Source organism: Haliea atlantica (genome assembly GCF_054779855.1).
Genome location: NZ_BAAGXL010000023.1, coordinates 1 through 57,671 on the forward strand (window position 1 = coordinate 1; position 57,671 = coordinate 57,671).

The window sequence follows — 57,671 nt, forward strand, 5'->3', positions numbered from 1 at the left end:
CGGCTACCGCTGGGGTATCCGCAGTGACGCGGACCAGAGCGGCTACCGCTGGGGCATCCGCTAAAGGCTCTATGCAAAGCTGATCGAGGGCACTAGTTGGTGCCCTCGATCTCCCCAAGTTGTTTCCATCCCCTCGTTACTCTTTCATTGTGGAATCACGCTAGTACCTTGTATCATCGATAAAAAACTCAAGGTGGTCGTGATGTGAAGGCGAAATTAGCCCTTCTTGCTATAACTCTTCTCTTGCTTGTTGGTGCTCCGGTGAGCTGGTCCCTTGCACCATCAGATTACACTTTCAGATTATCCCCGGCCTCAAGCGAGCTAACACAGCAGTCTGTCCGCAATATTTTTCAGGACAGTCAGGGTTTTGTGTGGCTTCTTACACAGGAAGGTGTTCACCGTTTTGATGGGTACACCGTCATTAGATTTAGGGCAAGCAATAAAGAGGAGGGAGGCCTTACCCACCAATCAACGACAGGTATTGTAGAGGATGATCAAGGTTACATTTGGATTGCTACCGCTGGTGGCGGCTTAAATAAGTACGATCCTGCCGATCACTCATTTTCTGCTATACGATCCAAGTCGGAAATGTCTGAGAAAGCCTTAGTCTCAGATACAATTTATTCCTTGTTTGAGGGCGAGGACGGAAATATTTGGATCGGCTATGACATACCGGGTGTCTTTAGTCGATTAAATCCGGAGACTAAAAATCTTAGACATTATCGTATTCCTGTCAACGGTGCCCAGTCGCTAGGTCGAATATCTGGCTTTGCTGTAGATCGACGAGGTAGGCTTTTTGCTGCATCTAAGAGCGGCTACTTAATTGCTGTGTCCACCTATATGGAGGGCGGCAGCGACTATATTGAACGCGTCTCGGATTATATCGGAGAGATGTTCGATAATCTGAGTGATATTAACTTCTCAGAAGATGGATGGCTCTGGGTTGCGTCCCTCGACCATGGGTTGGTCCGCTTAAATAGAGCTACTCGAGAATATCAACATTTTTCGGGGCGCCGCCCTCTTGATTTGATTGACATTGCCGACTCCAGCGTTTATGCAGTTATGGAGGACAGCAAAAAGAATATATGGGTGGCCACAAGAAATGGTCTAAGTGTTTGGGATCACGTCGACCAATCTATCTCTCATTTTCATACCGCCAACTCAAATTTGCCCGACAATCAAGTTTTTAGTGTCTATCAGAGTCGATCGGGTGTGTTCTGGGTGGGCACATTTAATGGTCTGGCTTTCGGGTCTAAATCGTACTTCACCAAGGTTGCATCGGATAGGGGGCCTGAAACAAACTCGATTAATACATTTTTAGAGGCGTCAGAAAATAAAATATGGGTGGCCAGCAATGCTGGGATTCAGAAGTTTGTCAAAAACGAATTTCCTCTTGCTCATACGCAGGATTTTGACCTGGTTTTACCTAGAGATATAGGGCCAGTCATGAGTATGTTCCTTGATGAACGTATTCTTTGGATAGGGACAATGAGCAACGGGCTCTTTAGGTACGATCTAGACTCAAATAATTACGTCAATTTTCAGTATTCTCCACTCGACACAAGCACAATAGGTGCCAACGGCATAACAAGTATTAAGCGCGTTTCCAGTGGACATTTGTTGGTTGCTACCTACGGCGGCGGCCTGAATGTTTATCAGCCCGAATCTCGGAATTTTATTCGGTTCACTAACGACCCTAGAGATCCGGGTAGTATAAGTAGCTCCTATGTTATTGATATATACCAGGATTCACTCGGATACATATGGTTGGGTACGGAGGCTGGTCTCAACTTATTCGATATTGAGAGAGGAAGTTTCAGGGCGTTTAGATCGGAGCGAGGGAATCCTAAAAGCCTAAGTAGCGACTTAACCTGGTCTCTAAATGAGGATAGTCAAGGCCGACTTTGGGTTGGTACTCAGAGTGGGGGAGTGAATTATTGGCCTAAAAACTCAAGAAAGAATTTAGAGGCAAATTTTTTGTCGCTGCCTAGCGAGATTAAGTTGCCCAGCCTTGATGTATATTCCGTAATTCCAGATGACCTCGGTTATATATGGTTGTCACATAATCGTGGGCTGTCTAGGCTTGATCCTGATCTTTCATTTGCACAACATTTTGATGCTACTGATGGACTTCAAGGGCCGGAGTTTAATCATGGTGCGGCATACCAGGACAGTAACGGAATTCTGTATTTTGGGGGTAATAACGGCTTCAATATCGTCAATCCTAGAGTCGTGGTTCCAAGTGACTACTCTCCTCCGTTGCGTATTACAGAATTTAAGGTCCTGAATGAAGAAGTATTTTTTGATAAGCCTATAAGCTTCAAAGATCGGATTGAATTGCCCTATAACTTTCGATATGCGTCTTTCAAGTTTGCTTCCTTAGATTACAGTAATCCAGCAGCTATTGAGTATAGGTATATGTTGGAGGGCTTTGACAATACCTGGGTTGACCTCACAGATTCACGAACAGCGTCATTTTCTTCCCTGCCCTCTGGGGTTTATACCCTTAAGGTGAAGGCAACCAACTCTGATGGTGTTTGGAGTGATGATGAAATATCTATGAATATTCGGGTAACTCCCGCACCCTGGATGACCCTGCCCGCGTATTTTTCCTATGGGGTTCTAGCACTACTGCTTCTTTGTTCTTATGTGATTTATCAACGAAAAAAAGCGCTTCTGGCACAACAGCGACAGATAGATCTCGAAAAGAAAGTTGAAGAGAGAACTTATGACCTTCAGCTTGCACGACTCGCGGCAGAGGAGGCTAGTAGAGCTAAATCTGAGTTTTTGGCCGTAATGAGTCATGAGATCCGTACTCCTATGCATGGAGTAATTGGAATGACGGAGCTTCTCCTTAAATCCAATTTGACCGGACGACAGGCAGGCTTTGCACAAAGTGCATATCGTAGCGGAAAGGCTCTTCTCGAGTTGATTAATTCTATTCTTGATTTCTCAAAAGCCGAGGCAGGAAAACTGGAGATAGAGAAGTCTCCATTTGACCCAGTAGCTGTCGCTGATGGTGTTTGCGAGGTTTTCTCGGAGTCGGTGGCGAAAAAGAGTATAAAATTTTATTATCATATTTCCGAAGATCTTCCTGGATTGGTTGTTGGTGACGCGGCTAAGGTGCGTCAAATACTTAGCAATCTTGTAGGTAATGCTATTAAGTTTACTGACTCCGGTTATATTAGTGTTTCTGTAGGTTGGAAGGTCTCAGAGGGATTAGGTGGGCAGTCGAGTATTCTGCTTGAGGTTGCTGATACAGGTATTGGGATTTCAGAAGATGCGCAAATTAAGCTCTTCGAGGCCTTTACTCAGGCAGACGCAAGTACCACGCGGAAGTATGGTGGTACGGGTTTGGGGTTGGCCATATGCAAGCAGTTTGTTGATGCTTTAGGTGGCAGCTTAGATGTGAGATCAAAAATTGGTGAAGGTTCGACGTTTAGTGTTTCTTTGCCCGTCTCCGGTGTTTCTGCTTCGCCAGATTTTCAAGGCTTTAAAGGTCTCAGGGCAGCGGTGTTTTCTCTAGATGATCGCTTCCTGAGCTCAATAACATCCATCTGTGACCGAATTTCCTTGCCTGTCGTGACTGCGACAGGAAGTGCTGAATATTTAAGAGGTGGCGGGTTTGATGTTTTGATATTGGACTCTAGCCCCAATTCTTTAGAGTTGATGGAGGGTTATACGAATGATCTTCCCCGCGGAGTACGGGTTCTATATTGCATGAAGGCGTATGATGTTGCCCCTGCCTGCTCTCTGCCGCTCGAGGTTGTAACGGTTCCTGTCTCAAGCGAGGGTTTGTTTAGGTCGTTAGTATCGATAACCACTTCTAATGCTCCTTCGGTTTTGTCTCATGCTAATGAGCCGGGGGTTGGAGGTAAGCCTAGAATCCTTGTGGCAGAGGATTTAGAAGTGAATCAAAAGATTATTAGCGAGATATTGGATCTTATAGGGTGTGACGTAACAGTTGTTCATAACGGCCAGGAAGCTGTAGAGGCTCAGCTGTCGAATCCATTCGATATGATTTTTATGGACTGCCAAATGCCCGTTTGCGATGGCATCGAGGCAACCGTGTTGATTCGGCAGTCTGAGTTGGCGAAAGGTATCGGGCCAGTGCCTGTGGTGGCATTAACAGCGGGTAATACAGCCGAAGAGAGGCAGAAAGCGTTAAGTTCAGGAATGAACTTGTTTTTGTCTAAGCCCTTTACTTTTGAAGATATCAAAGCTGTTTTGGAGTCATATTTCGGTGCGGATATAGGTGGCGCATCGCCTGACGGTGTTAAATATGAGCAGTCATCCGAAGATTTTGGAGATGACGCAATAGTGGATATGGATGCTGTTCGAAATATTCGAAATCTTGAAGAGCAAACAGGCCGTTTGATATTCGATAAAGTGTTAGAAAAGTTTGATGAGCAGTTTTCTGAAAAGCTGACTGAGTTGGAGGCTACTTTGGCCGCCGAGCCTTATGCTCATGAGAAGGTGGCATCGCTGGGTCATGCGATTAAGTCAATGAGTGCCAATGTGGGAGCTGCATGTATACGTTCTCACGCGTCTGATATAGAAAAACTATCTAAGGAAAAGTCAAGAGTTTTTGATGGTTCGGTTGTCGATCGTTTAAGAAAAGAGCGGTTAAGATTTTTAGAAGAGATTAAAAGTTACTAGTCTAGTGTTTTTTATGCTCTTTAATTTGATCCGAAAAAACTAGTTTGCAGGCTTTCCTTATCTCTAGTTCCATTTCCATAGATTCTTTCCGGTCGCACCTCAGCGCAGCTCTTCCTTCTTGGACTATAAAGTTCAATAATAGAAGTTCATCCGGTGAAATTTGGAAGTTAACGCCGTTTTTGTCCTGGTGTGTGAACTTCATTATTTTTCCTATACTGAATGATATGCATTTCAGGCTTGAGCAATGTCTTCAGTTTTAGACGTTTGCTAGCTAAAACCCCTCCATCCTCTCACGCATCTCCCCAATATCCGCCAGCCGCGCATTGATCCGCGAGCTGGTTACATGGTCGGTCCCGGCCAGCTTGAGGGCATAGCCCAGCTGCTGCTCCGCCTGGTCCAGCACACCGTTAAGGATAAAGTATTCCGCGCGGGACTGGTGCAAGCCGAGGATATTGCCGGCCAGGCCCTGTACTTCGGCCAGCAGGTACCACAGTCCGGGGTCGTTGGGCCGTTGCTTGCTTTGCTCCATCAGCACAGACTCGGCGATATGCGGTTTCTGGTCGCGCATCAGGGCGCGTGCATAGGCCATGGTCAGGGGATGGTTTCCGGGACGCAGCCGCAGTTGCCGCTGTAGTTGTTCCACGGCCAGGGCGGCCTCGCCGCGCAGCAGGTGCAGTTCGGCGTCCGCCAGTAGGTACTCCAGAGAGTTGGGGGCATTGTCAGTCAGGGTTGCCAGTTCTTTGGCGGCTTCGTCAGCGCGGCCGGCCTCGATCAGGGCCAGAACCAGGCCGTAACGGGCGGCCTCGGCGTCCCGCGGGGTGCCGGAAAGCTCTCCGCGGAAACGTTGCACCGCTTCTTCCGGGGTCCCGGCCAACTGGACTTGCACACGCGCGCGCATGCGCTGGAACTGGCTGTCGTCGCGCGTCTCCCGCGGTGCCGGCAGTTGCCGGGCCCGGTTGCGGGTGTCGGCAATACGGTTTTCCGACAGTGGGTGGCTGCGCAGGAATTCCGGGATGCGGTTGGCGCTGCTGTAGCGCGAGGCCTGCAGCATGCGCTCGAACATGGCGGGGGCGGCCTGGGGGTTGAAGCCGGCGGCGGCCAGGGTCTGCATGCCCACCCGGTCGGCTTCGGCTTCATTGCTCCGGCTGTAGCGCAGCGCGGCATCCTGCGCCGCGGCCTGGGCCGCCGAGATGGCCGCCATACCGGCGTCGCTGCCGGTGGTGGCCAGCAGCACGAAGCCGGCGAGCATCGCCGCCAGGTTGAAGGGCTGCTGTCCACGCGCGAATTCCACCCGCCGGGAGAAGTGTCGCTGGCTGAGGTGAGCGATTTCGTGGGCGATCACGGTGGCCAGCTCGTCCTCGGTCTGGGCGTAGTTGAGCAGGCCGTTGTGAATACCGATCACGCCGCCCGGCACAGCAAAAGCGTTGATGGTCGGGTTGTCGACCACCACCAGCTCCAGGCGACGGTCCTGCAGCTCGCTGTGCACCGCCAGCTCGTAGATCAGGTTTTCCAGATAGTCGAACAGCAGGGGGTCGTTGAGGGTCGGGGCCTGGCTGCGAAACATGCGCAACCAAGTACGGCCCAGCTGGTGCTCGTACTCGGGGGAGAACAGGCTGCTGCTGGATTCACCCAGCTTGGGCAGTTTCAGGCCCTCGGTGGCGCCAAAGGCCACCGGGCTGGCCAGCAATGCGGCCAGGAGGAGGGCGGGGAGCGGGGCTTTCAGTCGCGGCAGCATCAAATGGGTCGGCGCGGGCCGTTTTCCTCGTGTGGTAGGGTGAGTGTAATGGAAGTCAGCCTATCTCGTCCCCTTGGATACCATCCAGGCCGCCAAGTTCAGTGGGCGGAGCGGCGTTTCGGAGTGGCCCCGCTTGCGGATATACTGGCGGCTTTGCACGGGAGGTTGCCGGTGACAGGTGAAGACTGGGTCGAGGTGGACGCCCGCGGACAGCAGTGTCCGATGCCCCTGCTGCTCGCCAAGCGCGCCTTGAACGGCATGCAGAGTGGCGAACGCCTGCGTGTCCTGGCCACGGACCAGGGCTCGGTGCGCGACTTCCAGGTTTTTGCCCGGCAATCGGGCCACGCCCTTCTGGCCACCGAAGAGCAGGGCGACACCTACATTCATCTACTCCAAAAGGCCTGAGTTATCGCCATGTTCGACATCTTCCAGAAGTGGTACCGGCGCTATCTCTTCGAGGAGGAGTCCATTCTGCTGCTGGTGTTGCTGGCGCTGGCGGTGGTCCTCTTGATGACGATCGGCGATATCCTGGCGCCGGTGCTGGCCTCGGTGGTGCTGGCCTACTTGCTGGCCGGGCTGGCGGAGCGTCTCAACCGCTGGGGCCTGCCCTCCTGGGCGGGGGTGAGTATCACCTATCTGGTGTTTGTGGGGGTCTTCTTCGGCGTCAGCCTGGGACTGTTGCCGCTGGTCTGGCGCCAGACCCTGGCACTGGTAGGCGAGGTGCCGCGCATGCTGGATGAGGCGCGACAGCTGTTCGCGGTGCTGCCGGCCCGCTACCCGGAAGTCTTCAGTCAGCAGCAGATCAACCAGCTGGTGAGCATGGCACAGTCGGAGCTTGGCAACCTGGGCCAGGTTCTGGTGACCCGGTCCCTGTCGACCATTCCCAGCCTGGTGCTGGTGCTGGTCTACATGATCCTGATTCCGATCATGGTGTTTTTCTTCCTCAAGGACCGGCGCCTGATTCTCGCCTGGCTGGGCAGTTTTCTGCCCACTGAACGGCCCCTGCTGCGGCATATCTGGGAGGAGATGGATACCCAGGTGGCCAATTATGCCCGCGGCAAGGCGCTGGAGATCCTGATTGTTGGCTCGGTGAGTTTTGTGGCCTTTTCCTTTCTCGGCCTGAATTACGCTGCCCTGCTGGGCCTGATCACCGGTCTATCGGTGATTGTGCCCTACATCGGCGCCACGCTGGTTACGATTCCCGTGGCAGCGGTGGCCCTCTTCCAGTGGGGGCTGGGCGGGGAATTTTACCTGGCGGTTGCGGTCTATCTGATTATCCAGGCACTGGATGGCAATGTGCTGGTGCCGCTGCTGTTTTCCGAAGCGGTCAACCTGCACCCCGTGGCGATTATCGTCGCGGTACTGTTTTTTGGGGGTATCTGGGGCATGTGGGGCGTTTTCTTCGCCATTCCCCTGGCCACCCTGATCAAGGCCATTATCAATGCCTGGCCGACGCGTGCTGAGGAGTCCCTCCCCAGTCCGCCGGAACCTGCTGAAGCGACTCGGGAGTAGTTCATGCGAATCACGCAAATCCGGCTGGGGGGGCTGGTGCTGGCCCTGCTGTGTCTGGCTGCCTGTGCCACGGTTGCGGTCCAGGACACGCTGCAGCCAGTGCAGAGCCCCGCCGACGATTACGCCTACCGCCACCTGACCCTGGATAACGGGCTGCAGGTACTGCTCATCTCCGATCCCGGCGCCGCCAAGGCCGCCGCGGCGCTGGATGTGCGGGTGGGCAGTGCCGACAACCCGCCGGGGCGCGAAGGCCTGGCGCACTTCCTTGAACACATGTTGTTCCTGGGCACCGACAAGTATCCAGACCCGGCCGAGTACGAGCAGTTCATTACCGAGCACGGTGGCAGCCGCAACGCCTACACCAGCTTTGAGCACACCAACTACTTCTTCGACGTCCAGTCGGCCTGGCTGGAAGGCGCCCTGGACCGCTTTGCCCAGTTCTTCATCGCGCCGCGCTTTGATGCCGAGTACGTCGAGCGGGAGATCCGTGCGGTGGAGGCGGAGTACCAGATGGGGCTGACCAGCGACAGCCGCCGGGGCCTGGACGTGCTGCAGACCGTGATGAACCCCGAGCATCCCTTCAGCCAGTTTACCGTGGGCAGTTTGGGCACCCTGGCCGACCGCCCCGAGTCCACCATCCGCGACGAGATGCTGGCCTTCTACCGGAAGTACTATTCCGCCAACCAGATGCGCCTGGTGGTGTTGGGTACCGAGAGCCTGGATGAGCTCGAGGCGATGGTGGCACCGCGCTTCAATCAGGTGCCCAACCGCGAGCTGCAGCTGGACACCATCGAGGCGCCGCTGTTTGCCCCGGAGCTGCTCCCCGCCGTGGTGAAAATCGAGCCGGTGGGCACCCAGCGACAGCTGCAGGTTGGCTTCCCGGTGCCCGACTACCGCGATCGCTACCGCGCCAATCCTCTGGGCTACCTGGGTAACCTGGTGGGCCACGAAGGGGAGGGCAGTCTGCTCTCGCGCTTGAAGGCAGAAGGTTTGGCGGAGAGCCTCGGTGCGGGCGCCGGGCTGGCCTGGCGTGGCGGCGGCCTGTTCAGCGTGAATATCACCCTCACCGAGCAGGGCCAGCAGGACCCGGACCGGGTGCTGCAGCTACTCTTCGGCTATCTCGACCTGTTGCGCGAGAAGGGCCCCCAGGCGTGGCTGTACCAGGAGCAGTCGCGCCTGGCAGAGCTGCAATTCCGCTACCGCGAGAAGGGCAATGCCATCAACTATGTCAGCGGTCTGGCTTCGGGGATGCATTACTACGCGCCGCGGGATGTACTGCGCGGCCCTTACCTGATGGACGATTACGACCCCGAGCTCCTGCGCGACCTGCTGACGCACTTGCGCGCCGACCAGGCCCTGGTCACATTGACCTGGCCCGGGGTGGAGACGGATCGCGTCACTGATTTTTACCAGGTGCCCTGGGCGCTGGAGCGCGTGCAAGGCGCACGACTGGCGCAGTGGCGCGCGCCGGTGGCGGAAGGGCTGGTCAGCCTGCCCGACCCCAACCCCTTTATTCCCGAAGACCTGTCGCTGGTCGAGCTGCCCGCGGATGTGCCGACCGAGCCCGCCCTGGCGCTGGATTCCCCGCGGCAGCGCGTCTGGTTTGCCCAGGACGCTGAGTTCCGCCTGCCCCGGGGGGCGCTCTACGTCAATTTCCGTTCGCCCGTGGTGGGTGGCTCGGTGGAGCAGGATGCCCTGGCCCTGCTCTATGTCGACCTGCTCAAGGACGCGGTGAACGAATTCACCTATCCGGCGCTACTCGCTGGCCTGCGCTTTGATCTCTACAAGCACGCCCAGGGCCTGTCCCTACGTATCAGCGGCTACGATGACCGCCAGTTGCTGCTGCTGGAGCAGTTGCTGGCGACCCTGCAGCAGCCTGACTTCGAGGCGGTGCGATTCGAGAGTCTGCGCGCCGACCGCATTCGGCGCCTGCAGAATCGTATCGCCCAGCGCCCCAGCAGCCAGGTAATGGATGAGCTGCGCGAGGCGTTGTTGCACGGGGAGTGGGACGACCAGGCGAAGATCCGTGCCCTGGAATCGGCCACGCTGCCCGCCGTGCAGGCCTTTGCCGATACCTTCTGGGCGCAGGCCAGCGCTGAGTCACTGGTCTACGGCAACTATGCGCCGGAGATGGTGGAGGCGCTGGCCATGCAGCTGTCGCCGCTGTTGCCGGAGCCCCCCGAGGCGGCGCTGGCGCCCCTGCGGGTGACCCGGCTCGATGCGGGGCAACGCCTGCAATACGCGGTCGACATCCCCCACGATGACGCGGTCGTGGCCTGGTATCTGCAGGGGCGCGACCGCGACTGGGAAGAGCGGGCCATGACCGCCCTGACTGGGCAGATCATCCGCTCGGGCTTTTTCCAGCAGCTGCGCACGGAGCAACAACTGGGCTATGTGGTGAGTGCCTTCCCCTGGGCGCAACTCGAAGTGCCGGGCCTGGTCTTGCTGGTGCAGTCGCCCAACACGCCGGCGCCGGATGTGGCCGCGGCCATGGATGCCTTCATGGACGCGGTGCCGGCCACGGTGGATGGCGCCCAGTTCGCCCGTCACCAGCGCGCCCTGGTGGGCGAGATCACCCGCCCGGACAAGAACCTGTGGGAACGGGCCGAGTTCTTCTGGCAGTCGATTGCCCGTCAGGAGTACGACTTCGACAGCCGCACGCGCCTGGCCGAGGCGGTCGACGCGATTGAGCTGGCCCAGTGGTCCAGCCACTACCGGGATGTGTTCCGGGCGCAACCCGCCTCGCTACAGGTGGTGGCGCCGGGTCGCTGGTCGGAGTTGCCGGCGGGGGCCGATCGGACGTACGAGAGCTCCGCTGCCCTGAAGGACAGTCGCGCGTACTTCCAGATTGACTAGCGGGGCGGGACAGTCGCCCCGCTCCCGGCAATGACGCGTAGTTTTCAACTGGCCGCTTCGGGGAACAGCCCGGGCATCCAACGGCCGGCCAGCCGGGCAGGGAAGGCGATTTTCAGCGGCGCTCGGGTGCTGGCCGATTGCAGTACCCCTCTATCCAATAGCGCGGAAACGATCCGTCGTGCCTGCCGTTCACCGGTTCCCACAATGCTGGGCACATCACCGCGGGGCAATTCACCTCGGTACAGGACCGCATCCAGGATATTCCCGGCTTGGGGTGGCAAGCCAGCTGTGCGAACTTCGTCCTCGAGCCAGAGTCGGATACGCTCGCGCAGCTTGTTAGGCTCAACGAGCTGCTCCATGAAAGCGACTTGGTCGATACACGTCTGAAGGAAGAACTCGGTGAATTCTGCGAGTGCCGCTTCACTGCGACTTCCGCGGCCATCCAGGTCGCCTCGGCGGGGCGGGTCGCAGGCCACCAGGTGCTGTTTATAGCGTGCTTCCTGCCGGGCTAAGCCGCGGGCGATAGACCAGATACCGCCAGTGTCGAGGGCTTCTCTCAGCATGGCGTAGGACATGAGGCGGGCGACGCGGCCATTACCATCCAGGAAGGGGTGTATCCAGAGGAGGCGGTGATGGGCCGCCGCGGCGGAGATCGTTGTCTGTGCCTTGCCGAGTCGACCATAGACCTGCTCGAAACGACGGAGAAAGCGGGGTAGGGCACCGGGGCTGATGGCGACATGGTCTCCAACAATGACATCACGGCTACGGAGTTCACCTGGGGTCATACGCACCCGCTTACCGGTCTCGCTATTATCGACCCAGAGTAGTTCCTCCGGGAGATTTTCTCCGAAGCGTCGATGTAGTTCACAGATACCATCGATCGAGGAGGCGCGACCGATTAGTCCGCCCTCATCAATCCATTGCTGGACGGTGACATGAGCGCGGGCCTCAAGCTGAAGATTACGCTTGCGCGGCTCGTCACTGTAGTCATTCTGCAGGGCACGCTCGATATCGACTGGTTGGGTGTCGTGCCCCTCAATCAGATTGGAGTAGTAACAGTTCATGGAGCGAACCAGCTCGGCCAAGGCAGTGATAACCCCATCGGGCAGGCTGCGGCTAAACCCGGCAGACTTCGCGGTCAGCTCCATGGCGAGCTCGGTTAGGTTTTCCCGTCCGGGAGCACTCTCGCTTACCCGAAGGGGCTCCATGGCGGCGGTATCCTCACCACGGTCCAGTGCCACTTTGATGTCCGCTTCCATGTCCGCTTTTTCCGTTCCTAGATCTTCATAAATAACAAAATATTAGGAGGTCTAATTGCTTGCAGTGTAGCGCATAAAAGTCCGGTTGGATGTCCGCCTCTTGGAGTTATGCTGAGTGGTCAGGTTCTGGTAGCGTATTGGGTGCCCGGTGAGTCGCTGAAAACAGGTTAAATGCAGGTATTGTGGCTGTGGGAGAACAACCTTCTGGCTTAGTCACGCTGAACCGCGACTTAGAGCGGCGGCGCGCCGCTTCGCCAGTGCGCACCCGGTAGAAAAATTACCCGCTCGGACCTCGCGCGTGGGCGCGACAAGGCCTTGTTTCTCCATACATTTGCGTGCCTTCGCTGGTTCCAAAAAGGAACCTATGGACTGGAAAGACTCGCCTCCCTGTAGTATTTTTACCTACAGTCTCCGGTTTGCGACACAGCCGGCCGTCGTGGTTTGGCTATACTGTTGAGGCCAGCCCGACACACAAAAGTTCTTTAACAGAACTTTGAAAGTTCCCTCGGGGCGCCCCCCGAACAATCAGGAGCAGCACAGGCATGATGGAAGATAAAGACCCGACAGAGACCCGGGAATGGCTGGATGCGCTGGATGCCGTCACCAAGTACAGCGGCGCCGAGCGCTCCGCGGAGCTGCTCAAGCGGCTCGCCAAGCACGCCACCGAAGTGGGTGTGCAATTGCCGAGTGCGATCACCACACCCTTCCGCAACACCATCGCCCCGCAGAACGAGAAGATGATGCCGGGGGATCTGTTCATGGAGCGTCGCATCCGCTCCCTGGTGCGCTGGAATGCCCTGGCCATGGTGATGCGGGCCAATGACAACAACGAGGGGCTGGGCGGGCATATTTCCAGTTTTTCCTCCAGCGCGACGCTCTACGATGTCGGCTACAACTATTTTTTCCGCGGCAGTGAAAACGGTCACCCCGGTGACCTGGTGTTCTATCAGGGTCACAGTGCTCCCGGCATGTATGCCCGCTCCTACCTCGAGGGTCGCCTGACCGAGGAGCAGCTGGACAACTTCCGCCGCGAGGTGGACGGTAACGGCCTTTCTTCCTATCCCCACCCCTGGCTGATGCCCGACTACTGGCAGTTTCCCACGGTGTCCATGGGGCTTGGGCCCATACAGGCCATCTACCAGGCCCACGTGATGAAATACCAGCAGAGCCGCGGTCTGGTGGACCATGCGGACCGCCAGGTGTGGTGCTTCCTCGGCGACGGGGAATGCGACGAGCCGGAGTCTCTCGGTGCCATTTCCAAGGCCGGCCGCGAGGGCTTGAGTAACCTGCAGTTCGTGGTCAACTGCAACCTGCAGCGCCTGGATGGCCCGGTTCGGGGTAATGGCAAGATCATCCAGGAGCTGGAGGGTATCTTCCGCGGTGCCGGCTGGAATGTGATCAAGGTGGTCTGGGGCCGCAAGTGGGACCCGCTGTTGGAGAAGGACACCACCGGCCTGCTGGCCCAGCGCATGGACGAGGTCTGTGACGGCGAGCTGCAGAACTACAAGTACAACGGCGGGGCCTACACGCGCGAGCATTTCTTCGGCAAGTACCCGGAGCTATTGGAGCTGGTCAAGGACCTCTCCGATGACGAGATCATGTACCTGAACCGCGGTGGTCACGACCCCTACAAGATCTACGCGGCCTATGCCGCGGCGGTGGAAGAGAAGGAGCGGCCCACGGTCATTCTGGCGATGACAGTGAAGGGCTACGGTACCGGCGAGGCGGGTGAGGCCAACAACGAGACCCACTCCCTGAAGAAGCTCGACTTCGACAACCTCAAGGCCTTCCGCGATCGCTTTGACATTCCGATTTCCGACAGTGAACTGAAGAACGTTCCCTACTACCGACCGGCGCCGGACAGCCCTGAAATGCGCTACATGCGTCAGCGCCGCGAGGAGCTGGGCGGTTCGATTCCCGCTCGTCGACGGGAGCTGAAGCCCCTGACCACGCCGGCGCTCTCGAGCTTTGACAACCAGCTCAAAGGCAGTGGCAAACGGGAAATATCCACTACCATGGCCTTCGTGCGGCTGCTCTCCACCCTGGTCAAAGACAAGGAGATCGGCGAGCGTGTGGTGCCCATCGTGCCGGATGAGGCGCGCACCTTTGGCATGGAGGGCATGTTCCGGCAGCTCGGTATCTACTCATCGGTGGGGCAGCGCTATACCCCCCACGATGCCGGTCAGATCATGTTTTACAAGGAGGATGAACGCGGCCAGATTCTCGAAGAGGGCATCAACGAGGCCGGGGCCTTCTCGTCCTGGCTGGCAGCGGCGACCTCCTACAGCACCAGCGGCTACCCGATGGTGCCCTTCTACATTTTCTACTCGATGTTCGGTTTCCAGCGTATCGGCGACCTGGCCTGGGCCGCCGGCGACAGTCAGGCCCGGGGTTTCCTGATCGGTGCCACCGCCGGGCGCACCACGCTGAATGGCGAGGGCCTGCAGCACCAGGACGGCCACAGCCATATCCTGGCCAGCACCATTCCCAACTGCGTGAGTTACGACCCCGCCTACGCCTATGAACTGGCGGTGATTATTCAGGATGGCCTGCGTCGGATGTACCACCTTGGCGAAAACAAGTTCTACTACATCACCACCATGAACGAGAACTACCACCAGGCGGAAATGCCGGCAGGTGCCGAGGAGGGCATCATCCAGGGCATGTATGCCCTGCGGCGGGCACCGAAGAAAAAGGCCCCCCGGGTGCAGCTGATGGGGGCCGGCACCATCCTGCGCGAGGTCGAGGCCGCAGCGGAGATCCTGGAAAAGGACTACGGTGTGCTGGCGGATATCTGGAGCCTGACCAGCATCAACGAGTTGCAGCGTGAGGGGACCGCCGCGGTGCGCTGGAACCTGCTCCATCCGGAGGAGGAACCGAAGGTGCCCTACGTCACACGCCAGCTCGAAGGGACCGAAGGCCCGGTGATTGCCGCGACCGATTACATGAAGGCTCACGCCGAGCAGCTGCGTCAGTTCATTCCGCGCCGCTACGCGGTGCTGGGCACTGATGGTTTCGGCCGCAGCGACACCCGCGAACGCCTGCGCCGCTTCTTTGAAGTCAGCCGCGAATATGTGGCGCTGGCCGCCCTGCGGGCGCTGGCCGACGAGGGGACGATCAAGATGTCCGTGGTGGTGGAGGCGATGCGCGCCTTCAACATTTCGGCAGAAAAGCCCGACCCGACCACCGTATAAGCGACAGGATACCAAGGCATGGCTGAACAACAGGTAAAAGTCCCGGATATCGGCGGGGCCGAGGGCGCGGAAGTCATCGAGCTGCTGGTCGAGGTGGGCGACACCGTGGAGGTGGAGCAGAGCCTGCTGGTGCTGGAATCCGACAAGGCGTCGATGGAAATTCCCTCGTCCCTGGCGGGCACGATCAAGGAGATCCTGGTCAAGGTCGGCGACGAGCTGGCGGAAGGTTCGCCGATCGCCGTTGTCGAGGTGGAAGGCGAGTCCGGCGATGGCGAGGAGTCCGCCTCGTCGGAGTCGGACGCCTCCGATGGCGACAGCGACGGCGATGAAGAGTCAGGCGAGGCCGACAAATCGGCGGAAAAAGCCGACGCCAAGGCGGACGACAAGGCCTCCGCGAAAGAATCGGGCGGCAGCGACGACAAGGGCGAGACTGCCAGCAAGGGCGGCAGCCGGGAAGTCACCGTGGAAATCCCCGACATCGGCACCGAGGATGCGGTCGACCTGATCGAGCTCTGCATCCAGGTGGGTGACGAGGTCGGGGAAGGCGACTCCCTGGTGGTGCTGGAATCCGACAAGGCCTCCATGGAGGTACCTGCGCCCCAGGCCGGCAAGCTGGTCAAGTGGCTGGTCAAGGAGGGCGGCACGGTACGCCAGGGCGATCAGCTGGCGGTTCTGGCGGTCGCCGGCGGCGCCGATGATGCCACAGCCGATGAGTCTGAAACCGACGGTGACGAGGCCGACAAGGACAGCCCGGAGGCCGGCAAGGAGCAGGCGGCCAAGCGCGAAAAACCGCAGGGCGATAGCGACAGCCGTGGATCTTCGGCTGCCTCGGAGTCTCCCGCGAAGTCGTCTTCGCGCCCGTCGAGTGGCGCCGCGGAGAGCCCCTCCAACGAGCCCGCCGCCCGCAGCGATGGCGAGCTGGTCTACGCGGGGCCCGCAGTGCGCAAGCTGGCGCGCGAGTTCGGGGTGGATATCACTCAGGTGGTGGGTACCGGTCCGCGCGACCGCGTCCTCAAGGAGGATGTGCAGACCTACGTCCAGCGCGCCCTGAACAACCGCGGTGCGTCGGCGGGGGCAACTGGCGGCGCCGGCATTCCCCCGATACCCGAAGTCGACTTTGCCGCCTTCGGTGAGGTGGAGAGCGTTGCCCGCTCCAAGATGGACAAGCTCACCGCCGCCAACATGCACCGCAGCTGGCTGAACGTGCCCCATGTGACCCAGTGGGATGACGCGGACATCACGGAGCTGGAGGCCTTCCGCGCGTCGCTCAAGGGCGAGGCGGAAAAGCGCGGCACCAAGCTCACCCCGGTGCCCTTCCTGCTCAAGGCCTGCGCCATCGCGCTGCGGGACAATCCCAAGTTCAATGCCTCGCTGTCGACGGACGGGGAAAATCTGGTCTACAAGCGCTATTTCCACATCGGCATGGCGGTGGATACCCCCGCCGGATTGGTGGTCCCGGTCATTCGGGACGTGGACCAGAAGAGCATCTGGGAGTTGGCTGAGGAAGTGATCGAGCTGGCCGGGAAAGCCCGCGACCGCAAGCTCAAGCCCCAGGAAATGCAGGGTGGCTGCTTCACCATTTCCAGCCTTGGCAATATTGGCGGTCGCGGCTTTACGCCGATCGTCAATCCGCCGGAGGTGGGCATCCTCGGGATTTCACGGGCGAGTGTGCAGCCGGTCTGGGATGGTGAGGCCTTCCAGCCCCGCAAGATGCTGCCGCTGGCGCTGTCCTACGACCATCGGGTGATCAACGGCGGTGACGCCGGGCGGTTCTGCACCCAGCTGGTGGGATTGCTGGGGGATATCCGCCGCCTGCTGATGTAGGCGGCGGATTCGCGAGGGCGAGAGTCTCGGGCTCAGTAGACGTACTGAAGCCCGAACACCATGGTGCGTCCGAACTCGTCGTACTGCAGCAGGCGCCGGGAATTGCCGGCGTAGTGGTGGGCGGGTTCATTGCTTACAGGCGCACGCCGACCCGTTGAATATGTTCCCGGAGTTGTGGGTTTTCGATCTGATCGAAAGCGGAGAGGTCTATCTCAAGCGGAAGCAGCAGGTCGTCCAGTGCGTTGCTGATCCGGTTGAGTGTCGCCAGATCAATATCTCCCAGCAGCGTCAGATCAATGTCCGATGTCGGCCGGTGTCGCCCCATTGCGCGGGAGCCGTAGAGAATGGCGCCCTGTACCTCCGGGTAGCGGAAGAGGACCCCGCGAATGGCCTCGGCCTGTTCGGGAGCGAGACCGGAAACCGCCGTTGTTTCACTCGGCATCCCGCAGGGTCTCCAGACGTTCCGCCAATTGGCAGAACAGGACGTGGTAGCGTTCGGTAATCGCCTCGGCGATCTGCCGTGCCGTGGATTCATTATAGGTGTGCGAGGTGCGGTTGCGATTGGCAATCATGTCCATCCACTGCTCCCCATCGGTAATCAAGCCCACAGCGAAAGCGCGACGAGTGGCATCGCGGGAGCCCATCAGGTTCTGCTCACCCTGGTAGCGCAAGTAGTCGCGCAGACAGTTGCAGGCCAGCTCGTGGGTGAACTCGAAAGCCTGTATCAGCCCCTGTTTCTCGAGGTTGAAAAGCTCGCGCTCGCGGCTGAGCTCCACGGCTTCCGTGAGGTTGCCGAGGGCTCGTTGATAGTTTGCCAGGCGTTGCTGCCAGCGGATGTCATCATCCATTTCCAAACCTCCAGACGCATTGGGCCGGCCCGTGGCCCGGCTGCATTCTGCCACCAATTTAACAGGTCGCAGCGTAACATTGATTGTGTTCTTCACCGGCTGGCACGCTGCCTGCTTGTGCCTGTTAGTATCAGAACACAGGCGAGAGGGGCGTGGCATGGCGGACAGGCGGCATCTGGCACATTGGCGAAACGACTTTCTGGAGAGTCACGGCCTGCCAGTGGCCTACCTGGAGCAGGCGGCGCGCTGGTTCGAGCCCATCGCCGCGGTCCTCGCGATGCACTGTTCCGGCGCAAATCGCCCCCTTCTGGTGGGCATAAATGGTGCGCAAGGCTCCGGCAAGACGACGCTCAGCGCCTATCTCTGTGAGTGGCTGGTGCGTGAAAAGGGGCTGCGTGCCCTGTCTCTGTCCATTGACGATGTTTACCGCACCCGCGCCGAGCGGCAGCAGCTGGCGCGGGATGTTCATCCACTGCTGGTGACCCGCGGGGTGCCGGGCACCCACGATATTCCTCTCCTGCTGCAAACCCTGGATGCCCTCGGCTCCGCGCCCGGAACCCTGCCGGTAGCGGTGCCGCGCTTTGACAAGGCTCGGGATGACCGTGCGCCGGCGACACACTGGCCACGGGTGCAGCCGCCCCTGGATGTCATTCTGCTGGAGGGCTGGTGTCTCGGTGCCGGCCCGCAGGCCCCCGAGGCTCTGGTGGCGCCGTGCAATGCCCTGGAGCGCGACGAGGACAGCGAGGGGCGGTGGCGAGACTACGTCAATCGGCAGCTCGGCGCCGATTACGCCAGCTTGCATGCCCGGGTGGATACCTGGTTGATGCTGCAGGCGCCATCCTTCGATGAGGTATTGCGCTGGCGCAGCGAACAGGAAGACAAGCTGCGTGCCAGGCAGTCGGGCGCGGGGGTCATGGATGCCGCCGCCCTCGGCCGTTTCGTGCAGCATTACGAGCGCCTGACACGGCATTGCCTGGAGACGCTGCCCGCTCGCATGGATCTGGTCTGGTCGCTGGATCGCCAGCGCCAGATCACGCACTGGCGCGGCCCCCTGGTGCCGGCATGAGGCCCCGCTTGCTGGTTGTCAGCGATCTCGACGGGTCCTTGCTGGACCACCACGATTACCGTTTCGATGCCGCCGAGCCCGCGCTGGCGGCCCTGCGGGAGCGGGGCATTCCCCTGGTGCTGTGCAGCAGCAAGACCCGGGCGGAAATGGAGCCCCTGCGCGAGTCGCTGGGCAACCGCGATCCCTTTATCGTGGAGAACGGTGCCGCGGTCTACATCCCGGTGGGTAGCCTGCGTCGGGCACCGCGCGATACCTGGCAGGAGGGAGACTACTGGGTGCGCGCCTTTGCGCCACCGCGTCAGCGCTGGCTGGATCTCCTGGCATCACTGCGTCCCCGCTTCGGCGATCACTTTACGCACTTCGACCGGATGGGGCTCGAGGGGGTGGTGGCCGCGACCGGGCTGGAGCGCCAGGCTGCGGCGCGCGCACTGCAGCGGGAGTACAGCGAGCCGGTGCTCTGGCAGGGCGACGAGCAGACGCGACAGGCCTTCCTGGCGGCTCTCACCGGGGCCGGAGCCACAGTATTGCAGGGGGGGCGGTTTCTCTCGGTGGCAGGTGATTGTGACAAGGGGCGGGCCCTGCGCTGGTTGCGCGCGTGCATCCAGCAGGAGGACCCGGCACGGGATGTGCATGACCTCGCTATAGGCGACAGCGCCAACGACAGTGCGATGCTGGAAAGTGCCCGCCACGCCCTGGTGATCCGTTCACCGGTGCACGACTTCCCGGCCTTGCAGCGGCAGGCACGCACCGACTACAGCCAAGGTTATGGGCCAGTCGGCTGGTGCGAAGGTGTCATGGCCTGGCTGGCGCGCCTGGACCCTTCAGCGACGGAGTGAACCCATGGGTGACTTTTACCAGAACGGCATCATCACGACTCTGCACAACCTGTCGCAGCGACCGGTGGATGAACTGGAGGCGGAGCTGCTGCAGTTTTCGCGGCAAAGGCCCCTGGGGCTGATCCTGCCCTCCCTCTATTCCGAGCTGGAGGGAGAGGCGCTGCCCCAGATTATTGCCGAGTTGGCACAGGTCCCCTACCTCTCGGAGGTGGTGATCGGTCTCGATCGCGCCGATCAGGCGCAGTTCCAGCACGCGCTGGAATTTTTCGGGGCCCTGCCTCAGCGCCATCGGGTGCTGTGGAATGACGGGCCGCGACTGCGAGCGCTGGATGCCGAGCTGCAGGCCCAGGATCTGGCGCCGCGGGAGCCGGGCAAGGGGCGCAATGTCTGGTACTGCATGGGTTATGTGCTGGCTTCCGGACGCACCGAATCCGTTGCCCTGCACGACTGCGATATTCTCACCTACGATCGCTCGCTGCTGGCGCGCTTGATCTATCCGGTGGCCCACCCGGGTTTCAACTACGAGTTCTGCAAGGGTTACTACGCCCGCGTCGCAGGCGGCAAGATCAATGGCCGGGTCAGTCGCCTGCTGGTGACGCCGCTGCTGCGGGCACTGAAAAAAACCCTCGGGGACATGGAGTACCTCGAGTACATGGACAGTTTTCGCTATCCCCTCGCCGGTGAGTTCTCCTTCCGTCGCGACGTGCTCACGGATATCCGCATTCCCAGCGACTGGGGCCTGGAGATCGGTGTGCTCTCGGAGGTATACCGGAACTACGCCAATAACCGCCTCTGCCAGGTGGATATCGCCGATGTCTACGACCACAAGCATCAGGACATGTCGGTGGATGACGACAGTCAGGGGCTCTCCCGGATGTCCGTGGATATTGCCAAGGCCCTGTTTCGCAAGCTGGCCACCCGCGGCGTCACCTTCAACAGCGAGTCCTTCCGCTCCCTCAAGGCCACCTACTATCGCATCGCCCTGGATTTCGTCGAAACCTACCACAACGATGCGATCATGAACGGACTGCGTCTCGATATTCACAATGAGGAGGTAGCGGTGGAGATGTTTGCGGAAAACATCATGAAGGCCGGGGAGGCTTTCCTGGCGCGACCCATGGAGCGCCCCTTCATTCCCGGCTGGAACCGGGTGATCAGCGCGATCCCGGATATCCTGGAGCGCCTGCAGGCAGCCGTTGAAGCCGATTCCGCCGAATTCGGAGTGCCGGCGTGAGTGGAGGGAATGGCGAGACAGACACCCTCGAGCGCCTGCGGGAGCGGGTCCGCCAACACCTGGAGGTCATCTATGCCGAGGTGCCCGGGGTCGAGGCCGACGCTGCGCTGGTGGCGTCGCTGCTGGATACCATGCGCCTGGGGGCGGAGGTGCAGGCGCCGGAACCCTACGTCAACCACTGGAGCGAGCGCGATGCGCTGCTGATTACCTACGGCGACAGCCTGCTGGGGGTGGGCGAAAAGCCTCTGCACACCCTGAAGCGCTTCCTCGATGCCCACGCCAACGACGTCCTCAGTGGCGTGCATATTCTGCCCTTTTACCCCTGGACCTCGGACGACGGTTTCGCCGTACTGGACTACTCCAGCGTCAACGAGGCCCTGGGCAACTGGCAGGATATCCGCGCCATCGCCGGGGACTACGACCTGATGGCCGACCTGGTCATCAATCACTGCTCCAGCCGCAGTGCCTGGTTCGAAAACTTCCTGCGCGATGAGGAGCCGGGCCGGGACTATTTCTTCACCGCATCGCCCGAGGTGGACCTGTCGACGGTGGTGCGCCCGCGGACATCGCCCCTGCTGCGCCCGGTCGAGACCGTCCGCGGTACCCGCCACGTCTGGTGTACCTTCAGTCACGATCAGGTGGATCTGGACTTTCGCAACCCGGAGGTGCTGCGGCAGTTCGTGGCGATCCTGCGCCTGTATCTCGACCAGGGAGTGCGCATCATCCGCCTGGACGCGATTGCCTTCCTGTGGAAAATCCCGGGCACCAGCTGCCTGAACCTGCCCCAGACTCACGAAGTGGTACGCCTGCTGCGGACCCTGGTGGAGCACGCCCGCCCCGATGCGCTGCTGATCACCGAGACCAATATCCCCAACCGCGAGAATCTGTCCTATTTCGGCAATGCCAACGAGGCTCACTGTGTCTACAACTTCTCGCTGCCGCCCCTGCTGATCAATACGCTGCTGACCGGGGACTGCACCTACCTGCGCCAGTGGCTGATGAGCATGCCGCCGGCCCAGAACGGGACCACCTATTTCAACTTCATCGCCTCCCACGACGGCATTGGTCTGCGCCCGGCGGAGGGGCTGTTGAGCGACGAGGAGCTGGCGGCGCTGATCGGGACCCTGCAGCGCTTCGGCGGCCGGGTCTCCTGGCGCGCGCTGGAGGGGGGAGAGCAGCGGCCCTACGAGGTCAATATCGCCCTCTACGACGCGCTCCAGGGGACGGTGTCAGGCAGCGACAGTCTCGGTCTGCAGCGCTTTGTCTGCGCCCACGCGATCATGTTTGCGTTGGAGGGAATTCCGGGTGTGTATATCCACAGCCTGCTGGGTACCCGCAACGACTATCAGCGCCTCGAACACAGTGGGCACAACCGCGCCATCAATCGCCACCAGTGGCAGTGGCCGGCGCTGGAGGCGGAGCTGGCGGACCCGGACAGCCCCCACCACCAGGTGCTGGTGCAGTTGCAGGCCCTGTTGCGCATCCGTGGCCGACAGCCGGCCTTCCACCCCAATGCGACCCAGTTCACGCTGCAGCTGGGCAGCGCGATGCTCGGCTTCTGGCGCCAGAGCCAGGACCGCCGCCAGAGCATCTTCTGTGTGAGCAACGTCAGCAACCAGGCCTGCGAGCTCAACTTGCGCGACCTCAACCTGATCGATACCGACAGCTGGCGGGACCTGATCACTGGCGAGCAGTTTGCAGGGGTCGATCACACCCTGACCCTGCAGCCCTACCAGAGTGTGTGGTTGAGCAACCGCTAGCGGCGGGGCGAATTCCCGTGACATAATCACGGTCCATTTTGTCCACATGCGGCGCTCATGACACTGCTGATCGCGTTTGCGATTCTCGCCATTGCGACCTCCTTCATCTGTTCGATCCTGGAAGCGGCTCTGCTGTCCATCACCCCCAGCTACATCGCCCAGCAGAAGCTGGAGCGGCCTCGGCTGTGGCGCCAGTTGCGGGAGATGAAGGACCAGATTGACCAGCCGCTGGCGGCCATTCTGACCCTGAACACCGTGGCCCATACGGTGGGCGCGACCGGCGTCGGGGCGCAGGTGGTCAAGCTCTACGGCGATGCCTACCTGGGTATAGCCTCGGCAGTGATGACGGCGCTGATCCTGGTGCTGTCGGAGATCCTGCCCAAGACCATCGGGGCGCGCTACTGGAATGTCATGGCGCCCTTCCTCCCCGCCGTCCTGAATTTCATGATTTTCACGCTGCGGCCCTTTATCTGGATGTCGGACCGCATCATGAACCTGTTCGGCGGCCAGCCGGTGGAGCATGACATCCGCCTGGAGATCAAGGCGTTGGCACTGCTGGGGCGGGAACTCGACAAGATCGACGAAGACGAGCAGCGGGTGATCAGCAACATTCTCGATCTCCATGAAGTCACTGTGCGCCAGATCATGACCCCGCGGATCGTCTGCGAGTTTGTGTCACCGGACCTGCCGGTGACGGATTTCCGCGATTTTGTCCGCGAGCACCAGTTTTCACGCTACCCGGTACTGGACCACGAGGAAGTACCCCTGGGCATGGTCTTTCGTCACGACCTGATCGACGCGGACCCGGATGCCACGGTGCGCGGGCTGATGAAGCCGGTCACCGTGGTGTCGGACCTGGACAGCGTGGAAAGCCTGATGATGCGCTTCATGGGTGAGCGTCAGCACATGCTGCTGGTTTACGACGAATACGGCAGCTGGCTGGGGCTGGTGACCATGGAGGACGTCATGGAGGCGATTATCGGCCAGCCCATCCTCGACGAGACCGACGACATCCCCAACATGCGGCGACATGCCCGGCGCCGTTGGAAAAATCGCCTCAAGACCCGCACCGAACCCGAGCGACAGCAGGTATAAGCGCGGATCTCGCCGAATTGCTGTGAAAGATGTAGGGTCGGCAGAGTCAAGGCATTGAGCCGGCCGGGGCCGGCTCAATGCGAGATCGGCCTCAGTTTTCAGCGATGACGTCCACCGCGAACAGTGCGGTGGTGCCGCTGACTTCGTTGCCGACAATCAGCAGGTCCTCGCCGCTGGGGCTGTCTTCGGCGGCGACGAAGCGAATCGATTCCGGCCCCAGATCCCCGGCCGCGGAGAAGTCCCCGGCATCCACCAGGGCCTCGATGTCCACGCTGAAGTCGCGGGTGTTCAGGTATTGCACAAACTCGGCGCGCTCGGGGTTACTGACGTCGTAGACCATGATGCCGCCGACCCGCTCCAGGCCGATGAAGGCATAGATTTTACCGTCTATCGTCGCCACCTCGATTGCTTCAGGTTCGGGACCCTTGTCGTCGGAACGGTCGTCGCCGCCGTTCTCATCGTTGCTGGCGTTGAAGTCCTCGCCGAGGCGTTCGGCGGTCAGGGTTTCAAAGTCGTTGCCGCTGTCGAAGACGCGCTCGCCGGTGCTGCCGTTCCAGATGCTGAATGAGCGTGCGCCGTAGCTGTAAAGTGCCTCGTAGACGCAGCCCTCGGTCGGCTGACCGGTGGTTTCCAGGCTGCCGGCTGGACAGTCGCGGACCCCCAGGTTGGCGATGACCTTGATTCGCCCGAGGTTGGCGTTGTCAGTCAGGGTCTCCAGATCTGGTGCGAAGCGCTGCAGGTTGGCCAGTTCGATGGTGGCACCGCTGTCCAGGATATCGCCGACGCGAATTTCGTCGAGGTAGTGGAAGCAGTCGCCGTCGTCGTAGTCAAAGCCGCCCTGGGCGCTGCAGTCTTCGCGACTCTCGGCATCCGTGAGGTATTCGCGGCCGTCGCCCTCGTTGGCGGTAACCAGATAGGTGATGCCGCTGACTTCGTAGCTGGTCATGCTGTCGGGCATGTAGACGCCGCGCAGGGGCCACTGGCGCAGGTTGATGCCGCCGTCGCGGTTGCTGGCATCCAGCTCGTTGCCCGGCAAGCTGTGGTCCTTGTAGCCGAGGCCGGTCACCTCGCTGATGATCCCGGCGTCGATATCGACCCTGGCGACAGCATTGTTTTCCTGCAGGGCCACCCAGGCGGTGCGGCTGTCGCTGGATACGGCGATGTATTCCGGCTCCAGGTCCTGGGCAATGGAGGCACTCTTTGCGGAAATGCGCACGTCTTCATCCAGGGCTTTGCTACCGCCGGTGTTGAAGTCGTTGAAGCGCAGCTGTTTGACGTTTGCTGCGCTGACGCTGCCGGCTCCAGCGGAGACATCAATCAGGGTAATGCTGCCCTCTGGATCCACGCTGTAATCACCGTTGGGCTCACCTTCATTGGCTACCAGCACGGTATTGCCGTCAGGAGTGAAGGTCAGCATATCCGGCAGGGCACCGGCCTCCACGGCGGACAGGAAGGTGCCGTCGGTCTGGTAGAAGGCCACCCAGCCGTTGTCCTGCTTCACGTCCGCTTCGACGGCCACTGCCAGGGTGTTTCCCGAGACCGCCACGCTGTTCGCTGCGCCAAGGGAATCGGGCCCGTCAAGCTCCACTACCGCGCCGGCAATATCCGCGGCCACATCCAGGGAGCGTGCCAGGGTGGGGGTCGAGGGGGCACTGATGTCCAGAATGTCGACCCGTCCAGAGTTGGCATTGACCACGAAGGCCTGGCGGGTGGCGGGGTCGTAGTCGACGATTTCCGCCGCACTCTCATCAAATTCACCGGTCTCGTAGCGGCCCAGGAAGGTCAACCCGATACGGCTGGCGGTGGCGTCCTCCCCGGGTGTACCGGGGCTGCCATCGAGCCCGTCGCGGCCATCGCGACCGTCGTCACCCTCGCAACCGGCAAGAATCAGGGGCAGGGTCAGGCAGCTGGCCAGCAGCCAGGGTCGGTGTTGGTAGGTCATGCGCTTTCTCCATGGATTGTCACTTGTGCCCCCATGGTGAGTCGCGTGTGTGACGGGGCGGTGGCACTTTGGTGAAAGAAGCGTGACGGTGGGCCGCCAGTCGCGCTTCCTGTAGCCGCCGATCATCGTGTTACACTCCGCTACCGGAGCCCCAGCCGGGGCCGATAACACGGACCAGAGTCAGGAAGTCGAGCCAGCATGATCATCAAGCCCCGCGTCCGCGGTTTTCTCTGCACCACCACCCATCCCCTTGGCTGCGAGGCCAACGTCCGTCACCAAATCGAGCATGTGCGCAGCCACGGCCCGATCGACAATGGCCCCAAGCGTGTGCTGGTGATCGGTGCCTCCACCGGCTACGGCCTGGCTTCGCGCATTACCGCCGCCTTTGGCAGTGGGGCGTCCACCCTGGGCATCTTCTTCGAGAAGGAGGGGACCGAAAGCAAGCCGGGGACGGCGGGTTGGTACAATAGCGCCGCCTTCCACAAGTTCGCCGACGCCGAGGGTCTGTATGCCAAGAGCATCAACGGCGATGCCTTCAGCGACGAGGTCAAACAGAAGACCATCGACACCATTCGCGCCGACCTCGGCCAGGTGGACCTGGTGGTCTACAGCCTGGCGGCCCCTCGCCGGGTGCACCCGAAGACCGGTGTGGTGCACAACTCGACCCTGAAGCCGATCGGCAAGCCAACGGTGCAGAAGGGCGTGAACACCGACAAGCAGGCAATCCAGGAGTTTCACCTGGAGCCCGCCAGTCAGGAGGAAATCGACAACACCGTCGCCGTGATGGGCGGTGAGGACTGGCAGATGTGGATTGAGGCCCTCGATGAGGCCGGCGTGCTGGCCGAGGGGGCGAAGACCACCGCCTATACCTATATCGGCGAGAAGATGACCTGGGACATTTACTGGCACGGAACCATCGGCGCCGCCAAGCAGGATCTCGACCGCCGCGTGGTGGATATCCGTGAGCGCCTGGCGGCGAAGGGCGGCGATGCGCGGGTCTCGGTGCTCAAGGCCGTGGTGACCCAGGCCAGCGCGGCGATTCCCGCGATGCCCATCTACCTGGCCATCCTGTTCAAGGTGATGAAGGAGCGCGGGGTGCACGAGGGCTGTATCGAGCAGATTGACAGCCTGTTCCGCGAGTCCCTGTACAGTCCGACTCCCCAGCTGGACGACGAGGGCCGGCTGCGTGCGGACCGCAAGGAGCTGGATCCCGCGGTGCAGGAAGAGGTGGCCCGTCTGTGGGAGCAGATTGACACCGACAACCTGCACCAGTTGTCGGATTTTGACGGCTACCGCCGGGAGTTCCTGCAGCTGTTTGGCTTTGAGGTCGACGGGGTGGACTACGAAGCCGACGTCAATCCGAAGGTCGATATCGCCAACCTGGTGTAGAGCCATGTTTGAACACGGAATCCCCCACGCGCTCTCGACCCGGGTGCGCCGGGTCGTCGCCCCCAACCCGGGGGTGATGACCGGCCCCGGCACCAATACCTACCTGCTCGGCGAGCGCGAGGTGGCGGTGGTGGACCCCGGCCCGGATCTGCCCGAACATATCGAGGCGATTCTCGATGCCGTCGGGGAGGGCAGCATCCGCTGGCTGATCTGTACGCATACCCATCCGGATCATTCTCCTGCCTGGCAGGCCTTGGCGGAGCGCACCGGTGCCGAAGTGATCGGCGCCCTGGCGGAAGACCGTCGCTTCCAGGACCCCACCTTTGCCCCCACCGAGGAGCTGGCGCACGACTGGTATCTGCAGACGGAAGAATTCAGCCTGCGCGCCGTGCATACCCCGGGGCACGTCAGCAACCACTACTGCTTCCTGCTGGAAGAGGAGGGCATGCTGTTTGCCGGGGACCACATCATGAACGGTTCCACCGTGGTGATTGTGCCGCCGGGCGGCGACATGCAGGCCTATATTGCCTCCCTGCGCTGCCTGCTGGAGTATCCCCTGGAGAGCATCGCGCCGGGCCACGGCGACCTGATTCACACCCCCCGCGAGGAAGTGGAAAAACTGGTCGCCCACCGGCTGGGGCGGGAGGCGAAGGTGCTGGCCGGTCTGCGCCAGCTGGGTCGCTGTGACCTGGATACCCTGGTGCGGGTGGTCTACGACGACGTCGACAGTGCCCTCCACGAGTGGGCCAAGCTGTCGATGACCGCGCATCTGATCAAGCTCGAGCGCGAGGGGCTGGCGCGGGCTCTGCCCGATACTGCAGAGTGGGAGCCACTGCCCGACTGAACCTGCCCCGGGCGCCTTCCGTAATACCAATAAAGACAGGAAAGGAGACCGCCATGCAAGGACTGATGATGGACATGCCGCTGACGATCACCATGATCATGCGGCACGCCGAACAGGTATTCGGTCAGCGGGAGATCGTCTCGGTGACTCGCGACAACCCGCGTCACCGCTACACCTATCGCGAGGCCTTCGCCCGCGCCCGGCGCCTGGCCAATGTGCTGGCGGGCTGGCAGCTGGCCAAGGGCGAGCGCATCGGCACCCTGGCCTGGAACGATTACCGCCACCTGGAAACCTATTACGCCAGCGCCTGCAGCGGGCTGGTCTGCCACACCATCAACCCGCGGCTGTTCCCGGAGCAACTGGTCTACATCATCAACCATGCCGAGGACCGCTACATCTTTCTCGATCCGGACTTTCTGCCCCTGGTGGAAAAGCTGGCGCCGGAGTGCCCCGGGGTGAAGGGCTGGGTAGTCCTCACGGATGCCGCGCACATGCCGGAAAGCGGGCCGGAAAATCTCCTCTGCTACGAAAGCCTGCTGGCGGATGCCTCCGATGTCTATGACTGGCCCCAGCTTGACGAGCAGGATGCCTGCGCCCTCTGTTACACCTCGGGCACCACCGGCAACCCCAAGGGCGTCCTCTATTCCCACCGCTCCACCATGCTGCATGCCTACGCCACGATGATGCCCGATGCCATGGGCCTGAGCAGCCGCGATGTGGTCCTGCCCATCGTACCCATGTTCCACGTCAACGCCTGGGGCAATCCCTATTCCTGCCCCATGGCCGGCGCCAAAATCGTATTCCCCGGCAACCGCATGGGCGATGGGGAAACGCTCTGTGCCCTGATCAATGAGGAGCAGGTGACCAAATCCGCCGGGGTGCCTACGGTGTGGCTGGCGCTGCAGGCCTGGTTGCGCAAAAGCGGCGGCTCAGTGCCCTCACTCGGCCAGATTATTGTCGGCGGCGCTGCCTGTCCCCTGTCCATTGCCGAAGAGTTCGACCGCCACGGGGTGGAAACCCGGGTGGGCTGGGGTATGACCGAGATGAGCCCCCTGGGCAGTGTCAATGCCAGTTTCGCCGAGCGGGACAGCTACAGCGACGCGGAATTCGCCAGGTTGCGTCTCAAGGCCGGCCGGCCGATTTTCGGTGTGGAGATGAAGATTGTCGACGATCATGGCGAATCCCTGCCCTGGGACGGCGAAGCCTACGGCTCCCTCAAGGTGCGGGGGCCCTGGATCGCCTCCCAGTATTTCCGGCAGGAGCCGGGCGATGCCCACGCCGAGCCGGGCTGGTTCGAGACCGGTGATGTGGCCACCATCGATACGGATGGCTATATGGCCATTACCGATCGCACCAAGGACGTGATCAAGTCCGGCGGCGAGTGGATCTCCTCCATCGAGCTGGAAAACCTGGCCACCAGTCACCCCAAGGTGGCCGAGGCCGCGGTCATCGGCCGCGTGCATCCGAAATGGAGCGAGCGGCCCCTGCTGATCGTGGTGCGGGAGGCCGACGCCCCGGGCCTGGATGCCGACACCGTGCTCGCCTGGTTTCGCGGCAAGGTGGCGGACTGGTGGATTCCCGATGCGGTGGAATTCGTCGACGAGATACCCCACGGTGCCACCGGGAAGATCAACAAGCTGGCCCTGCGGGAGCAGTTTGCGGATTACCGCTTTGCCGGGTGAGTCTGCTCAAGCTCGTGCTCAATCGCCTCCGCGACAAACTGGTTCAGGCTTTCCCCCCGGGCTTTTGCCGCTTCCGCGGCATCATGGTGCAACTTCTCAGGAATTCGCACCTGGAATTTACCCGAATAGCTCCGGTTCGGTGGGATGCCGGCTTCACGACAGGTGTCCAGGAAAGCTTGCAGTGACAGTCGACCCTCTTGGCGCAACGATTCCACGGTGTTTGCATAGAAGTCGGCGCCGCCATTCAGGCCGGTGAACTCACCGCGGAACATGTCAATTTCGGGGTCGTACTGGATGACGGCGCGATAACCGTCAATCAGCATGATGTTGTTCATGGTTCCACTCCGTGCTCATGCAGCCATTTTCGGATACTGGTGATGGCTCCCTTGTCAGTGGTCGGGCTGGCGTAGATGGCAGCCAGGGTTCGCTGGTATTTTCGCTGCATTATGGTATCGCTTTTTGGTATCGCTCGAAATGCAGCCCGTGAGTCATCGAGAGAAAGCCAGTATCTCGGTGTTTTCTCGTGGGAGCCACGTCCGACCCGATCGACTTTGTCGTTTTCTAGTTGCACTATTCGTAGCGCACTCCCCCTCTCTGCTACGCAATCCACTTGTAAAACCCTGGCACAACTACTAGTATTCCCCGCCACAAACCCATTTCCCCCGGCGCAGAGACAGCAATGACCGACTACCCCCAGCGCACCATGCCCCAGGTTGTCGCGGAGACCGCGGCGCGCTTGCCCGAGCACCTGGCCGTGGTGGATGGCGACCTGCGGATGACCTATGCCGAGCTGGATGCGGCTCGCGAGCGGGCGGCCCGGGCCTTCATCGCCGCGGGCCTGCAGCACGGCGAGCGCATCGCCGTCTGGGCGCCCAACCGGGTGGAGTGGATCATCGCCGCCATCGGCGCCCAGAGTGTGGGGGGCGTGCTGGTACCCCTGAACACCCGGCTCAAGGGCAGCGAGGCGGCCTTTATTCTTCGCGCCAGTGGCGCGCGCTGGTTGTTCACAGTGGGTGACTTCCTGGGCATGCGCTATCCCGCGATGCTGGCGGCTGAAGACCTGCCGGCCCTCGAGGCGAGCGTGCTGTTTGCCGGTGAGGGGCAAGACTGCCAGGCCTGGGAAGATTTCCTGGCCGCGGGCGACAGCGTGGATGCCGCGGCACTGCAGGCGCGGGTGTCTGCAGTGCAGCCCGGGGATACGCTGGATATCCTCTTCACCTCCGGCACCACCGGCAAGCCCAAGGGGGTGGTGACCAGCCATGCCCAGAATATCCACGCCTTTGATATCTGGAGTACGACCGTCGGCCTCACGGACGCCGACAACTACATGATTATCAACCCCTTCTTCCACTCCTTTGGCTACAAGGCGGGGTGGCTGGCGGCGATTATCCGCGGCTGCCGCATTCTGCCGGTCCAGCAGTTCGAGCTGGACAGCGTGATGGCCTGTATCGAGCGGGAAAGGGTCTCCATGATTCCCGGGCCGCCGACCATCTACCAATCCATGCTGGCGCACCCCAACCGGCGCGACTTCGACCTGTCCAGCCTGCGCCTGGCGGTGACTGGCGCGGCGCCAGTGCCGGTCTCCCTGGTGGAGAAGATGCGTGGCGAGCTCGGCTTCCAGACCGTGGTTACCGCTTACGGCCTGACCGAAAGTTGCGGTGTGGTTTCCATCTGCCGTCCGGACGACTCCGCCGAGCGCATTTCCCACACATCCGGCAAGGCGATGCCCGGGGTGGAGATGAAATGCGTGGATGGCGACGGCAATGCAGTGCCCGCGGGCGAAGAGGGTGAAATCTGGTTCCGCGGGTTCAATGTCATGCAAGGCTACCTGGACAACCCCGAGGAAACTGCCCGCACGATCACGGAAGATGGCTGGTTGAAGACCGGTGATGTCGGCGTGATGGACGAAGAGGGCTACGTACGTATTACCGACCGCATCAAGGACATGTTTATCGTCGGCGGCTTCAACTGCTACCCGGCGGAGATCGAGAACAGCCTCTGCAGTCTGGACGGGGTCGCCCGCGCCGCGGTCATCGGTATCCCCGACGAGCGGATGGGCGAGGTCGCCTGCGCCTGGATTGTGCGCAGCCCCGGTGCCGAGCTGGATGAGGCCGCGGTGATCGCCTGGAGCCGCGAGAACATGGCCAACTACAAAGTGCCGCGCGCCGTACGCTTTGTCGATGAATTTCCCATGAATGCAGGTGGCAAGGTGCTGAAAAACGTCCTGCGCGAGTGGGCGGCCGCGGAGCGCCAGTGAGCCCCGCCTTCGACACGCGGGACGCCCTGTCCGCGCCAGCGCGAATGGATGCGACCGACCAGCGCATTGTCGACTTGTTGCGGGAGAACGGTCGCTTGCCCTACCGGGCCATTGCCCGAGAGTTGGGCGTGACCGAGGCCACGGTGCGGTCCCGGGTGCGGCGCCTGGAGGATGACAACCTGCTGCGCGTGGTGGCAGTGACCGACCTTGAGGCCGCGGGCTATGGCATGTTGCTTGCGGTGGGTGTGCAGGTGGAGAACCGCGCGCCGGAAGCCGTCGCCCGGGATATCGCCGGCATCACCGAAGTGTTCTCGGTCAATGTGGTGGTCGGCGCCCAGGATATCGAGGTGCTGATGGTGGCCGAGGATCAGGATGCCCTGCATCACCTGCTGCACGAGCGCCTCGCACGCGTGGACGGTGTGCGGCGACTGACACCGGCTCTGGCGGTCGACGTGCTCAAGAATCAGCCGGACTGGGTGCCTTTCCGTGAGTCGGCGTAGGCTGGACGAGATCGACCGGGCCATCGTCGAACACCTGGCCCACGATGCCCGCATCAGTAACCGGCAGATCGCGGCGGAGTTGGGGGTGACCGAGGGCACCGTCCGGGCGCGGGTCAAACGGATGGAGGAGGAGCGTCAGATCCGTATTACTGCGGTCACCAATATTGACCACGTCAGGGATGCGGCGCTGGCCTACATTTGGGTAGAGGTAGAACGCAGTCACCAGATCAGCGAGGTGGCACGGCAGCTGGCGGCGATTCCCGAACTGGGCTTCGTCGGCGAGATGCTGGGCCGCTCGGACATACTGGCGATTACCATGGTGCGCAATACCGAGCACCTGACCAGTTTTGTCCACCAGAACATCAGCGGCATTCCGGGTGTGCGCCGCACTGAAAGCACCCTGGGCGTGAACTTTGTGAAACACGATTACCGCATGGCGCGGATCGTCAGCTAGAGGAAACCGAGGCATGGACAAACGCATCACTGCCCGCGAGGCGGTCGCACAGATCAAGGACGGCATGACCGTCGGCATCGGTGGCTGGGGCCCCCGTCGCAAGCCGATGGCCCTGGTACGGGAGATTCTGCGCTCCGACGTGAAGGACCTCACGGTAGTGGCCTACGGCGGTGCCGATGTCGGCATGCTGTGCGCTTCCGGCAAGGTGAAAAAACTGATCTTTGCCTTCGTGTCCCTGGATTTCATTCCCCTGGAGCCCTTCTTCCGCCAGGCGCGGCAGAACGGCAACATGGAGGTAATGGAGATCGACGAGGGCATGATGCTGCTGGGCCTGCGCGCCGCGGCCTGGCGCCTGCCCTTCATCCCCACCGAAGTGGGTCTGGGCACCGATATCATCAGCAAGAACCCGGATATCAAGGTGATCGACAGCCCCTACGACGACAAGGAGTGGGTGGCCATGCCGGCACTCAAGCTGGACGTCTCCCTGATCCACGTGGATCGCGCCGACGCCCGCGGCGTCTGCCAGATCGGTGGGCCCGACCACTACCTGGACGACTGGTTTGCCCGCGCCGCGGACAACACCATCGTCTCCTGCGATGAGCTGGTCGAGACCAGCTTCTTCCACGACCCGGCCCGCGCCCGCGAGGTGTTCTGGGAGCGCGCAGCCACCAGTGCCGTTGTGCACATCCCCGGTGGTGCCCACCCGACCTCCTGCAGCCCGCTGTACGGCTTCGACGTGCCGCACTTCAAGGCCTACGCCGGCTTCGCCAAGGACGGCGGCCTGCAGGCCTACCTGGACCAGTACCTCGGCGACTCCGAGGAGGCCTACCAGCAGAATGTCGGCGGCCTGGACGCCATCAAGGCCATTGAGCTGCCCACCTACTGAGCGAATCGGGGAGAACGGAATACCATGTCTACAGCAGCAAAAGATTTCACTCTGGCAGAGTTGTGCATTGTCGCCGCCGCCGAGGCCTTTCGTGACGATGGCGAAGTGCTCGCCACCGGTATCGGCGTGATTCCGCGCCTGGCCGCCAGCCTCGCGATGAAGACCTTCAACCCGGATCTGATGATGACCGACTCCGAGGCCTTCCTGCTCAGCGAGCCCAATCCCCTGGGCAAGCGCGGCGATGACTTCGTGCAGGCCAACGAGACCTGGATGGGTTTCTCGCGCATCTTCGACAACGTGTGGAGCGGCAAGCGTCACGCCATGCTCGGCCCGACCCAGATCGACAAGTACGGCCAGACTAACACCTCGGCCCTGGGTGGCACCTACGAGAAGCCCAAGGTGATGATGCTGGGTGCCCGCGGTTTCCCGGGTAACTCCATCTCTCACCCCAACAGCTTCTTCGTGCCGGGTCACAACAACCGGGTATTTATCGAGGGGGAGTGCGACTTCGTGTCCTCCATCGGTTTCAACCCCGAACGCCTGCCCAAGGGGCACTCCCTGGATGACGTCAAAATCCCGCGGGTCATTACCAACCTGTGTGTGATGGACTTCGGCGGCCCGGATCACCAGATCCGCCTGTTGTCCCTGCACCCGGGCGTGACCCTGGAAGAAGTCCAGGAGAACACCGGCTACCCGATCCACGTGGAGGGCGATATCCCGGAAACCCCGGCGCCCACCGAGGAGCAGCTGGCCATCATCCGCGCGATGGATCCCCACAACCAGCGCGCCTACCAGATCAAGGACAACCCGCCGGGAACCCGCGCCTGAGGTTTTACCATGCTGGAAACACGACTCACTGAACTGCTCGGCTGCCGCTACCCCATCGTGCAAACCGCGATGGGCTGGGTGGCCGACCCGACCCTGGTGGCGGGGAGCTGCAACGCGGGGGGCTTTGGCTTCCTCGCCGGGGCAACCATTCCGCCGGACGAAATGGAGCGGGACATCCTGCGCGTCAAGGAAAAGACCGACCGACCCTTCGGCGTCAATTTCCACATGTACCAGCCCAACGCGAAGGACATCGTGGACATGGTGATCCGTCACGGTGTGCGGGCAGTGAGCTATTCGCGTTCCCCGGGCCCGGACATGATCCGCAAGCTCAAGGACGCGGGGGTGATCTGCATGCCCACGGTGGGGCTTCCGAAGCACGCGATCAAGGCGGTGGAGCTGGGTGCCGATGCAGTGACCGTGCAGGGCGGCGAGGGCGGCGGGCATACCGGCTCCGTACCCACCACGTTGCTGATTCCGCAGGTGATCGACGCCGTGGGCGACAAGGTACCGGTGGTCGCAGCCGGGGGCTTCAAGGACGGACGCGGCCTGGTGGCGGCACTGGCCTGGGGCGCCGACGGCATCGCCATGGGCACCCGCTTCCTGCTGACCAAAGAGTCGCCGGTTCCGGAGGCCACCAAGCAGCGTTATCTCGACTGCAAGAACCCCTCGCAGATTATCGTGTCCCGGGCCATGGACGGTCTGCCCCAGCGCATGATCATGAATGAGCTGCTGGCGGAACTGGAAAAGGCCTCCGCCTTGCGCAAGCTGATCATTGCCATGCGCAATGGCCTGGCCTTCCGCAAGTACACCGGTGCCAGCGTGGTCAGCCTGCTCAAGTCGGCGATCGCCATGAGCCGCAGCGGCGACACCACCGCCGCCCAGGCCATCATGTCGGCCAACGCGCCGATGATTATCCAGAAGGCCATGGTGGACGGTGAGCCCGCCCGCGGCGTATTGCCCAGTGGCCAGGTGGCGGGCGTTATCGACAGCCTGCTCAGTTGTGAAGAGCTGATCGGCGCCATTGTCAGTGAAGCGGAGCAGCGCCTGCAGGCGCTGGCAGCCCGCGTCAATCCCCCGGCATAAACGCAATTTTCAACAGGTACTGATTCCATGAGCCAACCTTTCCGCACCACGATCAGCGACGGCATTGCCGAGATGATTCTCGACAAGCCGCCGGTGAACGCCTTTGACAGCGCCGGCTGGTTTGCCATCGCCCGCGAAATCGACGCACTGGGCGAGAACGACGACGTGCGCGTGATCCTGATTGCCTCCGAGGGCAAGGGTTTCTGCGCCGGTGTCGACATCAAGGAGCTGGCCGCCCACCCGACCCGCATCGTGGACGTCAACAAGGGCAATTACGAAACCTTCCGCGCCATCCACCGCAACCCCAAGCCGGTGATCCTGGCCCTGCACGGCTTTGTGCTGGGTGGTGGCATCGGCATGGCCGGCGCCGCGGACATCCTGGTGGCCTCGGACTGCGCGCGTTTCGGCGTGCCGGAGATCGACCGCGGCGCCATGGGTGGCGGTGCCCACCTGCAACGCATGTTCCCGGTACAGAAAGTGCGTTACATGTACTTCACCGGCGAGTTTATCGACGCCGCCGAAGCCTACCGCCTGGGCGCAGTGGAAAAAGTGGTCAGCAAAGAGGAACTGTTGCCCACCGCCCGTGAGATTGCCGCCAAGATCGCCGTCAAGTCACCGGCCATGGTGCGCCTGGCCAAGGAAGCCCTGACCGGGATCGAGGACGGCAACCTGGAAGACAAGTACCGCTGGGAGCAGGGCTTCACCCTGGAGGCCTACACCCTGGGCGATTCCCAGGAATCCCGCGATGCTTTCGTGCAGAAGCGCGACGCCAAATTCTGAGAGCAGGACTGACGCATGCAACTGGCATTTACTGAACAGCAGCAGGCCTTCCGCAAGGAGATCCGCGAGTGGCTGGCGGCCAATGTGCCCGCCGAGCCCCTCAAGACCTTCGACACCGAGGAGGGCTTCCAACAGCACCGCGAGTGGGAAGCGACCCTTAACGAGGGGCGCTGGGGCATGGTGACCTGGCCGGAAGAACTCGGTGGCCGGGGCTGTGACCTGATCGAGTGGCTGATTTTTGAGGAAGAGTACTACCGCGCCGGCGCGCCCCTGCGGGTCAACCAGAACGGCATCTTCCTGCTCGGCCCCACCCTGATGGAATACGGCACCGACGAGCAGAAAGCGCGTTTCCTGCCGGCCATGGCCGAGGGCCGCGACATCTGGGCCCAGGGCTGGTCCGAGCCGAATGCCGGCTCCGATATGGCGGCGATTCGCTCCACCGCGCGCCTGGAGGGTGACAAGTACATCATCAACGGCCAGAAGACCTGGTCCACCCGGGCGGTCTGGGCGGACTGGCTGTTCGGCATGTTCCGCACTGACCCGGATTCCCAGCGCCACCGCGGCCTGACCTTCATCCTGGTGCCCCTGAACAGCCCCGGCATCACCATCCGTCCGATTCCGCAGCTGGATGGCCTGCCCGGCTTTGCCGAAATCTTCTTCGACAATGTGGAAGTGGATGTCAGCAATCGCCTGGGGGACGAGGGTGCCGGCTGGGCGGTCGCCATGGCAACGGCAGGTTTCGAGCGCGGCCTGATGCTGCGCTCCCCGGCCCGTTTCCAGGAAACCGCCCGCCGCCTGGTCGAGCTGTACCGCGAAAACGAAGCCACCGCCAGCGCCGACCCGGCGATTCGCGAGGCGGTCATTCGCGCCTGGATGGATGCGGAGGCCTATTGCCTGAGCACTTACCAGACCGCCTGCCGTCTGAGCCAGGGGGGCAAGATCGGTGCCGAGTCCTCCACCAACAAGATCTTCTGGTCGGAGCTGGACCAGGCCATGCACGCCACCGCCATGAGCATTCTCGGCGCCCGCGCCGAATTGCTGCCCCACGCCCCTGCGGCGGAGGGTGTGGGCCGCTGGCTGGACGGCTGGCTGTTCTCCCAGTCGGGACCGATCTACGCCGGAACCAACGAGATCCAGCGCAACATCATCGCAGAACGTATGCTGGGCATGCCGAGGTAAACCATGGATTTCACATTTAGCGAAGACCAGCTGCTGTTCCAGGAAACCGTGCGCAGTTTCCTGGTCAATGAAATTACCCCCGAGCGCCTGCGCGCCGGCTGGGACACCGATACCGGACGCGACGCCGCCCTGTGGCAGCAGCTCGCGGAAATGGGGCTGACTGGCCTGACTGTCCCGGAAGAGCACGACGGCCTGGGCATGAGCGCCCTGGATTTTGTGCTGCTGGCCCAGGAATGCGGTTACGTGGCCCTGCCCGAGCCCCTGGTCAACAGTGTGCTGGTGGCCGTGCCGGCCCTGGTGGACCTGGGCGGTGAACTGGCCGCCGAGTGGCTGCCGAAAGTGGCGGCGGGCGAGGCGCGCGTCGTCGCTGGCCTGGAGCAGAATCTGGTGATGGAAGATGCCCACGTGGCCGACCTGCTGCTGCTCGAGCGCAGCGGGCAGTGGTTCGCCCTGACGCCCGATCAGTTCAGCGCCGAGCGCAACGAGTCGATTGATCCCGGTCGTCGCCTGTTCAGTGTGACGGTCACCGGGAATGCGGAGCCGGTATTGAGCGGCGAGGCGGGTGATCGCCTGCGACTGGCCAGCCTGAACCGCGGCGCACTCGGTTGTGCAGCCCAGGCCCTGGGCCTGGCCCAGCGCATGATCGACCTCTCGGTGCAGTACACCAGCGAGCGTCAGCAGTTCGGCAAGCCGATCGGCTCCTTCCAGGCGGTCAAGCACCACATGGCCAACGTGGCCGTGCGCCTGGAGTATGCACGTGCCCCGGTGGCCCGCGCGGCCTACGCCATGGACGAGGACGCGGCCGGGGCGAGCCTGGCGGTGGCCCAGGCCAAACTGGCGGCCTGCGAGGCGGCCAACCTGGCGGCCAAGAACAGTATCCAGGTGCACGGTGCCATGGGCTACACCTGGGAAGTCGACCTGCACATCTTCATGAAAAAGGCCTGGGCCCTGGCCAATACCTGGGGCGATGCCGGCTATCACAAGCAGCAGGTGGCCAGTGTGATTTTCGCCGAGGGTGCGGCCCTGGGTGCCGGCAGCACCTTCCGCTAGGCCCGGTGCAAGACAGCACCAACGGATTCCTGTAACCAACAGAGAGGGACATAACATGGCAGACGCCTACATAGTTGACGCGGTACGCAGCCCCACCGGGCGCCGCAAGGGTGGCCTGGCCGACGTCCACGGTGCCGACCTCGGTGCCCACGTGCTGAAGACCCTGGTCGAGCGCAACGGTATTCCCGACAGTGACTACGACGACGTGATTTTTGGCTGCGTCGACACCATCGGCCCCCTGGCCGGCGATATCGCCCGCACCTGCTGGCTCGCGGCTGGCCTCTCCGAGGAAGTGCCCGGCACTACCGTCGATCGCCAGTGTGGCTCGTCCCAGCAGGCTGTGCACTTCGCCGCCCAGGCGATCATGGCGGGTGTCAACGACGTGGTCATCGCCGGCGGCGTGCAGACCATGACCCAGATCCCGATTTCCTCGGCAATGATTGCCGCACAGCCGATGGGCTTCGCCGACCCCTTCAGCGGCAGTACCGGCTGGGTCGAGCGCTATGGGAGCACCCCGCCGTCGCAGTTCAATTCCGCGCAGATGATCGCCGACAAGTGGGGCTTCTCCCGGGAGCAGATGGAAGCCTTTGCCCTGGAGTCGCATACCCGTGCGCTGAAGGCCATTCAGGCGGGGCGTTTCGATAAGGAAATCGCGCCCCTGAACGGCGTGACCATGGACGAGACTCCGCGCCAGACCTCAATGGAGAAAATGGCCGAGCTGCAGCCCCTGATGGAAGGCGGCACGATCACCGCGGCGGTTTCCAGCCAGACCTGCGACGCCTCCTCAGCGATGCTGATCGTTTCCGAGGCGGCACTGAAGCGCTACAACCTGACGCCTCGCGCCCGTATCGCCCACATGAGCGTGCGCGCCGCCGACCCGATCTGGATGCTGACGGCGCCGATCCCGGCGACCGAGTACGCGCTCAAGCGCGCCGGCATGTCCCTGGCGGACATCGACCTGGTGGAAATCAACGAGGCCTTCGCCTCGGTGGCCATGGCCTGGCTGAAGGACACCGGCTACGACCACGGCAAGACCAACGTGAATGGCGGCGCCATTGCCCTGGGTCACCCCCTGGGGGCCACTGGCACCAAGTTGATGACCACGCTGCTTCACGAGCTGGAGCGGACCGGCGGACGCTATGGGCTGCAGACCATGTGCGAGGGCGGTGGCCAGGCCAACGTCACCATCCTCGAGCGGCTCTAGGTCCATTCTTGGCACTTCGTGGCCCGGCACGTTGCCCAGGAACGGGGCTGTCGGGACACGCCGTAAACCCATCCATGGGGGCTTGTGTTCGACATCCATGTCTCACACAGTCCCGACAGCCCCGTTCCTGGGCAACGCGCCTCCTTCTGTGCGATCCAGATGATGGCACCGAGGGTAGCTGCGTTGGGAGGTGGAGCCCTTCCGGGACCGTGGGCGGCATGGACGCCGCCCTCGAGCCTACAGGGATGTATTCACGGCGTGTCCCGGAAGGGCTCCACCTCCCGGCGCAGCGGAATCCAGAGCTGCATATGCGGACAGATTAAGCGTGGCAACAGTAACTGACAGGAAAACGGACAGGACGAACATCATGAGCAAGATCTGTGAAGGACGCGTAGTCATCATCACTGGCGCCGGCGGTGGCCTGGGCGCTGCCCATGCCCGGGTACTGGCCAGTGAAGGTGCCAAAGTCGTGGTCAACGACATCAACCAGGCTGCTGCCCAGGCCGTGGTCGACGACATCGTTGCCGCCGGTGGTGAAGCCATCGTCAACACCTCCGACATCACCAACTACGACGACAGCCTGAATGCGGTGAAGCAGGCCATCGAGGCCTTCGGTGACCTGCACGCCGTGGTCAACAACGCCGGCATCAACCGCGACCGCATGTTCGCGTCGATGACCGAACAGGAGTGGGACGCGATCATGGCGGTGCACCTGAAGGGGCACTTCTGCATCAGCTCCCATGCGGTCCACTACTGGCGCGGCCAGTCCAAGGAAGGCAAGGCGGTGGATGCGCGCATCATCAACACCACCTCCGGCGCCGGCCTGCAGGGCTCCATCGGCCAATCCAACTATGCCGCAGCCAAGGCGGGTATCGCCGCACTGACCCTGAACCAGGCGGCGGAGCTGGCCCGCTATGGCATCACCGCCAATGCGGTGGCACCCGCGGCGCGTACCGGCATGACCACCGCGGTGGAGTCCATGGCCGAGCGCATGAAGAAGCCCGAGGACGGCAGCTTCGACTACTGGGCACCGGAGAATGTCTCCTCCCTGGTGGCCTGGCTGGCCTCTCCCTTGTCCAACAAGGTCACCGGCCGGGTGTTCGAGGCTGAGGGCGGCAAGATTTCCATTGCCGATGGCTGGCGTTCCACCGAGCCGGTGGACAAGGGTGACCGCTGGGAGCCGGCAGAAGTGACCGAGGCGGTCGAACAGCTGCTGGCTCGCGAAGTCCCCGCACAAAAAGTCTACGGAACCTGAGGCAACTCGCATGGAATTCCGCTTTACCGATGAGCAAGTGATGATCCGCGACACCGCGGAGGCCTTCCTCAAGGAAGTGTCCACCTCCGAGGCGGTGCGCGAGGCCATGGTCACCGAGCGCGGTTATGACCAGGCACTCTGGCAGCAGATCAGCCAGGAGATGATGTGGCCGGCCCTGCACATCCCCGAGGAGTTCGGCGGTCTGGGGCTGGGCTTTGTGGAGCTGGCTGCGACCCTGGAGCAGATGGGGCGGACCTTGCTCTGCGCCCCCTTCCTTTCCACAGTGGGTTTTGGCGTCAATGCCCTGCTGGTGGCCGGCAGCGAGACTCAGAAGCAGACCTACCTGGGCCAGATCGCCGAGGGCAAGACCGCGACCCTGGCCTTTATGGCGCCGGGCAGTCGGCCCGATGCGCGTGCGGTACAGGTTACCTGCGCTGCGGACGGCGACGGTTTCGTGCTGAACGGCGAGTATCGCTATGTGCTGGATGGCCACACCGCTGACATCCTGGTGCTCGCGGCGCGCGAGGCCGGCAGCGAAGGGGAGCAGGGCGTCAGTCTGTTTGTGCTGCCCGCGGACACTGCGGGTGTCAGCCGCGAGTGGCTGCCGACCGTGGATCAGACCCGCAAGCAGGCGAGCATCACTCTGCAGGACGTGAAGCTGCCCGCAGATGCCCTGATGGGCGAGGCGGGGCAGGCCTGGCCGGCCCTGGCGAAGATCCTCGACCTGGCGACCGTGGCCGTAGCCGCGGAACAGGTCGGCGTGGCCCAGGAGTCCCTGGATAGCTCCGTGGCCTACACCATGGAACGGGTGCAGTTCGGGCGCACGATTGCCTCTTACCAGGCGATCAAGCACAAAGCCGCCGACATGATGCTCAAGGTAGAAGCTGGCCGTTCGGCAGCCTACTACGCCGCCTGCGTGGCCGACGAAGCCCTGGCCAACAATCCCCTGGGCGAGGGCCTCGCGGAAGCCGCCAGCATCGCCAAGGCCTACTGTTCCGAGGCGGCTTTCTTCAACGCCGGTTGCGGCATCCAGCTGCACGGCGGGGTGGGCATCACCTCGGAGTACGACATACAGCTCTACTTCAAGCGCGCCAAGTCCAGCGAGACCCTGCTCGGGGATGCCGCCTGGCACCGCGAGCGCCTGGCGCGCCAGCTACTGGATGGAGACGCCGCATGAAACTGAGTTTCAGTCCCGAAGACGAACAGTTCCGCGAGGAAGTCGCCAGTTGGCTGGCAGAGAACCTGTGCGGCGAGTTTGAACCGATTCGCTTCCGCGGTGGCCCCGGCGACGAGCATTCCTTTGTCGAGGAGCGCAAAGCCTGGGAGCAGAAGCTGGCCGAGGGCGGCTGGACCTGCATCGGCTGGCCCAAGCAGTACGGTGGTCGCGGCGCGAGCATCGAGCAACAGGTGATCTTCAACGAAGAGTACGCCCGTGCCGGCGGCCCCGGTCGCATTGGGCATATCGGCGAGACGCTCACCGGTCCCACGCTGATTGCCTTTGGCAGCGAGGCGCAGAAGGAGCGCTACCTGCCGGGCATCCGCGCCGGCAAGGAGTTCTGGTGCCAGGGCTATTCCGAGCCCTCCGCCGGTTCCGACCTGGCCAATGTGAAAAGCAAGGCGCGCTTTGACGAGGCTAGCGGCAAGTGGATTCTCAACGGCCAGAAAGTCTGGACCTCCCTGGCCCACGAATCGCAGTACTGCTTCGTCATTGCCCGTACTGATCCGGAGTCGAAAGCCCACAAGGGGCTGGGTTTCTTCCTGGTGGCGATGGACCAGCCCGGTGTCACTATCCGTCCGATCGAGCAGCTCACCGGCACCAGCGAATTCAACGAAGTCTTCTTTGATGACGCCGAGTGTGCGGCTGACGACATCGTCGGCGAGCCCGGTGAAGGCTGGAAGGTGGCCATGGGGCTGCTGGGCTTTGAGCGCGGCGTTTCCACCCTGGGCCAGCAGATGCTGTTCCAGAACGAGCTGGACGAAATCGTGCGGGTGGCGAAAGCCAATGGCGCGGCCCGGGACCCGGCCCTGCGCCAGCGCATCGCCGAGGCCCATATCGGCCTGCGCATCATGCGCTTCAACAGCATGCGCATGCTCTCCGGCGGCGAGGATGGCAGCCTGCAGAAGGAAGCCATGATCTACAAGCTGTACTGGTCGAGCTGGCACCGCAACCTGGGCAAGCTGGCGATGGACGTGCTGGGCGCGGAGAGCGAGATCGTTCCCGAGGCACCCTACGAGCTGGGGCGCCTGCAATCCATGTACCTGTTTACCCGCGCCGATACCATCTACGGCGGGACCAACCAGATCCAGCGCAACATCATTGCCGAACGGGCGTTGGGCATGCCCCGCGAACCCCGCGGCTAGCGGCCAGGCGCTCCCCACGGAGCGCCGTCGATTGAAGGAGTTATCAGAATGGCACTGAAAGAACCACCACCCTATGTCGCGGGGCACAACCTGCTGGCGGGCAAGTCTGTCCTGATCACCGCGGCAGCCGGTGCCGGTATCGGCTTCGCCGCTGCCACACGGGCCGCGGAAGAGGGCGCCCGCGCGGTGATGATCAGCGATATCCACGAGGGCCGTCTGGCCAAGGCGGTGGAGCAGCTGAAGGCGGACACCGGTCTGGACGCGGTCTACGGCAAGCTGGCGAATGTCACCCTGGAAGACGACGTGCAGGCGCTGGTCGACGAGGCCGAGGAAAAAATGGGCGGCGTTGACGTCCTGATCAACAATGCCGGCCTCGGTGGCACCAAGCTGCTGGTCGACATGGAAGATGACGAGTGGAGCCGCGTGCTCGACATTACTCTCACCGGTACCATGCGCATGACCCGCGCCATGCTGCGCAAGATGCAGCCCCGGGGCAAGGGCGTCATCGTCAACAACGCCTCGGTTCTCGGCTGGCGCGCGCAGAAAGAGCAGTGCCATTACGCCGCCGCCAAGGCGGGTGTCATGGCCCTGACCCGTTGCGCCGCCCTGGAAGCCGCCGATCACGGTGTCCGCATCAATGCGGTCTCGCCGTCGATTGCCTTCCACGAGTTTCTGAAAAAGACTACGCCGATGGAGCTGCTGGAAGAACTGGCGTCCAAGGAGGCTTTCGGCCGCGCGGCGGAGGTCTGGGAAGTCGCCAATGTGATGATGTTCCTGGCCTCGGACTACTCGGGATACATGACCGGCGAGGTGGTATCCTGCTCGAGCCAGCGGGCCTGAGGGTTTCGTCCCAGAGCCTCCACCTGTTGGCGGCTACCGGGACACGCCGTGAATCCCTCCCTGGAGGCTTCTCGCTCGCTTCCATGCGAGCGAGAGTCCCGTTAGCCGCCAACAGGTGAAGGCTCCTCCCCGCAGTGCCAATGGATAGTTTGCGCTGTGTAGAGCCGGATAATGAGCCAAGTCGCAGGTGATGGCAGAATTACGCAAAATCCGGGCACAGGCGCAGAATAGATAGTTCTGCGAAGTGCCGGTCCAAAATTACCCTCCGGGGGAGGGGCTGGCGCCGGCAAGGGCTCTTCAAAACTCTCGCTCGCATGGACGCGAGCGAGAAGCCTACAGGGACGTATTCACGGCGTGTTTTGAAGAGCCCTTGCCGGCGGCAGCCCCGGGCCAGGAAACTCCGTCGCAAACAGGGGTGGCCTTCGACCGGGGAACCGATAATCGCTAGTAGGAGAACACCATGAGAGACGCTGTCATTGTCAGCACCGCAAGAACCCCGATCGGCAAAGCCTTCAAGGGCGCCTTCAACGACACTGAAGCCCCCGCCATGGGCGGCCACGTCGTTCGCGCCGCGGTCGAGCGCGCGGGTATCGACCCCGCCCTGGTCGACGACTGCATCATGGGCGCTGCCGCCCAGCAGGGGACCCAGGGCTACAACCTGGGCCGTCTCTGCGGCGTTGCTGGCGGACTGCCGGACACCACCGCGGGCATGACCATGGATCGCCAGTGCTCCTCTGGTCTGATGACCATCGCCACCGCGGCCAAGTCGATCATCTGCAACGAGTACGACGTGGCGGTTGCCGGCGGGCTGGAGTCCATCTCGCTGGTGCAGAACAAGCACAAGAACAGCTACCGTAACGTGTCCAAGACCGTGCTGGAACTGTCCCCCCGGGCCTATATCCCGATGATCGAGACAGCTGAGATCGTTGCCGAGCGCTACGGGATCTCCCGCGAGGCCCAGGACGAATACGCCTACCAAAGCCAGATGCGCACCGCCAAGGCGCAGGAAGCGGGCCTGTTCGACGACGAAATTGTACCCATGACCACCACCAAGGCGGTGTTCAACAAAGAGACCAAGGAGACCACCTACGAGGAGGTCACTCTGGGCAAGGATGAAGGCAACCGTCCGAGCACTACCCTGGAAAGCCTGTCGGGCCTGGAGCCGGTGTGGAAGGACGGCCCCTTCGTCAAGGAAGGTCGTTTCATCACTGCCGGGAATGCCTCCCAGCTTTCCGATGGCGCGTCTGCCTGTGTGGTCATGGACGGCGCCATGGCTGCCCAGCAGGGCCTGCAGCCTCTGGGTATCTACCGCGGTCTGGCGGTGGCGGGTTGCGGCCCCGACGAGATGGGCATCGGGCCGGTGTTCGCGATTCCGAAGCTGCTCAAGCGCCACGGCCTGAAGGTCGACGATATTGGTCTGTGGGAACTCAACGAGGCTTTCGCCTGCCAGGTGATCTACTGCCGTGACAAGCTGGGCATCGACAACGAGCGCCTCAACGTCAATGGCGGTGCCATCTCCATCGGTCACCCCTTCGGCATGAGCGGTGCGCGCATGGTCGGCCACGCGCTGATCGAGGGCAAGCGTCGCGGTGTGAAGTATGTGGTTGTCACCATGTGCATCGGCGGCGGCATGGGTGCGGCGGGTCTGTTCGAGGTGGCCTGACGCTCGCCTGTGCTACAATCCCGCGATTGCGGGAAGCAGTCGCGGCTGTGAACCGTCTACCCATTGTGTAACTGATTGACGGCGCGCCATGACCAGACTCGGAGAACTGCTGCTGGAGCAGGGAAAGCTGTCCGAACGGGACGTTGAGCGGGCCCTGCTCGCCCAGCGCGAGATGGGCGGGCTGTTTGGGCAGGTACTGGTGCGCCTGGGCGTTGTTTCCGAGCAGGATGTCGCCCAGGCCCTGTCCCGGCAGCTGGACATCCCCCTGCTGCCCTCCTCGGACTACCCGGCGGAAGCGCTGCGGCTGGAAGGCCTGGCGCAGGACTTCCTGGTCAACAACTCGGTTGTGCCGGTTGCCATACAGGGCGAAACCGTGTGCTTTGCCGCGACCGTGCCCCAGGAGCCATTCCTGGGCAAGGCCCTGCGCATGGCCCTCGACCGCCCGGTGGTGCTGGTGCTGGGCCTGGAGAGCGAGATCGGCAGGGCGCTGGACTTGCATCTGCAGACCGATGCGGCCGAAGACGATGAGGACGAGCTGGGCGATCAGTTCGGCGGTCAGAGCGACGACGAATTCATCGAACACTTGCGCGACCTGGCCAGTGAGGCACCGGTGATCCGCCTGGTGAATCAGGTCATCCATCGCGCGGTGGATATGGGGGCTTCAGATATCCATATCGAACCCTTCGAGGACGGCCTGCACCTGCGGTATCGCGTCGATGGTGTCCTGCAGGAATTCGACGATTCTCCACCGGCCAGCCTGGGGTCGGCGATCGCCTCGCGCATCAAGTTGCTCTCTCACATGAACATCGCCGAACGCCGCCTGCCCCAGGACGGACGCATCATGACCCGGGTCAAAGGGCACGAGCTCGACCTCCGGGTATCCACCATTCCCACCGTGCACGGGGAAAGCGTGGTCATGCGGGTACTGGATCGTGGCAGCATTCGTCTCAGCCTGCCTGCCATGGGGTTTTCCGAGGATACCCTGGTGCGCTACCGCCAGCTGCTGGACCGGCCCCACGGGGTACTGCTGGTGACTGGTCCCACTGGCTCCGGCAAGACCACCACGCTCTACGCCTCCCTGGCGTCCCTCGACTCGGAGAAGCTGAAGATCATCACCGTGGAAGACCCGGTGGAATACCAGCTGCAGGGTGTCAACCAGATCCAGGTACAGCCCCAGATCGAGCTGAATTTTGCCCGGGCGCTGCGCGCGATCCTGCGCCAGGACCCGGACATCATCATGATTGGCGAAATGCGCGACACGGAGACGGCCCAGATCGGTGTGCAATCGGCGCTGACGGGGCACCTGGTGCTCTCGACCCTGCACACCAACACCGCGGCCGGGGCGATCACCCGCCTCGAAGACATGGGCATTGAGCGCTACCTGATCACCTCCTCAGTCAATGGCGTTCTGGCACAGCGGCTGGTGCGCACCCTTTGCAGTCATTGCAAAGCGCCGGTAGAGCTGGCCGATGAGGCGATACAGCGCTACGGCCTGGGCCGCTTCCTCCCGCAGGGTGAGCGCACGGTGCACCAGGCGCGCGGTTGTGAACACTGCCTGCAGACCGGCTACACCGGCCGTACGTCGATCCACGAATTGTTCGTGCTGGACGAGACCCTGCACCGGGTGATCATGGAGGGTGCCGATGCCACGCTGCTGCACGCGGCTGCGCGCAGGCAGGGGATGACGACGCTGTATGAGGACGGTCTGCGCAAGGTGGTTGCGGGGCAGACCTCACTGGAGGAAGTGCTGCGGGTTACCCAGGACCAGAGTGAGCCCGGCGCTGTCGCCGAGGCCGCGGCCTGAATCCCGACATGGCGCATTTTTCCTACCGGGCAATCGGTCGCGACGGCAGGCCCAGGGATGGCAGCATCGAGGCTGAGGGGCTGGAGCTGGCGTCGCGGCAGCTGCGAGCCCAGGGCCTGACACTGCTCAGTCTGCAGCCCGGGGAGGCGCAGCAGAGCTCGGCGGTAACCCCCGGCGCCATCAAGCGTCAGGCCATCCTCGCCTTTACCAGTGAACTGGCGGTGCTGCTGCGCGCCGGGTTGCCGCTGGATCGCAGCCTGCGGGTGCTGATTGACATGGCCGCCCAGGCGCCGGTCAAAACCCTGCTGCAGGATCTGTTAAAGTCGGTGAAGGGCGGCAAGTCCCTGAGCCAGGCGCTGGCGCCCCACGAGGCGCTTTTCGGTGGCTTTTACCTGAACATGGTGCGTGCCGGCGAGGCGAGTGGGCAGTTGTCCGCGGTGCTCGATCGCCTGGTGGAGTACCTGGAAAACGCCCGGGCCAACCGCGACACCGTGGTCTCGGCCCTGATCTATCCCGCCATTCTACTGGTGGTGTCGATACTCTCGATCGTCGTGATGCTGGGCTTTGTCGTGCCCCAGTTCGAGACCCTGTTTGAAGACATGGGCGAGGCGCTGCCACCGCTGACGGCGATGGTGATTGCCGCGGCGGATTTCATCAAGGCCTGGGGCTGGCTGCTGGCGCTGCTGGTCGCCGGCGCCGTCATGGCCCTGCGCAACTGGCTGCGCACTCCCGAGGGGCGGGCGGCCCGGGACCAGCGGCTGCTGCGTCTGCCCCTGGCCGGGAGTATCGTCTTCCAGTTCGAGGTGGCCAAATTCGCCCGCACCCTGGGAACCTTGCTGGGCAACGGGGTGTCATTGCTCAAGGCCATTTCGATAGCCATCGACACGGTGGACAATGTGGTGGTCAAGGGGGCCCTGCAGGTGCTGCCTCCGGCCGTCAAGGCGGGGCGGCGAATGTCCGTGGCCATGGAGGAGACCCGGCTGTTTACCCCCATGGTCATCCAGATGACCCGGGTAGGCGAGGAGTCCGGCAGCCTCGACTACATGATGCTGGAATTGGCGCGCGTGTTCGACCAGCAGGTGCAGGCCGGCGTGAAACGCGGGCTGACCTTGCTCGAACCGGTGCTGATTCTCGGCATGGGCTTCGTGATTGCGGTGATCATCATCGCCATTCTGATGGGTATTCTGTCGGTCAATGATTTGGCCATATAGTGAACAGGCGGCACCTCGGTGCCGCATCGGGGCAACCCGATTGAGAGGGAGTCAATGCAAAGCATGAGCAATCGACCGCAGCGCCGCCAGCGCGGCTTTACCCTGATGGAACTGCTGGTGGTACTGGCTATCCTGGGCCTGTTGATGAGTCTGGTGGGCCCGCAGGTCCTCAACCAGCTGGGCGGTGCCAAGACCAAGACAGCCGCTATCCAGATCAAGGATCTCGAGCAGGCGCTGGAAATGTACAAGCTCGATGTCGGGCGCTTCCCGACAACCAACGAGGGGCTGGCGGCGCTGGTCGACAAGCCGGCCAGCGCGGCCGGCTGGAATGGTCCCTACCTCAAGGGCGACGTCCCCCTCGACCCATGGAACCGTGAATACCACTACAAGTATCCGGGGGAGCGCGGCGAGCTGGATATCTATACCTATGGGCAAAACGGCACTCCGGGTGGGGAGGGCGAAGACCAGGATGTTGGCAACTGGTGATTCCGGGGCGGTGCGATGCCCCCGCGGCAGCACCGGCTTTTCCCTCCTGGAGCTCATGGTTGCGCTGGCCATCGCCGGCCTGATCCTGGCGCTGGCGGTGCCGGCGTCGACGACGCTCTATGACAATATTCGCTACCGCCAGGCGGTTCGCGACGCCGTTACCCTGTTCGCGTCGGCCCGGCATCTCGCGCTGGACACCGGGCGCCGCCAGGACGTGGTGGTGGACCCCGAGGCGCGCACCCTGACCCTGGATGGACGTACCCATGCGCTTCCCGCGGGCGTCGGCCTGACGGTCCACGCGGCACGGGAGCTGAGCGGTGGCCGCGAAGGAGTCATTCGTTTCTACCCCGAAGGGGGAGCCAGCGGGGGCGGTATCGATATTGAAACCCGCGGCGGCGGTGGTGTGAAAGTGGTTGTCGACTGGCTGACCGGCGGTGTCGAGCAGGAACGCTATGCGGCCAGCCAATAATAAGCAGCGCGGTTTCTCGCTACTGGAAATGCTGGTTGCGATGGCGATTCTGGGCCTGGCCCTGGGGGTGCTCTATCAGGCGGTGAGCGGCGCCACCCGCAATGTACGCACGGATGAACGCTACGCCTACGGGGTTGAGCTGGCGCGCTCGCTGCTGACCCAGTATGCCGTGGTGCCACGGTCGGGGCTGGTGCGCAGCGGTGAAACCGAGGGCGGTTTTCTCTGGCGTGTCGAGAGTCGCCCGCGAGCCGCCGCGCGGGGGGCGCAGATTCCCCCGGGGGCCTTGCAGGATATCGCGGTCGAGGTCAGCTGGACGGATGGCAGCCGCTCGCGTCGGGTTCGCCTGGACTCCGTGGTAGAAGGCGAGGTGAGGGACTGATGGGCTGCGCGCCGAGAGTTTCGCGTGCCCGGGGTTTTACTCTGGTGGAGGTGGTGGTCGCCCTGTCGGTACTGGCGCTGGTGCTGCTCGCGACCGTGACGGCACTGCGCACCTTCGCCAACACCCAGATCTCCCTCGAGCGGCTGACCGGTCGCGTGGACGAGCTTCGCAATGTCAGCAGCACCCTGCGCGACCTGGTGGAATCAGCGACCCGGGGCGATAACCTGGAAGGTCTCACCCTGGGTGGGCCCAGCCACGCGGGGACCTTTGTTCAGGGCAACCAGGAGCAGGTTGCCTGGAAGGCCACATTGCTCTTCGGTGAGCGTTTCGGCGGCGTCTATCTGGTGCGCCTGGCGCGGGAGGGCGAGCAACTGGTTTTGCGCTGGCAGGAAAGCGGGGTCAACGACCGCAATGCCCGCTGGGCCAATACGCCCTCCCGCAGTATGGTCGAGGCTGTGCAGGATTTTCGTGTGGCCTACCAGCCCGAGCCGGGCGCCGAGTGGCAGGCCTCCTGGCGCGCGGATGGTCCCCCTCCCGCCGCCCTGCGTTTGCAGTTGCGCAGTCGCGACCGCTGGTGGCCGGAGCTGGTGATGCGGTGGCCGCGTTGAAGTTGATGGAATACAGCCAGCCTGCAGGCCGTCTTCCCCACAGGCAGCGCGGTGTCGCGCTGGCCATGGTGGTGTGGTTTATTGCCGCCATGTCGGTGCTGGTGATGGGCACAGTGTATGAGTCCCGCACCGACGTGCGGCTCGCACAGGTCCACCTCGGGCGTGCCAAGGCGATAGCCGCAGGCGATGGCGCGACCCGTTTGCATCTGGCCGCGCTGATTGAGAGGCGGCGGGGGCAGGGCAATAATCCCGGTGGAATGCCGCTTGCGGCAGATTATCGCCAGGGCGATACCGCGGTAAGGGTCAGTGTCGTGCCCGCCGGCATCCTGGTGGATGTCTTTGCCGGGCCCGCGGAGGCAATCGCCGGCGTACTGGCGGATGGGGCTGGCCTGGCCGCAGCGGACGCGCAAAAGCTGGCTGACAATGTGGTAAAGTGGCGCGCGGCGCTGCCTGGCGGGGGGCGTTTCGCCCGGCGCATGGAGGTTCAGGAAGACCTGCTGCGCATACCGGGCTTCGATCGCGCGCTGCTGGACGCCATTCGCGATGACATACGCGCGATACCGGGAGGTCGCACCGCGCCGGTGGGCTCGCGCGATGTCGACCTGCAGTCCCTGCTGGCGTCGGAGACCCTGTTGCGGGTCGATGCGCTGGTGGACTACAACGGGCGCCAGTGGCTGCGCCGCCACTGGGTGTCCCTGCAAGGGGGGGGCGCTGGCTCGGTGCTGCCCTGGCAGGTGCTTCGCACGGAACCCCCCCGGGTGGTGGGGATGACATATCCCAAGGCAGGGACATAACAGCGACCATGCTCGACAGTTCGCAACAGTGGTATCTCTTCGGTTACGACGTGCGTCGCATTGGCCAGCACTGGCAGGTGGCGTGGGCAGAGTTTCTGTGGGGAGACCGTTCGCCAATTCGCGCTCGCCTCGATGAGCGTGTTCGGGTCATGCGAGGCGATGCCTCCACGGTCTATCACGCTGGAAAACCGGTAGCGGGGGAAGACGCCAGCTGTGAGGCCATTCTGCTGCCCGATGAACTGGTGCTGCATCGCTCACTGACGCTACCCGCGGCCGCGGAAGATGAGCTGGATGCCGCCATGGCTCTCGAGGTCATGGCCAACAGCCCCTTTCCTGCGCCGGATACCGCGGCTGGCTGGCAGGTCGTCAGCCGGGATGCGGGGCAGATCCGCGTCGAGCTGGCCCTGGTGTCACTGGGGGCGGTGCTGCGCCACCTGGGGGAAGTTCACGATATTCAGGATCCGGCGGCACGCGAGGTCTGGACCGAGGGCGCTGATCGCCCGATCGTGCTGCGCGGCTTTGGCGAGTCCCGACGGCTGCGGCGCTACAAGGCCCGTTTGTTGCGCATGGCCGGCTGGCTTGCCGGAAGCCTGGCGCTGGTGATTGCCATGCTGCTGACCGCGGCGGGCAGCGCCTACCTTCAGATGCAGCAGTATCAATCCCTCGCCGTCGCGGTGCAGCGGGATGCCCGGGAGGCGACCGCGCTGCGGGACCGGCTGGCGGCAGCCAATCAGACCGTCGCCACGGTCAACGAGACTATCCGTCGTTTTCCGGGTGCGCATCAGGAGCTGACTCGCCTGTCCGCGTTACTGGGTGATGAAGCGTGGGTCGCCCAGTACACCCAGCGCGGCGATCAGCTGCGCCTGCGGGGGAGAGCGGCGGATGCCGCTTCGGTGATTCAGGACCTCACCAGTCAGGCGGACTACGCCGAAGTCACCGCGCCCCAGGGCATCACCCGGATCGGCAATACCGGTGAAGAGCAGTTCCATGTGGATATTCGTCTGCGCGGGGATCGCTCGTGAAGGCCTGGCTGAAGGATCACCCGCGTCACGCGGTACTGCTGGCCGCCACGGTTGCTGTTCCCGCCTGCCTGCTGATTTATCTGCTGGTCAGCCTGTTGAGTCTGCGCGCGAGCTACCACGAGGAAGTCGCCCAGCTGGAGCCGCGGATTGCCCGTCTGCAGGGTTTGCTGGCGCGCGAAGCGGAGCTGCGGGAGGCTTCCAGCACGGTGAGCGCGGAGGTCCTGGATCTGGTCTACCCCGCGACTGCGGACCAGGCCGCGGTGTCCGCTACCCTGCAGAAACAGGTACGGGAGATTTTTGCCAGCGCAGGCCTGGAAGTGAGCAACAGCCAGATCCTGCCGATTCAGGAAGACGCGGGCTTTGATCGCATTACGGTTCAGGTGACGGTCGAAGGTGGCCTCGCCGGCCTGGATGTGGCGCTGGCCGACCTCGACCGTCATCAGCCCCTGCTGCTGGTGGAGTCCCTCGAAGTCTGGCCCACACGGCCCGGCCGCCAGGCCGAAGCGGGGCAGACCCTGACCGCAACGGTGCAGGTGCTGGCCCTGAGGTTGCACTCATGAGTCTGCTGTCACGCTACCGAGTGCCCGGCGAACCGCTGCGCAGCGAGCGTCGTCTGGAATTGGTCTGTCTGTTACTGGCGGGGCTCTGGGCGCTGCAGTTGCTGTGGCTGTTGCTGCGGGTAATCGTGCCGGCCAGTCCCGCGCCGGTCTACCCCGCGGCAGATGCCCTCGAGGTGGACCCCTTGCTTGCCAGGCCTCCGGTGACCGCCGAGGCCAGGCAGGCCTGGCTGGCGCGCCCACTGTTCTGGGAGGGGCGGCGCCCCCAGGACGTCGTTGTCGAGGCCGAGCCCAAGGAAAATGACAGTGCCGGCAAGCTGGAGGGGATTACCCTGCTCGGCCTGTTCGGCGCTGGTGAGCAGGGCGGCGCGATTCTCGCGGTGAAAGGGGAGCAGCGGCGGCTGCTGGTTGGCGATACGGTCAGGGGTTGGCGCCTGGAAACACTGTCCGGGCGCACGGCACGATTTGTCGCGGACGGCCGGGAGGTGGAGCTGGAACTTGAGCGCCTTGCCAGCGACGCGATTCGCGTACAATCCGGGTCCGCTGGCGCGGACGCGGCCGGCGGTATCGACAAGGCAGTGGTCGAGCGGATGCTGCAGGGCCGGATGGGCGAAGACGGCAGCCAGCGATGACACTTATGAAAGACGGAATTCGAGGATTCACTATGTTGCGGTCATTAACCGTAGTGGCCTGCACCCTGCTGCTGGCAAGCTGTGCGCTGCTGGAGAACCAGTACGGCCGGGAGCCCTATCAGGCGCCCCAGGGCGGGGAGCCCAATCAGGAGCGCGAGGGGCCGGCCACCTCGACCGCCGAGCTGGCACGCCAGCAGGAGCAGCAGCGCGAACGTCCCGAGCCGGTGATCTTCCCCGGTAGCGACCGCCAATGGGAGACGCCCGAGCCCGTTGAGCCCGTGCGACTGGTGGGGGAGGCCGTCAGCCTGAATTTCGAAAATGCGCCGCTGGAAGAGGTGGTGCACGCGGTGCTCGGTGACATCCTCGAGCTGGACTACATCGTTGATCACCCGGTACAGGGCAAGATCACCCTGCGCTCGCGCAGCCCGATTCCCCGGGATCAGCTGCTGCAGGTACTGGAGTCACTGCTGGAAGCCAACAATGTCGTCATGACCCGGGATGGCAGCGGCCGCTTCCTGGTCACCGGCTCCGGCCAGGCCTCGCGCCTGTCGCCGCGGCTGGGCAGCGCGCGCTCCCCTGGCGCGGGACACAGTACTGTGGTGGTGCCTCTGCAGTACATCAGCGCCGGCGCCATGGCGGATATTCTGCGCCCGATGGCGGACGAAGAGGCCTTCGTGCGTGTCGACAATCGCCGCAACCTCCTGATCCTGGCGGGCACCCAGGCACAGCTGGGGGGCTGGCTGGACATGGTGTCGACCTTTGACGTCGACATGCTGGCGGGTATGTCGGTGGGCCTGTTCCCCCTGGAAAACTCCCGGGTCGAGGAGACGGCACAGGTACTCAACAGCATGCTCGGGGCCAATGCCGAGGGCAGCGAGCTGGCCGGGCTGGTGAACATCATTCCCGTGCAACGGCTCAACAGCCTGCTGGTGGTGACCCCCCGGGCCCACTATCTGGATACGGTGGGTACCTGGGTCGAGCGCCTGGATGTGCGCCCGGACTCCAGTTTCGAGAAGCGCCTGTTCGTCTACCCGGTGCAGAACACCAGCGCCTCGCGACTGGCGGAACTGATCAATGGCATTTACGCCGGTGGCAGCGGTGGCGCGCGCGGCGTCGGTACCGGCACGGGCAATGCCGGCACCGGCGGGGTTGCGCCGGGCATGTCGATGGAGTCGATCAGCTCCTCCTCCTCCGGTTCTGTCTCGGGCGGCTCCAGCGGTACCCGCAGTTCCAGAGGGGGCAGCTCGGACCTGGATAGCAACAGTGGCTCCGGCTCGGGCTTTGCCAGTAGTGGTCGCAGCTCCGCTAGCAACGGTAGCGGCAATCGTTCCTCGGGTGGCAGCGGCGGTAGCCTGTTCGGCGGCAGTGCTGGCGGTTCGGGTAACCTGGCCAGCCAGGTCGGCAGTCTGGGCGCGGGGGGTGAGAACTCGGAGCTGGCGGATGTGCGGGTGGTGGCCGACGAGGTCAACAATGCCCTGATGATCTACGCCACCGGCAAGCAGTACCGCCTGATCGAGGATGCCCTGACCCAGCTCGATGTGGTGGCTACCCAGGTGATCATTGAGGCCAGTATCCTCGAAGTGACGCTGACCGAAGAGCTAAGTTACGGCCTCGAGTGGACCTTCAAGAATGGCCTGGGCAGCAACTATGACGGTAGCGGCAGCTTCCCTGGTAGTGGTCCTTCGTCCAATAGTGCGGGTTTCTCCTATACCGTGACTAACGGTGCCGGCAATATCAGCGCGGTGCTCAATGCGCTTTCTGGCGATTCGCTGATCAACGTCATATCGTCACCCTCGGTGATGGTGCTGGATAATCATCCTGCTTATATACACGTCGGTGACCAAGTCCCCGTTCGCCAGGGAAGAACGGTATCTGAAAGTGGCGGCTTTGCTACCGAGAACATTGTTTATCGCGATACCGGTGTCAAATTGATGGTGCAGCCTTCGGTCAACGCCGGTGGCCTGGTAACCATGGATGTCGAGCAGTCGGTGACCGATGTCGGGACTAGCCCAAATAATTCTACAGATCAGCCCACGTTTCTCGAGCGCAGTGTTGTGAGCCGTGTGGCGGTGCGATCCGACGAATCAGTCGTACTGGGCGGTCTGATACGCGAAAATGCCTCCGCGACTGACCGAGGCGTGCCTTTTCTCCACCGCATGCCGGTGCTGGGAGCCTTGTTCGGGTCGACTGGTCGCGACAACCGGCGCACAGAGCTGCTTGTTATCCTGACGCCTCGTGTCATAAACGATGAGCAGAAATTGCGCGATATCGGTCGTGAGCTGCGCTCCCGTGTGCGCAGCATGGAGCTGATCCAGTATCCGGCGCCGACGAACCTTAGCGTGGATTAGCATCCAGCGTGCTGGTTTCGATACACATGCCGAAAACGGCGGGCTCGAGCTTTCGGGCGTCCCTGGAGGAGGCCTTCGGCCCGGGCTTTCGCCCCGACTACGCGGATTACCCCCTGGCCTGCCCGGTCGCCGAGCGCCACGCGGCGGCACTCGAGTACGGCCTCGCAGCCGAGCCCGGGGACTTTGCCGGGGTGACCTGTGTCCACGGGCACTTTCTGCCCATCAAGTATCTCTTGCTGGCGGACCACATGCCCTGCCGGTTCGTCACCTGGCTGCGGGAGCCGGTGGAGCGATTGATCTCGCACTATTTCTACTGGCAGCGGAGTTACGATGCCGGCGCCACGGATACCACCACGCTGCACCGGCGGGTGGTGGAAGAGGGCTGGACGCTGGAGCAGTTCTGCCTCGCTCCGGAGCTGCGCGATGTCTACCACCAGTTCCTCTGGGCCTTCCCGCTGCGGGCCCTGGATTTTGTCGGAATAAGCGAATTTTACGCCGAGGATCTTCGGGAATTTTCCGAGCATTTTCTGGGAATAAATCTGCAGCCCCGGCTCGTCAACGTGGCGGACGAGCCGCGGGGTGCGCGGGAACTGGGGCCGGAACTGCTGCGCCGGGTGCGTGAATGGCACGCCCGGGATGTCTCGCTCTACGAGTGGGGGCTGCGCCAGCGGGATCAGCGGCGAGCGGCCGCAGGCTGTTGATGTGCCGCCTTGAGGCGCTCGTGCCAGGGGCGCTACAATGACTGAAATTTCATTTAATCACTAAGGAAATCAATATGTTGGATGCACTATCCCCGCTTGTTCGCGGCCTCTTTGGCGCGCTGCTGGTGGCCTGCCTGGCGTCCTGCGCAAGCCTGGGTGGCCCGCCGAAGACGCTCACCGACGCGGACAGGGCCGAGCTGGTCGAGCGCGTGACAGCCCGTTGGGAGGCGCTGGAGCGCAAGGATTTCGCAGCTACATGGGACTTTGCAACACCGGCGTATCGCGCTGTTTTTCCGAGGGATTATCATGCGCGCAACTTCACTTATACGGTGGACTGGGAGTTGACAGCTGTCGAAGTCCTTGCCTATGATGCCGACGCAGCTGTGGCAAGTGTGGCGGTTCGGGTCATGTCCAGGCCGACCAAACAAACCGCGGTTTCTGCACAATTTGGCGCTATACCAACGACTGTTCGCGAGAAATGGGTTAGCATTGATGGCGAATGGTGGCATAGCGTTAGCGGCTGAAGCCCGGTTGAAAGCTGGCTGCAGTTAGCAATAAATAGCGCTAGCAATCTGTACTTTGGTT

The 57,671-nt window shown here is 62.6% G+C and carries 48 protein-coding genes; 42 read left to right on the forward strand and 6 right to left on the reverse strand.

Going from position 1 to position 57,671, the window contains the following annotated elements; genetic code table 11:
* Positions 1–204: 204 nt before the first annotated feature.
* A complete protein-coding gene (locus ACYVGS_RS14820; RefSeq protein WP_460589454.1) occupies positions 205–4,659 on the forward strand; it encodes a two-component regulator propeller domain-containing protein in 4,455 nt (1,484 codons plus the stop codon).
* Positions 4,660–4,930: 271 nt separating this feature from the next.
* Here the strand turns inward: ACYVGS_RS14820 and ACYVGS_RS14825 are convergent, their stop codons facing one another.
* Positions 4,931–6,394, reverse strand: coding sequence for a M48 family metalloprotease (locus ACYVGS_RS14825; protein ID WP_460589455.1), 1,464 nt, complete (start codon positions 6,392–6,394; stop codon positions 4,931–4,933).
* Between the two features lie 171 nt (positions 6,395–6,565).
* Here ACYVGS_RS14825 and ACYVGS_RS14830 point away from each other — a divergent pair, with 171 nt between their 5' ends.
* Genes ACYVGS_RS14830 through ACYVGS_RS14840 form a run of 3 tightly spaced genes read left to right on the forward strand, consistent with a single transcriptional unit; the run spans position 6,566 to position 10,762 of the window.
* Positions 6,566–6,799, forward strand: a complete 234-nt coding sequence (locus ACYVGS_RS14830; protein ID WP_460589456.1) for a sulfurtransferase TusA family protein — start codon at positions 6,566–6,568, stop codon at positions 6,797–6,799.
* 9 nt (positions 6,800–6,808) lie between these two features.
* On the forward strand, positions 6,809–7,906 hold the full coding sequence (locus ACYVGS_RS14835) for an AI-2E family transporter (RefSeq protein WP_460589457.1): 1,098 nt from the start codon (positions 6,809–6,811) through the stop codon (positions 7,904–7,906).
* Positions 7,907–7,909: 3 nt separating this feature from the next.
* A complete protein-coding gene (locus tag ACYVGS_RS14840; protein WP_460589458.1) occupies positions 7,910–10,762 on the forward strand; it encodes a M16 family metallopeptidase in 2,853 nt (950 codons plus the stop codon).
* Between the two features lie 44 nt (positions 10,763–10,806).
* Here the strand turns inward: ACYVGS_RS14840 and ACYVGS_RS14845 are convergent, their stop codons facing one another.
* The gene (locus ACYVGS_RS14845; RefSeq protein ID WP_460589459.1) at positions 10,807–12,021 is read right to left on the reverse strand and encodes a Fic family protein; all 1,215 of its coding nucleotides are present in this window, start codon (positions 12,019–12,021) and stop codon (positions 10,807–10,809) included.
* A 542-nt stretch (positions 12,022–12,563) separates the two neighbouring features.
* Here ACYVGS_RS14845 and aceE point away from each other — a divergent pair.
* Complete coding sequence (gene aceE, locus ACYVGS_RS14850; protein ID WP_460589460.1) at positions 12,564–15,215, forward strand: pyruvate dehydrogenase (acetyl-transferring), homodimeric type; 2,652 nt, start codon at positions 12,564–12,566, stop codon at positions 15,213–15,215.
* Positions 15,216–15,233: 18 nt separating this feature from the next.
* Positions 15,234–17,039: a dihydrolipoyllysine-residue acetyltransferase gene (gene aceF / locus ACYVGS_RS14855; RefSeq protein ID WP_460589461.1), complete on the forward strand. Its 1,806-nt coding sequence runs from the start codon at positions 15,234–15,236 to the stop codon at positions 17,037–17,039.
* 133 nt (positions 17,040–17,172) lie between these two features.
* On the opposite strand, the gene ACYVGS_RS14860 is transcribed toward aceF, so the two are convergent.
* Both ACYVGS_RS14860 and ACYVGS_RS14865 read right to left on the reverse strand, forming a co-directional pair.
* A complete protein-coding gene (locus tag ACYVGS_RS14860; RefSeq protein ID WP_460589462.1) occupies positions 17,173–17,481 on the reverse strand; it encodes a nucleotidyltransferase domain-containing protein in 309 nt (102 codons plus the stop codon).
* Positions 17,471–17,887, reverse strand: coding sequence for a nucleotidyltransferase substrate binding protein (locus ACYVGS_RS14865; protein ID WP_460589463.1), 417 nt, complete (start codon positions 17,885–17,887; stop codon positions 17,471–17,473). Before ACYVGS_RS14865 ends, ACYVGS_RS14860 begins: the two co-directional genes overlap by 11 nt.
* Before the next feature lie 157 nt (positions 17,888–18,044).
* On the opposite strand from ACYVGS_RS14865, the gene ACYVGS_RS14870 reads away from it, so the two are divergent.
* From ACYVGS_RS14870 to ACYVGS_RS14890, 5 genes are read left to right on the forward strand one after another with little or no spacing between them, the layout of a single operon-like run.
* Positions 18,045–18,953: a hypothetical protein gene (locus tag ACYVGS_RS14870; RefSeq protein ID WP_460589464.1), complete on the forward strand. Its 909-nt coding sequence runs from the start codon at positions 18,045–18,047 to the stop codon at positions 18,951–18,953.
* Complete coding sequence (locus ACYVGS_RS14875; protein WP_460589465.1) at positions 18,950–19,789, forward strand: HAD-IIB family hydrolase; 840 nt, start codon at positions 18,950–18,952, stop codon at positions 19,787–19,789. Before ACYVGS_RS14870 ends, ACYVGS_RS14875 begins: the two co-directional genes overlap by 4 nt.
* A 4-nt stretch (positions 19,790–19,793) precedes the next feature.
* Positions 19,794–21,023 carry a glycosyltransferase family protein gene (locus ACYVGS_RS14880; protein WP_460589466.1) on the forward strand — a complete coding sequence of 410 codons (1,230 nt, stop codon included), beginning with the start codon at positions 19,794–19,796 and terminating at the stop codon, positions 21,021–21,023.
* Positions 21,020–22,783, forward strand: coding sequence for an alpha-amylase family glycosyl hydrolase (locus ACYVGS_RS14885; RefSeq protein WP_460589467.1), 1,764 nt, complete (start codon positions 21,020–21,022; stop codon positions 22,781–22,783). The genes ACYVGS_RS14880 and ACYVGS_RS14885 overlap by 4 nt, the downstream gene beginning before the upstream one ends.
* A gap of 57 nt (positions 22,784–22,840) precedes the next feature.
* Positions 22,841–23,878: a CNNM metal transporter family protein gene (locus tag ACYVGS_RS14890; protein ID WP_460589468.1), complete on the forward strand. Its 1,038-nt coding sequence runs from the start codon at positions 22,841–22,843 to the stop codon at positions 23,876–23,878.
* 91 nt (positions 23,879–23,969) lie between these two features.
* Here the strand turns inward: ACYVGS_RS14890 and ACYVGS_RS14895 are convergent, their stop codons facing one another.
* Positions 23,970–25,820 carry a choice-of-anchor I family protein gene (locus tag ACYVGS_RS14895; RefSeq protein WP_460589469.1) on the reverse strand — a complete coding sequence of 617 codons (1,851 nt, stop codon included), beginning with the start codon at positions 25,818–25,820 and terminating at the stop codon, positions 23,970–23,972.
* A gap of 198 nt (positions 25,821–26,018) precedes the next feature.
* Between ACYVGS_RS14895 and fabV the strand changes: the two genes are divergently transcribed.
* The 3 genes from fabV to ACYVGS_RS14910 are packed head-to-tail and all read left to right on the forward strand — an operon-like array spanning position 26,019 to position 29,735.
* Positions 26,019–27,209, forward strand: a complete 1,191-nt coding sequence (gene fabV / locus ACYVGS_RS14900) for a trans-2-enoyl-CoA reductase family protein (protein WP_460589470.1) — start codon at positions 26,019–26,021, stop codon at positions 27,207–27,209.
* Between the two features lie 4 nt (positions 27,210–27,213).
* Positions 27,214–28,053, forward strand: coding sequence for an MBL fold metallo-hydrolase (locus ACYVGS_RS14905; protein WP_460589471.1), 840 nt, complete (start codon positions 27,214–27,216; stop codon positions 28,051–28,053).
* Between the two features lie 53 nt (positions 28,054–28,106).
* Entirely contained in the window at positions 28,107–29,735 is a 1,629-nt protein-coding gene (locus ACYVGS_RS14910) for a long-chain-fatty-acid--CoA ligase (RefSeq protein ID WP_460589472.1), read from the forward strand.
* Here the strand turns inward: ACYVGS_RS14910 and ACYVGS_RS14915 are convergent.
* Entirely contained in the window at positions 29,717–30,070 is a 354-nt protein-coding gene (locus ACYVGS_RS14915) for a type II toxin-antitoxin system HicB family antitoxin (protein ID WP_460589473.1), read from the reverse strand. The two genes, ACYVGS_RS14910 and ACYVGS_RS14915, sit on opposite strands and share 19 nt — an antisense overlap.
* A gap of 344 nt (positions 30,071–30,414) precedes the next feature.
* On the opposite strand from ACYVGS_RS14915, the gene ACYVGS_RS14920 reads away from it, so the two are divergent.
* From ACYVGS_RS14920 to ACYVGS_RS15055, 28 genes are all read left to right on the forward strand, one after another.
* Complete coding sequence (locus ACYVGS_RS14920; RefSeq protein WP_460589474.1) at positions 30,415–31,992, forward strand: acyl-CoA synthetase family protein; 1,578 nt, start codon at positions 30,415–30,417, stop codon at positions 31,990–31,992.
* Positions 31,989–32,492 carry an Lrp/AsnC family transcriptional regulator gene (locus tag ACYVGS_RS14925; protein WP_460589475.1) on the forward strand — a complete coding sequence of 168 codons (504 nt, stop codon included), beginning with the start codon at positions 31,989–31,991 and terminating at the stop codon, positions 32,490–32,492. The genes ACYVGS_RS14920 and ACYVGS_RS14925 overlap by 4 nt, the downstream gene beginning before the upstream one ends.
* The gene (locus ACYVGS_RS14930; protein WP_460589476.1) at positions 32,479–32,946 is read left to right on the forward strand and encodes an Lrp/AsnC family transcriptional regulator; all 468 of its coding nucleotides are present in this window, start codon (positions 32,479–32,481) and stop codon (positions 32,944–32,946) included. The genes ACYVGS_RS14925 and ACYVGS_RS14930 overlap by 14 nt, the downstream gene beginning before the upstream one ends.
* 13 nt (positions 32,947–32,959) lie before the next feature.
* Complete coding sequence (locus tag ACYVGS_RS14935) at positions 32,960–33,832, forward strand: CoA transferase subunit A (RefSeq protein WP_460589477.1); 873 nt, start codon at positions 32,960–32,962, stop codon at positions 33,830–33,832.
* 24 nt (positions 33,833–33,856) lie between these two features.
* Positions 33,857–34,660: a CoA-transferase subunit beta gene (locus ACYVGS_RS14940; protein ID WP_460589478.1), complete on the forward strand. Its 804-nt coding sequence runs from the start codon at positions 33,857–33,859 to the stop codon at positions 34,658–34,660.
* A gap of 9 nt (positions 34,661–34,669) precedes the next feature.
* Positions 34,670–35,743, forward strand: coding sequence for an NAD(P)H-dependent flavin oxidoreductase (locus ACYVGS_RS14945; RefSeq protein WP_460589479.1), 1,074 nt, complete (start codon positions 34,670–34,672; stop codon positions 35,741–35,743).
* 27 nt (positions 35,744–35,770) lie between these two features.
* Positions 35,771–36,523: an enoyl-CoA hydratase/isomerase family protein gene (locus tag ACYVGS_RS14950; RefSeq protein WP_460589480.1), complete on the forward strand. Its 753-nt coding sequence runs from the start codon at positions 35,771–35,773 to the stop codon at positions 36,521–36,523.
* A 15-nt stretch (positions 36,524–36,538) separates the two neighbouring features.
* Positions 36,539–37,702 (forward strand): acyl-CoA dehydrogenase family protein, encoded by a 1,164-nt coding sequence (locus tag ACYVGS_RS14955; RefSeq protein ID WP_460589481.1) that lies wholly within the window; start codon positions 36,539–36,541, stop codon positions 37,700–37,702.
* 3 nt (positions 37,703–37,705) lie between these two features.
* Positions 37,706–38,752, forward strand: coding sequence for an acyl-CoA dehydrogenase family protein (locus tag ACYVGS_RS14960; protein ID WP_460589482.1), 1,047 nt, complete (start codon positions 37,706–37,708; stop codon positions 38,750–38,752).
* A 55-nt stretch (positions 38,753–38,807) separates the two neighbouring features.
* On the forward strand, positions 38,808–39,956 hold the full coding sequence (locus ACYVGS_RS14965) for an acetyl-CoA C-acetyltransferase (RefSeq protein WP_460589483.1): 1,149 nt from the start codon (positions 38,808–38,810) through the stop codon (positions 39,954–39,956).
* Positions 39,957–40,323: 367 nt separating this feature from the next.
* On the forward strand, positions 40,324–41,211 hold the full coding sequence (locus ACYVGS_RS14970) for an SDR family oxidoreductase (RefSeq protein WP_460589484.1): 888 nt from the start codon (positions 40,324–40,326) through the stop codon (positions 41,209–41,211).
* 10 nt (positions 41,212–41,221) lie between these two features.
* Positions 41,222–42,388, forward strand: a complete 1,167-nt coding sequence (locus ACYVGS_RS14975; RefSeq protein WP_460589485.1) for an acyl-CoA dehydrogenase family protein — start codon at positions 41,222–41,224, stop codon at positions 42,386–42,388.
* Entirely contained in the window at positions 42,385–43,572 is a 1,188-nt protein-coding gene (locus tag ACYVGS_RS14980; protein ID WP_460589486.1) for an acyl-CoA dehydrogenase family protein, read from the forward strand. Before ACYVGS_RS14975 ends, ACYVGS_RS14980 begins: the two co-directional genes overlap by 4 nt.
* A gap of 48 nt (positions 43,573–43,620) precedes the next feature.
* Positions 43,621–44,412 carry an SDR family oxidoreductase gene (locus ACYVGS_RS14985; RefSeq protein ID WP_460589487.1) on the forward strand — a complete coding sequence of 264 codons (792 nt, stop codon included), beginning with the start codon at positions 43,621–43,623 and terminating at the stop codon, positions 44,410–44,412.
* Between the two features lie 460 nt (positions 44,413–44,872).
* Positions 44,873–46,075, forward strand: coding sequence for a thiolase family protein (locus tag ACYVGS_RS14990; protein WP_460589488.1), 1,203 nt, complete (start codon positions 44,873–44,875; stop codon positions 46,073–46,075).
* A gap of 88 nt (positions 46,076–46,163) precedes the next feature.
* Positions 46,164–47,879 carry a GspE/PulE family protein gene (locus ACYVGS_RS14995; RefSeq protein WP_460589489.1) on the forward strand — a complete coding sequence of 572 codons (1,716 nt, stop codon included), beginning with the start codon at positions 46,164–46,166 and terminating at the stop codon, positions 47,877–47,879.
* Positions 47,880–47,887: 8 nt separating this feature from the next.
* Positions 47,888–49,090 (forward strand): type II secretion system F family protein, encoded by a 1,203-nt coding sequence (locus tag ACYVGS_RS15000; RefSeq protein WP_460589490.1) that lies wholly within the window; start codon positions 47,888–47,890, stop codon positions 49,088–49,090.
* A 63-nt stretch (positions 49,091–49,153) separates the two neighbouring features.
* On the forward strand, positions 49,154–49,576 hold the full coding sequence (gspG, locus tag ACYVGS_RS15005; RefSeq protein WP_460589491.1) for a type II secretion system major pseudopilin GspG: 423 nt from the start codon (positions 49,154–49,156) through the stop codon (positions 49,574–49,576).
* A complete protein-coding gene (locus ACYVGS_RS15010) occupies positions 49,560–50,045 on the forward strand; it encodes a pilus assembly FimT family protein (RefSeq protein ID WP_460589492.1) in 486 nt (161 codons plus the stop codon). Before gspG ends, ACYVGS_RS15010 begins: the two co-directional genes overlap by 17 nt.
* Positions 50,029–50,424 (forward strand): type II secretion system protein, encoded by a 396-nt coding sequence (locus ACYVGS_RS15015; protein WP_460589493.1) that lies wholly within the window; start codon positions 50,029–50,031, stop codon positions 50,422–50,424. Before ACYVGS_RS15010 ends, ACYVGS_RS15015 begins: the two co-directional genes overlap by 17 nt.
* A complete protein-coding gene (locus tag ACYVGS_RS15020) occupies positions 50,424–51,032 on the forward strand; it encodes a prepilin-type N-terminal cleavage/methylation domain-containing protein (protein ID WP_460589494.1) in 609 nt (202 codons plus the stop codon). The genes ACYVGS_RS15015 and ACYVGS_RS15020 overlap by 1 nt, the downstream gene beginning before the upstream one ends.
* Positions 51,029–51,826: a hypothetical protein gene (locus ACYVGS_RS15025; RefSeq protein WP_460589495.1), complete on the forward strand. Its 798-nt coding sequence runs from the start codon at positions 51,029–51,031 to the stop codon at positions 51,824–51,826. The genes ACYVGS_RS15020 and ACYVGS_RS15025 overlap by 4 nt, the downstream gene beginning before the upstream one ends.
* A gap of 8 nt (positions 51,827–51,834) precedes the next feature.
* Positions 51,835–52,848: a PilN domain-containing protein gene (locus ACYVGS_RS15030; RefSeq protein WP_460589496.1), complete on the forward strand. Its 1,014-nt coding sequence runs from the start codon at positions 51,835–51,837 to the stop codon at positions 52,846–52,848.
* Positions 52,845–53,408 (forward strand): type II secretion system protein GspM, encoded by a 564-nt coding sequence (gene gspM, locus ACYVGS_RS15035; RefSeq protein WP_460589497.1) that lies wholly within the window; start codon positions 52,845–52,847, stop codon positions 53,406–53,408. Before ACYVGS_RS15030 ends, gspM begins: the two co-directional genes overlap by 4 nt.
* Complete coding sequence (locus tag ACYVGS_RS15040) at positions 53,405–54,037, forward strand: hypothetical protein (RefSeq protein WP_460589498.1); 633 nt, start codon at positions 53,405–53,407, stop codon at positions 54,035–54,037. Before gspM ends, ACYVGS_RS15040 begins: the two co-directional genes overlap by 4 nt.
* 32 nt (positions 54,038–54,069) lie before the next feature.
* Positions 54,070–56,385, forward strand: coding sequence for a type II secretion system protein D (gene gspD, locus ACYVGS_RS15045; protein ID WP_460589499.1), 2,316 nt, complete (start codon positions 54,070–54,072; stop codon positions 56,383–56,385).
* 26 nt (positions 56,386–56,411) lie between these two features.
* Positions 56,412–57,086, forward strand: coding sequence for a hypothetical protein (locus ACYVGS_RS15050; RefSeq protein ID WP_460589500.1), 675 nt, complete (start codon positions 56,412–56,414; stop codon positions 57,084–57,086).
* Between the two features lie 74 nt (positions 57,087–57,160).
* Entirely contained in the window at positions 57,161–57,610 is a 450-nt protein-coding gene (locus ACYVGS_RS15055) for a hypothetical protein (RefSeq protein ID WP_460589501.1), read from the forward strand.
* The last annotated feature ends 61 nt before the right edge of the window (positions 57,611–57,671 follow it).

Bases quoted from the DNA above. Each gene is read 5' to 3' on its own strand.
- ACYVGS_RS14990 (WP_460589488.1), top strand. From the start codon at position 44,873: ATGAGAGACGCTGTCATTGTCAGCACCGCAAGAACCCCGATCGGCAAA.
- ACYVGS_RS15050 (WP_460589500.1), top strand. From the start codon at position 56,412: ATGCCGAAAACGGCGGGCTCGAGCTTTCGGGCGTCCCTGGAGGAGGCC.
- ACYVGS_RS15020 (WP_460589494.1), top strand. From the start codon at position 50,424: ATGGGCTGCGCGCCGAGAGTTTCGCGTGCCCGGGGTTTTACTCTGGTG.
- ACYVGS_RS14880 (WP_460589466.1), top strand. From the start codon at position 19,794: ATGGGTGACTTTTACCAGAACGGCATCATCACGACTCTGCACAACCTG.
- ACYVGS_RS15040 (WP_460589498.1), top strand. From the start codon at position 53,405: ATGAGTCTGCTGTCACGCTACCGAGTGCCCGGCGAACCGCTGCGCAGC.
- ACYVGS_RS14935 (WP_460589477.1), top strand. From the start codon at position 32,960: ATGGACAAACGCATCACTGCCCGCGAGGCGGTCGCACAGATCAAGGAC.
- ACYVGS_RS14950 (WP_460589480.1), top strand. From the start codon at position 35,771: ATGAGCCAACCTTTCCGCACCACGATCAGCGACGGCATTGCCGAGATG.
- ACYVGS_RS14865 (WP_460589463.1), bottom strand. From the start codon at position 17,887: ATGGATGATGACATCCGCTGGCAGCAACGCCTGGCAAACTATCAACGA.
- ACYVGS_RS15010 (WP_460589492.1), top strand. From the start codon at position 49,560: ATGTTGGCAACTGGTGATTCCGGGGCGGTGCGATGCCCCCGCGGCAGC.
- gspG (WP_460589491.1), top strand. From the start codon at position 49,154: ATGAGCAATCGACCGCAGCGCCGCCAGCGCGGCTTTACCCTGATGGAA.
- ACYVGS_RS14960 (WP_460589482.1), top strand. From the start codon at position 37,706: ATGGATTTCACATTTAGCGAAGACCAGCTGCTGTTCCAGGAAACCGTG.
- aceF (WP_460589461.1), top strand. From the start codon at position 15,234: ATGGCTGAACAACAGGTAAAAGTCCCGGATATCGGCGGGGCCGAGGGC.
- ACYVGS_RS14905 (WP_460589471.1), top strand. From the start codon at position 27,214: ATGTTTGAACACGGAATCCCCCACGCGCTCTCGACCCGGGTGCGCCGG.
- fabV (WP_460589470.1), top strand. From the start codon at position 26,019: ATGATCATCAAGCCCCGCGTCCGCGGTTTTCTCTGCACCACCACCCAT.
- ACYVGS_RS14910 (WP_460589472.1), top strand. From the start codon at position 28,107: ATGCAAGGACTGATGATGGACATGCCGCTGACGATCACCATGATCATG.
- ACYVGS_RS14940 (WP_460589478.1), top strand. From the start codon at position 33,857: ATGTCTACAGCAGCAAAAGATTTCACTCTGGCAGAGTTGTGCATTGTC.
- ACYVGS_RS14840 (WP_460589458.1), top strand. From the start codon at position 7,910: ATGCGAATCACGCAAATCCGGCTGGGGGGGCTGGTGCTGGCCCTGCTG.
- ACYVGS_RS14970 (WP_460589484.1), top strand. From the start codon at position 40,324: ATGAGCAAGATCTGTGAAGGACGCGTAGTCATCATCACTGGCGCCGGC.
- ACYVGS_RS14920 (WP_460589474.1), top strand. From the start codon at position 30,415: ATGACCGACTACCCCCAGCGCACCATGCCCCAGGTTGTCGCGGAGACC.
- ACYVGS_RS14980 (WP_460589486.1), top strand. From the start codon at position 42,385: ATGAAACTGAGTTTCAGTCCCGAAGACGAACAGTTCCGCGAGGAAGTC.
- ACYVGS_RS14875 (WP_460589465.1), top strand. From the start codon at position 18,950: ATGAGGCCCCGCTTGCTGGTTGTCAGCGATCTCGACGGGTCCTTGCTG.
- ACYVGS_RS15015 (WP_460589493.1), top strand. From the start codon at position 50,029: ATGCGGCCAGCCAATAATAAGCAGCGCGGTTTCTCGCTACTGGAAATG.
- ACYVGS_RS15030 (WP_460589496.1), top strand. From the start codon at position 51,835: ATGCTCGACAGTTCGCAACAGTGGTATCTCTTCGGTTACGACGTGCGT.
- ACYVGS_RS14845 (WP_460589459.1), bottom strand. From the start codon at position 12,021: ATGGAAGCGGACATCAAAGTGGCACTGGACCGTGGTGAGGATACCGCC.
- aceE (WP_460589460.1), top strand. From the start codon at position 12,564: ATGATGGAAGATAAAGACCCGACAGAGACCCGGGAATGGCTGGATGCG.
- ACYVGS_RS14965 (WP_460589483.1), top strand. From the start codon at position 38,808: ATGGCAGACGCCTACATAGTTGACGCGGTACGCAGCCCCACCGGGCGC.
- ACYVGS_RS15055 (WP_460589501.1), top strand. From the start codon at position 57,161: ATGTTGGATGCACTATCCCCGCTTGTTCGCGGCCTCTTTGGCGCGCTG.
- ACYVGS_RS14915 (WP_460589473.1), bottom strand. From the start codon at position 30,070: ATGAACAACATCATGCTGATTGACGGTTATCGCGCCGTCATCCAGTAC.
- ACYVGS_RS14995 (WP_460589489.1), top strand. From the start codon at position 46,164: ATGACCAGACTCGGAGAACTGCTGCTGGAGCAGGGAAAGCTGTCCGAA.
- ACYVGS_RS14955 (WP_460589481.1), top strand. From the start codon at position 36,539: ATGCAACTGGCATTTACTGAACAGCAGCAGGCCTTCCGCAAGGAGATC.
- ACYVGS_RS14890 (WP_460589468.1), top strand. From the start codon at position 22,841: ATGACACTGCTGATCGCGTTTGCGATTCTCGCCATTGCGACCTCCTTC.
- ACYVGS_RS14975 (WP_460589485.1), top strand. From the start codon at position 41,222: ATGGAATTCCGCTTTACCGATGAGCAAGTGATGATCCGCGACACCGCG.
- ACYVGS_RS14895 (WP_460589469.1), bottom strand. From the start codon at position 25,820: ATGACCTACCAACACCGACCCTGGCTGCTGGCCAGCTGCCTGACCCTG.
- ACYVGS_RS15000 (WP_460589490.1), top strand. From the start codon at position 47,888: ATGGCGCATTTTTCCTACCGGGCAATCGGTCGCGACGGCAGGCCCAGG.
- ACYVGS_RS14945 (WP_460589479.1), top strand. From the start codon at position 34,670: ATGCTGGAAACACGACTCACTGAACTGCTCGGCTGCCGCTACCCCATC.
- ACYVGS_RS14835 (WP_460589457.1), top strand. From the start codon at position 6,809: ATGTTCGACATCTTCCAGAAGTGGTACCGGCGCTATCTCTTCGAGGAG.
- ACYVGS_RS14985 (WP_460589487.1), top strand. From the start codon at position 43,621: ATGGCACTGAAAGAACCACCACCCTATGTCGCGGGGCACAACCTGCTG.
- ACYVGS_RS14825 (WP_460589455.1), bottom strand. From the start codon at position 6,394: ATGCTGCCGCGACTGAAAGCCCCGCTCCCCGCCCTCCTCCTGGCCGCA.
- gspD (WP_460589499.1), top strand. From the start codon at position 54,070: ATGTTGCGGTCATTAACCGTAGTGGCCTGCACCCTGCTGCTGGCAAGC.
- ACYVGS_RS14860 (WP_460589462.1), bottom strand. From the start codon at position 17,481: ATGCCGAGTGAAACAACGGCGGTTTCCGGTCTCGCTCCCGAACAGGCC.
- ACYVGS_RS14870 (WP_460589464.1), top strand. From the start codon at position 18,045: ATGGCGGACAGGCGGCATCTGGCACATTGGCGAAACGACTTTCTGGAG.